Here is a 53,682-nt window from a genome sequence, read left to right as displayed (position 1 = left end):
GCCGTTGGCGGCAACCGCCTCACCGAGCCAGATCGTCGAATAGCCGTTGGAGGTCCCGAGCTCAAGCACCGACCGGACCCCGTAGGTCCGCAGCAGCAGGTTCAGCAGCGCGCCCGTCTCGGGCTCCAGATTGCGCAGCCGCTGCAGACGATCCTCGTGCTCGGCATCGTGTGCGCGACCTTCGCGATGGAGGTCGCCGAGCAGCGTGAGGAGACTGGCGTCCATCGAAAATGGCGGGAGAAGGATTCGAACCTTCGAAGGCGTAGCCACCTGATTTACAGTCAGGCCCCTTTGACCGCTCGGGTATCCCGCCAAGCGGCGCCGAAGTTTAGCGACCTGCGCCGCAACCTTTCACCCTGAGGTGCGGTCTATGGGGCGATGGCCGCCATTGATGCCTCTCCGCCCGCCCTCGCACCGAGCACGCTGGCCGCGATGACCGACGAGACGCTGGTCGGTCTCATCGCCGCCGGCAGCGACGATGCCTTCGCCGCGCTGGACGCGCGGTACCGGCGGCGGCTGGTGCGCTTCGCGCACGGCTTCGTCCCTGGTGGGACGGCCGATGCCGAGGATGTCGTGCAGGACGCAATGGTCCGTGCCGTGCGCGCGTTGCGCAACGGCAGCCGGCCCGACGCGGTCGGCGGGTGGCTGCACCGCATCACGCGCAACTGCGCGCTGGACCTCACGGCATCACGGCGCCGGCACCCGGTCATCGAGCTCGTCGACTACGTCCATCCGCCGGCCGAAGACGCCCAGGCAGCGGTCGAGCGGTCGCTCGGGGTCCGCGGCCTGGTCTCCGACGTCTCCCAGTTGCCGCCCACGCAGCGCTCGGCGCTGGTCCTCCGCGAGCTCGAGGGCCGCAGCTACGCCGACATCGCCGATGAGCTGGACACCACCGTGCCCGCCGTCAAGTCGCTGCTCGTGCGCGCCCGCCAGGGGCTCAAGCGGGCCCGCGACGGCCGGCGCGTCGCCGCCTGGCTGCCACTGCCGCTGCTCGGTCGGATCGTCGAGCGCGCCTCCTCGGCCTGGGAGCCGCTGGCCGCCGGCGCTACGCCGAAGGTCGCCTGCGCGGCGGTCGTCGTCGCCGGCTCGCTGCCGATGATGTCGGGCCCACCCACCCCGGCGCAGGTCGATCAGCCGCATCCTCAGCACCACGGCCCGGCGGTCACCGCGACCGCGCCGCCGCCCAAGGCCAAGGCGACCGGCGCGCCGATCGCCGACCCCACATCGGCCACGGGCGCTCACGCTCGCGGCGGCACCGCCCACGCGCCCGCAGACCACGGCTCGACCACCGCCATCGCCACCGAGCTGAAGGCCGACTGCGCCGACGGCGCGATCGACGGCAGCTACCCGTCGGCGGCCGTCGTCGGCGCCCTGCGAGCCTCTGACGACGGTCAGGAGTACGGCGGCTGCAAGCAGGCGCTGACCCAGGCCTCGCTGCGGGTGGGCGGGGTGGGCGGGCCTTAAAAAGTGAGAGGCCGCGCTCCCCAGCGCGGCCTCTCGGGAAAGTGAGGGGTGCGCTCCCCAGCGCACCCCTCTGACCCCTCTCCTCCTCCGGGAAATTCTCTCCCGGACTACGAGGCGTCCCTGAGGCGCTGGGCCTCGGGGAGCGACTCGAGCTTTTTCAAGGTGTGGTTCTCGATCTGACGGATCCGCTCCCGCGTGACGTTGAACGCGCGACCGACCTCCTCAAGGGTACGCGGTCGGCCACCGGTCAGGCCGAAGCGCATCTCGATCACCTCGCGCTCGCGCTGCGGCAGGGCCGCCAGGGCGCGATGCACGTTCTCCTTGCGCAGGTTCTCGGCGGCCAGCTCAAACGGCGACTCGGCCGTCTGATCCTCGACGAAGTCGCCCAGCTCGGACTCCTCCTCGTCGCCGATCGGCTTCTCCAGCGAGATCGGCTGCTGGCTCATCCGCAGGATGTCGCGCACCTCGCGCGGCGTGCAGTCGAGCTCTGAGGCGATCTCCTCCGGCGAGGGCTCACGGCCGAGCGCCTGGACGAGCTGGCGCTCGACGTGCACGACCTTGTTGAGCTTCTCGACCATGTGGACCGGGATCCGGATCGTGCGGCCCTTGTCGGCGATCGCACGCGTCACGGCCTGGCGGATCCACCACGTGGCGTACGTGGAGAACTTGTAGCCGCGGCGGTAGTCGAACTTCTCGACGGCGCGGATGAGGCCCAGCGAACCCTCCTGGATCAGGTCCAGGAACGTCAGGCCACGGCCGAGGTAGCCCTTGGCGATGGAGACGACGAGGCGCAAGTTGGCCTCGACCATCGCCTGCTTGGCGGCCATGTCGCCGCGTTCGATGCGCTTGGCCAGCGACACCTCCTGCTCGGCCGTCAGCAGCGCGACGCGGCCGATCGACCGCAGGTAGAGGCGCAGCGAATCGAGGCTCGGCTCGACCGTGAGGTCGATCTCGGGCTTCTTGCGCGTCTCGGCCGGCGTCGGCGATTGCCGCTCGGCAGCGGCCGCTTCGGCGCGCCCGCTCTCCGAGGTGACCGGCTTGCCTTCTGCCGTGACGATGGCGATCCCTTGCTCATCGAGATGCGCATGGAGCTCAGACAGCTGCTCCTTGGTGATCTCGACCTCTTCGAGCGTTGTGGTGATCTGCTCGATGGTGAGAAACCCGCGCTCTTGCCCTTCGTGGATGAGCGTCTGGAGCCCGTCGAGCTCCGTGATGGGTGCCTCGTCAGCGAGTAGAACGTCGGTCTTGGTGCTCAACCCGATCCTTGTGGACGTCGTTCCCGGGCCAGGCATCCCAGTGCCAGACCCCTCTCTCTTCCCTTTGCTGCTCTTGGAACGCACCCCGAGGTGCAAGTGCGACGTGACCGCCGCAAGAGGCTGAGCCGTATTCCTCTCGTGCTGTGACGGAGGGACTCGTAGCCGACGTCGGGATTGTTAGCACACGTTAGGACGAGCAGGGAATCCCAAAAAGTGGGGTCGATAGGCTAGTTCGGGTCATGGAGCCGACATCGACCCTCGTGAACTCCCCGGACGTCCAGGCCCAGAAGCCGACCGTCCACCTCTCCCTCTCGCGCGTCGGGGTGACCAACGTCGAGAAGGTGATCCGCATTTCGCGCGACGGTCGCGAGGAGCTCTACTGGGCCAACCTGGAGTGCTTCGTCGACCTCGGTCCGGCACAGAAGGGCGCGCACATGTCGCGCTTCGAGGAGACCGTCAACGAGGTCATCGGCGAAGTCATCCTTGGATCTTCTGCTTTCCGGGCTGAAGAGCTCGCGCAGCGCATCGCCGAGCTCGTGCGCGAGCGTCAGGACGCACGGCGAGCCGAGGTGACGATCGCCGCGCGCTACCCCGAGCACAAGCCGGCGCCGGTCTCGGGCATCCAGACCCAGGAGCTCTACACCCTGTTCGGAACGGCGGTCGCGACCGCCTCGGGAACGCGCCGGCTGATCGGCGTCGCTGCCCAGGGCATGACCGCATGTCCGTGTGCACAGGAACTTGTTGCCGGAGCGGCAAGGTCGCGTCTGACGGCAGACGGCTTCGACGACGACCAGATCGAGCGCATCTTCGACCACGTCCCGGTGGCCACCCACAACCAGCGCGGCCTCGGCACGCTGCACATCGGCTGCCCCGAGGACTGCGACACCGACATCGACGCCGCGACGCTGCTGCGGATCGTCGAGGACGCGATGTCCTCGGAGATCTACGAGATGATGAAGCGCTCCGACGAGGGCGCCGTCGTCGAGAAGGCCCACCGCCGCCCCCGCTTCGTCGAGGATTGTGTTCGCGAGATGGTCAAGGGCGTCGTCGAGCGGCTGCCCAACCTCGCGCCCGGCGCGTTCGTCTCCGCCCGTCAGGAGAACCTGGAGACGATCCACCAGCACAACGTCGTCGCCGAGCGCTTCGGCCTGCTCTCCGAGCTGCAGCACGAGTTGGGCGCCGGCAGCTACTCCGAGCGCCACATGTCGATGCGCGAATGGTTGGACGCCGCCGGCGAACAGCTCGCCTAGTGGCTCGTTCGCGCGGCCTCGGGGTCCTCAGCGTCTAGGTGATGCTTGGCCGCGCGCCGCTCCTCGGCCTCGCGGAGCATCCGGCGCAGGCCGAAGAAGTAGTCGATGCCGGAGACGACCGTGACGGCAACCGCGGCGTAGACGAGCAGATCGACCCACAGCGGCGTGGGGTCGAAGGCGATCAGGAAGAAGATCGCGGCGACCTGCACCATCGTCTTGAGCTTGCCCAGGCCGGCCGCCGGGATGATCACGCCCTGGGCGGTCGCGGCCATGCGCGTCACGGTCACGGCCAGCTCACGCGTGACGATCACCATGGCGATCCAGGCCTGCAGCCGGTCTAGCGACACGAGCGCGAAGAGCGCCGCGATCACCAGCAGCTTGTCGGCGATCGGGTCCATCAGCTTGCCAAACGAGGTGATGGAGTTGCGCGAGCGGGCCAGGTAGCCGTCCAGCGCGTCGGTCGCCGACGCCGCGGCGAAGACGATCGCCGCGAGCAGGTCGTTGCCCGTCTCCCCGAGCAGCGCGACGACCAGCACCGGGACCAAGAGGATCCGGACGACCGTCAACACGTTGGGCAGATTCAGCGGGAGCACGGCGTGCGGGGCAGTATCCCCTACTCCTAGGCCTCCGCCGACGGCGGGACCGCGCGCGAGACGCCGATGCTGGCGCAGACGACGAGCGCGATCGCGACGAGGTCACGCGCGCCGAGCGCCTGGCTGAGCACGAGGAAGCCGGCGAGCGCCGCCAGCGCCGGCTCAAGGCTCATCAGCACGCCGAAGACGTTGGCGGGCATGCGCCGCAGCGCCTCGGTCTCCAGGCTGTAGGGGATCACGCTGGAGGCCAGCGCGACGAGCGCGCCCAGCGCCAGCCACTGCGGTTCCAGCAGCGTCGTGCCCGCCTGCGCGATGCCCGGCACCAGCGGCACGAGCGCCGCGACGACCATCGCGATCGCCAGGCCCTGGTTGCCGTCGTAGGCCCGCGTCGCGCGCTGGGCGATCAAGATGTAGGCCGCCCAGCACGCCGCCGCGCCGAGGACCAGCACCAGCCCGACGCCGTCGATCCCGGCACCGAACGGATTGGCCAGCAGCACGATGCCCAGCGCGGCGATGGCGGCCCACACGAGGTCCAGCCGGCGCCGCGACGTGGCGACCGCGACGCCCAGCGGCCCGGCGAACTCGATCGTCACCGCGACGCCGAGCGGGATGCGATCCAGCGCCTCGTAGAAGAGGAGGTTCATGCCACCGAGCGTCAGGCCGAAGAGCGCGACGAGCCGCAGCTCGACGGCCGGCCGCCCGCGGACGTGGGGGCGCGAGAGGACGACGAGGATGACCGCGGCGAACCCGAGTCGCAGCAGCGACACCCCGGCCGCGCCGAGGTCGTCGAACATCGTCGCGGCAAGCGCCGCGCCAAACTGGATCGAGGTGACCCCGCACAGCACGAGGCCGATCGGGGGCGCCCGATCAAGGCCGGGAAGGCCTCGGGCGGTCGCCGTCTCCACACGGGCCACCGTAGCCGCATCGCCCGACCAACGCTCGTCGTCGAGTGGTGCCTGAACTCACCACTCGACGACGACCGCCGGCCAGGCGTTGGGGGCGGGAGGCGGGACGGGATCGTCCTAGCGCGCGACCGCCACGGGAAAGGGGCGAAAGCCCGGATGGCGGCCGGAGTCGACCACCAACATGTCCACGCGGCAGGAGGCCCGCCAGCGCAGCTCACGGGCCAGCGAGCTCCATCCCGCCGGCACCACGATCAGCTCCGCGTCATGCTCGCTGGCGACCGCGCACAGCGCCGCGACCAGCCCGCACCGGCGGACATGGCCGTTGACCGTCAGGCCGGCGGCGCTGAGCGCCCCCTGGACGTCCGCCAAGACGGCGTCCACCTCTGCCCGACGACCCAGCGTCCGTGCCAGCTCCTGTGCGCGTGCGCCCGGCGGCTCCCATGCCGCCACGACATGAACGGTGCCACGACGCGCCTCGGCCACGGCACCGGCGTACCAAGCTGCTGCCTCAGCGGCGGGGGAGCCGTCGGCAGGTACGACGATGTTCGTGGTCATGATGGCGGTCTCCAGCATCAGTCATTGCGCTCCATGCACCACCGTGGCGTTCATCGGGACGGAACGGCGTTCACCCGAGCACCTGAACGACGCACCGCGTTGCGGTGTTAACCGGCCAGCGGTTGTGCCCAGAGTTGTGTCCAGAGCCGCGGTCCAATACGGTCGCGGCCCTCATGGGGATGAGCGAACGGCGGCGGGTGGCGATCCTTGGTGGCGGAGCGGGCAGCCTGGCCGCGGCCTTTGAGCTGACGGCGACACCGGAGCTGCGCGAGCGCTACGACGTCACCGTCTACCAACTGGGCTGGCGGTTGGGTGGCAAGGGCGCGAGCGGGCGGCGGGAAATCGCCGGCGCGCAGCGCATCGAGGAGCACGGCCTCCACGTCTGGTTCGGCTTCTACGAGAACGCGTTTGACGTCATGCGCCGCGTCTACGAGGAGCTGGACCGACCGGCCGACGCCCCGCTGCGCACCTGGCGCGACGCCTTCCACCCGACCGACGAGGTCGTCCTCTGCGACGACACCGAGGACGGCCGCTGGATCCCGCGGCGCTTCCACTTCCCGAGCAACGACGGCGTCCCGGGGATCGCCAGCGAGCCACCCGGCCTGCACCGGCTGATGCGCGACGCGATCCGCATGCTGCGCTTCGTCGAACCGCCTGAGCACGCGTCGCTGCACCTCAAGGCGTTGGACAGCTTCCTCGATGGCTTCCTGCTCGGTCTGGAGAAGCTGCTCGGCGGCGACGACGGCGACTCCGAGCTGGAGGACCTCTTCGAGGCCTTCCTGCGCTTCGCGGGCCCGGTGCTGCATGTCGACGGGGATCCGACCCATCGTGGCGAGCCGCTGATCTGCCGCTTCCTGCGCCTGCTCACCGACGTCGTCTGGAAGATCACCGACGGCGGCCGCTACGCGATGACCTTCGACGTCACCGCGACGGTCTTTCGCGGCATCCTGACCGACGGCCTCGACGACAACGACAAGGGCGGCTTCGCCCAGGTCAACGGCGAGGAGCTCATGGCCTGGATGGCGCGGCACGGCGCTCGCCCCGAGACGCTGGCGGAGTCGCCGATCCTGCGCGCCTTCTACCAGCTCTGCTTCGCCTACCGCGACGGGGACCGCGAGCAGCCGTGCCTGGCCGCGGGCAAGGCGCTGCAGGCGATGCTGCGCATGTGCCTGGGCTACCGCGGCGCGATCATGTGGAAGATGCAGGCGGGGATGGGCGACGCGATCTTCGCGCCGATGTACGAGGCGCTGAAGGCCCGCGGTGTGCGCTTCGAGTTCTTCTGCGAGATCACCGACGTCGGCGTCTCGGCGGACGGTCAGCTCGTCGACAGCATCAGCGTGCGCCGCCAGGCGCAGACGGTCGGCGGTGCTGAGTACCAGCCGCTTGCGCCCGATGCCGGTGGGCTGATGAGCTGGCCGGCAGCGCCCTTCTACGACCAGCTCGCCGGGGGCGCCGCGCTGAGCGACATCGCCTTCGAGGCGGGCCAGAGCGCCCCGGGCGCCACCGAGCACGTGCTGAAGGTCGGCGCGGACTTCGACGACGTGGTGCTCGGCATCTCGATCGGCTCGCTGGCGCCGATCACCCGGAACCTGGCCGCAGCCGACCCGCGCTTTGCCGCGATGCTCGGGCATGCGACGACCGTCGCCACCCAGGCGCTGCAGGTCTGGATGACCACGACGCCGGAGGCGCTCGGACCGGTCAAGGACCCCAACCCGCCCGGCATGGTCTCCGGCGCCTACGTCAAGCCGCTGGACACGCTCTGCGACATGACCCATCTCCTGCCGCGCGAGGGCTGGCCGGCGCGTGACGGCGTGCAGTCGATCGGCTACTTCTGTGGGACGATGGAGGAGCCAGAGCATGACACGCAGGCCGACGCCGACGCGCGGGCCTTCGCCGCCGGCGTCGAGCATCTGCGCGAGAAGGCGCTGGTGCTGTGGCCGGGCGCAGAAAGCGGAGGGCGAGCATCGGCATCCGGCGCCTTCGACTGGGACCTGCTCTTCGATCCGACCGACGCGGCAGGCGAGGATCGCGTCCGGGCCCAGTACTGGCGGGCCAACGTCTTCGGCAGCGAGCGCTACGTGCTCACGCCGCCGGGCTCGATCGAGTTCCGCCTGCGCCCGAGCGAGGCCGTGCCGACCAACCTCGCGCTCGCGGGCGACTGGACGCGCAACGGCATCTGCGGCGGCAGCGTCGAGGCGGCGGTGACCTCAGGCCGACTCGCCGCGCAGCATCTGAGCGGGAGCCCCGCGGTAGTCCCCGGAACCGAAGGCTGGCTGGAGAGCGACTGAATGACCGATCTACCTCCCTACGTCGAGTTCGGCGGCCTGGGCTCTGCGCCCGGCCCGCTGCAGTGCGACGACACCACGTTGTACGTCTTCGGGCTAAAGGCCGACCACGCCAAGCTCGACGCCCTCTGCACGAAGGTGTTCAAGGACCCGACCGGCGGCGCCGTCGACTACCGGCCGCTGGGCGACAACGTCATCGTCACCTTCGGCGTCGTCGGCGCGATCCGCCCCACGCTCGAGCCGTGGCACTCGATGGGCGCGGTCCGCGAGCCCCAGGTCGGCTTCTGGATCCCCGTCGCCCGCGTCAAGGAGAAGGACGACAAGTTGGTCGCCCAGGACTTCGGGATGTTCTGCGCGGCGATGATGTTGGACAACCCGATCTCGCTGCTGTCGGGCCGCGAGGACTACGGCTATCCCAAGACGATGGGCTGGTCGACGCTGCCGACCGATGCGGGGGCGGGCGGGTCGAATTCTCTGACCCTCGATGTCTTCGGCATGAACTTCAACGCCGGGGAGTCGCCGGAGCGCCGCCCGCTGATGGCGCTGACGCCGGTCGGCGACGAGCTCTCAGAGGTCGAGCTGGGGATCGGCGACATCCTGACCGTGAGCCAGCGGTTCAAGGAAGTGCTCTTCGAGCAGCCCCAGGTCGACCTCGGCCTGCACTTCGCCTACGAGTTCGGCAAGGCGCTGCACGAGCACAAGGTCAACCAGGTGTTCTTGAAGCAGATCCGCGCGACGCAGGACGGCCGGCGCGCCGACATCCAGCAGGTCGTCGTCGCGCCCGCGATCACCAAGAACATCAAGGTGACCCAGCTGCGCCACGACTACGACCTGACATTGCACCAGCTCGACAGCCACCCGCTGCACGCCGAGCTCGGGATCGTCCCCGATCAGCGCGTGACGCTCTCGCTGCGCATGCACTTCGACTTCCTCATCGAGGCGGGCGAGGTGCGCTGGAGCGCCGCAGGAACCACAGCCGGCTGAGCGGCGCCGGGAGCTACCGTTCGACGGTGACGTGCCAGGCGTCCGGTCCTCCCGGCCCCGGCTGGTAGGCGCAGAAGACGCCGGTGCGCACCGAGCGCTCGAGGTGATGGCCGAGCCGGCCGTCGTGCTCGGCGATCGCCTTGACGGCGCCGCGGATCGCGCGGGTGACGTTGACGCGGGCGCGCTCGGCGGCGCTGCTCGCTCGGCGGTCGCGGCCACCGAGACCGACGGCACGGGCCAGCTCGGCGCCGATGAAGTCCAGCTCCTCGCGCAGCTGCGACGCACGCTCGACGTCGTGGAAGCGCTCGGCCTCCTCGAGATCCTCACGGAGCTCGGCGACGCGCTCGCGGTAGGCGGCCTTGGCCTCGGGATCCAGCAGCGCGCCCGCGTCACCGCCATCGGAGACGGCGAGCTCGCCGCCGGAAGCGCCGGCGCCGCCATCGCTGCGTCCGCGCGCCGCGGCATCGACCGGGCCGTTGACGAGGTCGATCGCATGGACCTCCACGTCGGGGCGCTCCAGCAGCGTCGCGAGGTACTGCAAGCCCTTGCGATCCTTCAGGCGCACCGTCTCGGCCCCGGTCACCGTCCAGATCTCGCCCTCCAGGCGCAGGGTCGCCGTCGGTCCGCCCGACCCCGACTTCGTCGGCTGCTCCACCGACGACCCGGCACCGTTGCGCGGCGTCCGCGCGGCACGCGCGCTCGGGTTGGGCACCACCGGCATCGGCAGCGCGCTGAGCACCTTCTCGTAGCCGAGCAGGCTGGCAGCGCGACGAGCCAGCGTCGCCGAGCCCAACCGCTGCGCGGCAGCCGCGGCGCGCTCCAGCAGCGCCCGGCCGCGCTCGCGATCCTGCACGCCATCGCGGCTCAGCAGCACGCGGGCCGTCGCCAGCTCGGTCCGCGCGACCCAGATCGGTGCACGCAGCGCAGCGTTGAGGTCGGTGGCCTGGCGCAGATGCTCCTCGGCCTCGGCGTAGCGACCGATGACGCCGGCCACGGCGCCAAGATGGTGGTCGACCGAGCCCCACGCGCTGATGCCGGAGTAGACGACCTGCCCGGCCCATGGCGCGAGCAAGTCATACAACACGGCACCGGCCGCGCCGTCCTGCAGATGCGCGGCGACCTCGGCATAGATCGCCAGGCCCGGCAGCCAGGTGACGTCGGGCGGCAGCTCGGCAAACCCCGTCGAGGTCTCGTGCGCGAGCAGGCGCCGCGCCTCGTCGTCGAGATCGCCCTCGCAGCAGGCGAGCGCCAGCACCGCCCGGAAGGCCGGGATCCCCGGGTTGTCGGCAACGACCTGGGCGATCAACGGCTGCAGCTCGGCGAGGCGGCCCTGCTCGTAGCGGACGTTGGTCAGCTGGCTGGTGAAGAACGAGAGCGCGTCGGGCTGGGCGCTGAGCGTGGCGATCTGCAGCGCCTCGTGGGCGTGCTGCTCGGCCTCGGCAAGACGGCCGGCGATGATCTCGAGGTTGGCGCGGTCATAGGTCGCCAGCCAGCGCATCGTCGGCTGACCGAGGCGCTCGGCCAGCGCGGCCTCGTGCTCGACGTCGCGCTCAGCGTCGTTGAGGCGACCGGCCTCGACCAGCGCGGCCGCGCGCCAGTGCACGGCATGGAACTCGGCGACGGGATCACCGGTCCGGCGCGCCGCGGCGACGTTCTCATCGCTGTTGGCCAGGCGCTCGTCCAGCGTCTCGGGCATCCACAGCGTCACGAACCGCAGGCTCAGGACGCGGCTCAGCGCGGCGGGATCATCGAGGCGGCGAGCCAGAGCCAGTGCCTCGTCGCTGAGCTCGACACGCCGATTGCGATCAGTCGGCGAGAAGGCCAGCTCGGCGGCCAGCGTCGCCAGGAGGACCGCGCGCTCCGGGCTGTCGTCGGGGCCGACGGCGGCCAGGGCGTCCTCCAGCGCGTGCAGGCGCTCGTCGTCGACGACGCCCGAGGCGCTGACGAAGCCGCGGTTGTTGGCCAGCACCGCGCGGACCAGCCGCGGACCGTCCTGCATCCGGCGTGCCAGCGCGGCGGCCTCGAGCAAGGTGGTGCGGAACTCCGGATCGCCCGCCTGGCGCTGCGCGTCGCCGAGACCGACGAGCAGCTCGAAGCGCGTGGCGTCGTCGGCGCCGCCGAGCTGCTCGAAGAGGTCGAGTCCTTGGCGATACCAGCGCACGCCGTCGTCGGGCGCCAGCTGGGCGACCGCATGCTCGCCGGCCAGCTGCGTGTAGCGCAGCGCGCGCTCCAGATCGGCGGGCTCGGCGTTGAGCCAGTGGCGCGCGAGCTCGCTGACCCGCAAGGTCGCCACCGCCCCGGTGCCGTCGCCGCACAGCTCCTCCAGGGCCGTGGCGGCACGCCGGTGCAACCGCCCGCGGCGCGCCGGCCCGAGCGCCTCGTAGAGCGTCGTGACGATCAGCCCGTGGGCGAAGGCGTAGCGGTCGCCCGGATGGCGCGGCGCGACGACCAGCGCGGCGTCGGCCGCCGCGTCGACCGCGGCGACGATGGCGTCGGCGTCGGCCTCGAGCATCCGGCCGACCAACTCAAGGTCGAACTCCTGGCCGATGACCGACGCCGCGGCCAGTGGATCGCGCACGCGGTCGCCGAGCCGCTGCAGCCGGCGCTCTAGGACGTCGCGCACGCTGCCGGGCATCTGCGCGGCGAACAGATCGTCGCCGTGGTGGCGCAGCATCTCGGTGACGAAGAACGCGTTGCCGGAGGTCTGGCGCTGCAAGGTCCGGGCGGCGTCCATCGTCGCGCCGTCGAGCTCCTGGCCGGTCGCACCACGCGCCAGCTCGGCGACCGCCTCGGCCTCCAGCCCGGCGAGGTCGATGCGCGTGACATCGGGCTCGCGGTGCAGGTCGGCCAGCAGCTTGACCAACGGATGTTCATCGTCGAACTCGGTCGTGCGGAACGTCGCGATGACCGTCAGCCGCAACCGCGGATCGGAGGCGACGAGGTGGCGCAGGAGCAGCAGCGTCGGCGTGTCGGCCCACTGGATGTCGTCCAGAAACAGGACCACGGGGCGCTGCGCCTGCTCGGCGTTGAGCAGCCCGACGGCGGCGCTGAAGAGCAGGTAGCGCTCCGTGTCGCCGTCGGTGTGGCCGGGCGCAGGCGCGTCGGGTAGCCGGCGGCCCAGCGCGCCGACCAGGCGCCCGAGCTCGCCACCGTGCTCCTCGACGTGGCGCTCCAGGACCGCGTCGGCAGCGTGCTCGACCAGATGCGAGAGCGCCTCGACGAACGGCTGATAGGGCATCCGCAGGTCTTCATCGCAACGGCCCTGCAGGACGGTGGCGCCGCGCGCGTGCGCGGCAACGGCCAGCTCACGAGCCAGCCGCGACTTGCCGATGCCGGGCTCGCCGCCGAGCAGGATCACCTGCCGGCCGCCGCGGCCGGCGTGCGCCAGCAGCGGCTCCAGGCGCGCGAGCTCCGGCCCGCGGCCGACGAACACCTCAGGGCGCGCGACCTCCAGCCGCGCAGGCAGCGGCACAACCGGCTCGGGGAGCGGCTCCCAGCGGATCTCGGCCGCGGCCTCGGGCCCACCGAGGCGGCGCGGCGCCTCGATCTGCAGCTCCTCGCTGTCGCGCAGCTGCTCCCAGAGCTCCTCGTCGACCAGGATCTGACCGGCGCCGGCCAGCGCGCAGAGGCGGTCGTCGCGGCCCGGCTCGCCCGCGGCGGCGATGCGCAGCACGCCGGGGACCGCGGCGGTGCGGTTGTCGGCCTCGATCCGCTGCTGGAGCTCGACGGCGCAGAGTGCCGCCGCGCGCGCGTCAGTGAAGGTCACGCGCAGCGCGTCGCCGTCCTGGCGGACGTCGGTGGCGGCGTCGACCACCGACACGACGGCCTGCAGCAGCGCCAGCTGGCGCCCGCGCGCCTCCGCGCCGCCCGCGAGGGCGGCGGAGAGCTGGATCGTGGTGTGCTGCGCTTTGCGGTCTGGGTCTCCCATGCCCCCGGCTCCGTGACGGGCCGTCCGACGCCCGCATCATGACGAAGCCGGGGGGCATGGGAGAAATGCGGCGCGGAATGTCCGGAGGAGGCGTCCATCCCGGGTCCGTCCGTGAACCCCTCGCGGCGCGTCATCCCCTTCGCGCTCACGATGCCGCTTCTGTCGTCCTACGACCTCAGGGCGTGACGCACGGCGGAACGGCGTTCACGTGCGGGGAACGGTGCCGTGACGGCGGAATGAACGGGGCGACCGCGAAGCGGTCGACGCGGAATCGAGCGTGGTCGCGGTCGTGCGTCGGGCGGATGCCAGGCGCCGCCCGACCCCGCGGGCGATCCTGGTTGGATCGTCAAGGGGTTGGGCGGTGGATGGCGCCGGCCGGCGTGCGAGCGCGGCCGCGCGAATTCCGCGTCGACCGCTACTGTGCGGGCCATGCCCCTCGTCCCGATGGTGATCGAGCGAACCGCGCGCGGCGAGCGCGAGTACGACATCTACTCGCGCCTGCTCAACGAGCGGATCATCTTCCTCGGCTCGGCCGTCGACGATCAGGTCGCCAACCTGATCGTGGCCCAACTCCTGCACCTGGAGTCCGCCGATCCCGACAAGGACATCTCGATCTACATCAACTCGCCCGGCGGCTCGATCTACGCCGGCCTGGCGATCTACGACACGATGCAGTTCATCAAGCCCGACGTGTCGACGATGTGCGTCGGGATCGCGATGTCGATGGGCTCGCTGCTGTTGATGGGCGGCGCCAAGGGCAAGCGCTACTCGCTGCCGAACTCGCGGATCCTGATCCACCAGCCGTCCAGCGGCTTCGAGGGCCAGTCCTCCGACATCGAGATCCACGCTCGCGAGATCATCAAGACCCGCGCGCGGATCGACGAGATCTACGCCCACCACACGGGCCAGCCGGTCGAGAAGGTCCACACCGACATGGAGCGCGACCGCTTCTTCAAGCCCGATGAGGCCGTCGAGTACGGGCTCATCGACCGCGTGATCCACAAGCACTGACCCGCTAGGCGATGCGGTGCTCGATCGCGCCGAGACCATCGATCTCGATGCGGATCGTGTCGCCGCTGGTGAGGAACTGCGGTGGGGTCTGGCCGGTGCCGACGCCCGATGGGGTGCCGGTGAGGATCAGGTCGCCGGGCTCCAGCGTGATCGTCTCCAACAGGAAGGCGACGATCTCCGGCACGCCGAAGATCAGGTCGGCCGTCGAGGAGTCCTGGCGCAGGTCGCCGTTGACCCAGGTCCGCAGCCGGAGCGCGTGGGGATCGTCGACTTCGTCGGCCGTCGTGATCCACGGGCCGTACGGACAGGAGTTGTCAAAGCCCTTGGCTCGCGTCCACTGCGGCTCGCGCTTCTGCAGGTCGCGCGCGCTGACGTCGTCGGCCACGGCGTAGCCGGCGACCGTGCCGCCCGGGCCCATCACGACCGCCAGCTCGCCCTCGTAGTCCAAGCGTCGGATGACCGCCGGGATCGCGAGGTCGTCGTTGGGCGGCGCGGCGCTGGAGGGCAGCTTCATGAAGATGATCGGCGCCGCGGGCAGTTCCTTGCCGGTCTCCTTCGCATGCGCCGCGTAGTTGAGGCCGACGCCAAAGATCGCGCGCGGCCGCGGAACAGGCGCGAGCAGGCGGACGTCGGCCAGCGAGTACTCGGTGCCGGAGGCGGCTGTGCGATCTCCAGAGGTGAGGCGATCGAGCACGGTGGTCTTGTCGGCGAAAGCCACTACGGCATCGCCGCGAACCTCGCCGGCCTGGGGCGCGTCGGCGCCCGGTGCAAAGAACGTCGCGAGCTTCATGGCGCGGCGGACCCTAGCGCCACGCGAGTGCCCCGGACGTCAGCCCAGCGGGTGGGCTACGGCGTGCGCGCGGCGCGACGCTGGCGGCGGCGCTGGGCCGCGGCGGCACGACGGCGATCGGCTGGGCTGGCCGCCACCTCGGTCTCCTCGCGGTGCTTGGCCCACTTGGCGCGTTCCTCGTCGGACATCTTGCGAACCGTCAGATCACCGGTCGCAACCTGGTCCTTGATGCGCTCGAGCTTCGCCTCGCGCGCTGCCGCATCTCGCTCTCGCTGCGTCTTTGCCATACCTGCATTGTACCCGGCCGCCAAGCGTGCTAGTGCAGGTCACTCCTCAGCTCCATCGGGCCCTCAAGATCGACCGCCGCCCGTCGATGCACGTGGGAAGATGATCGGGTTGCGCAGGGACCAGGACGAGCGCGTCCGCGTGCTCGTTCCGCGGGTCGCCACGCTGGAGGCGACGGTCGTCCGCGCCGTCACCGGCGCCGCCGAGCTGGCGCTCACCGCCACCCCCGACGTCCCGCTGCGCTTCCTGCACCGGCGCAAGGCGACGATCGTCCCGCTGACCGGCGACGACCGCATCGACGGCCGGCTGCTCGCCGTTCCCGGTCCTCACGGCCGCGTCCGCGACGACCTCCTGCACTTCCTGAAGGCCGTGGTCCCGCTGGCGCCGCCGCGCGCGCCGCAGCGCCGTGATGAGGTCCGCATCGACCTCGTGCGCCCCGTCGCCCTCATCCCCGACGGCTTCAAGGTCGGCTGGCTCAACGGCTTCACGCGCAACGTCAGCGCCGGCGGCGTGCTGATCGCCGGCGCCGACGCGTTGGAGGCGGGCGATCGCCTGCGGGTGCGCTTCGAGCTCGACGACGAAGACGACCTGATCGATCTGCTCGCGCGCGTCGTCCGCGCCGACGATGCGTGGGGCCTGCGCGGCCTGCGCCTCGAGCGGCTCACCGATCGCGAGCGCGAGCGGATCGTCAAGTTCGTCTTCGCCCGCCAGCGGCGAGCACTCGCCGAGCTGCGCTCCCGTACGGCCTAGAGCTCGCGGGCGCGCTCGCCGCGGGCCACCTCGTCGCGGTCGGCGACCCCGTCGCCATCGCGGTCGCCGGCAGGCGAGCCGTCACGGTCGCGCACGAAGCGCTGGTGCTCGGTGGCGAGGTCCTCGTCGGCGAGGCCCTCCTCGTGCAGCGCGGCACGCGACTCGTGCAGTTCGGCCTCGGCCCGCTGGGCACGTGCCTCGCGCTCGGCGCGGTCAGCCTCGGCGAGGCGCTCCTGGGCGACTTCGCGATGCGCGCCGGCGACCTCTTGGCGACGATTGACGATCTGACGCTCGCGGCTGCGCGCTCGAGAACGCGGCAGGGCGATGGCAACTAAGGCGATGAGGACGACCGCGATCACGACGATCGCGATGATGGCTCCGGTGCTCATGGTGGGACCTCCGTGGGACGTTGTCACCTCCGGACTACCCGTACCCTGCGAATTCGATGAACGGACTGCTCGGCACCATCCTGGCCGCCGCCGGCGGCGGCAGCAGTGGCTTTGGCGGGGGTGGCGGCGGAGGCGGCGGTGGAGGAGGTTTCGGCGGAGGCGGAGGCGCCGGGACCGCGTCCGGCGGCGCGTCGATCGTCACGATCCTGCTGATCATCGCGGTCGTGGCCGTCGTGCTCGTCACCAGCGCGTGGCAGGCCTACGTCTATCGCCGGCGCCGGGCTGCCCGCGTCCGCGCGACCGAGCTGGCCGCCGCCGAGGCGAGCACCGACGACGCCGACTTCGACCCCGAGACGGTCCGGACCGCGGCCGCCGCGCTGTTCCTCGACATCCAGCGCCACTGGTCGGCCAACGACATCGCAGCGCTGGAGCCCCTCGTCGGCGCCGACCTGATGGTCGAATGGCGCCGGCGGCTGGAGGACTTCCGGCGCAAGGGCTGGCAGAACCGCTGCGAGCCCAAGGCGCAGCCGACCATCGAGTACGTCGGCCTGGTCAACCGCGAGGGCGAGGATGAGGACCGCGTCGTCGTCCGCGTTCACGCGACGCTGGACGACTACGTCGTCGACCAGCACGGCAACACCATCATGAAGGACGGCGCGAGCAGCCCGCAGACCACGCTGACCGAGTGGTGGACGCTGCATCCGCCCGGCGAGCGCTGGCGGCTGCTGTCCGTTGAGGCCGAGACCGAGGGAAGGCACCACCTCGAAGATGAGCTGATCGCCGTGCCGTGGGGCGACGATCGCGTCGCCGATAGCGCGCTCGTCGAGACCGCCGTCGCCGATGCGCTGCCCGCCGGCGTGGCGGTCGCCGAGATCGCGCCGGCCGAGCTCGACCCCGACGCCCGCGCCGCCGCGCTGGACCTCGCGCTGGCCGACGGCCGCTTCGCCCCCGACGTCCTCGAGGTCGCGGCGCGGCGTGCCGTCGAGGCCTGGGTCGAGGCGATCGACGGCGATGACGGCGCGCTGGAGGCGCTGGCCGAGCGCGACGCGATCGACATGCTGCTCTATGGCGGCGACGGCTCGCGCCGCACGCGCGTCGTCGTGCGCGGTGCGCGCGTGGCGGCGCTGACCATCGCCGCGCTGGACCCGCACGCCACACCCGCGACCATGACGGCGGTGATGACGCTCAAGGGCCGCCGCTACGTCGAGGACCGCGACACCGCCGCGGTGCTGGGCGGCAGCAAGGGCGCCGACAGCGAGACCGTGCAGCGCTGGACCTTCGCGCTGGCCGACGCCGGCAGCGAACTGCCGTGGCGCCTGGCGGCCGTCGCTTAGCCTGGCGCCGTGCGCTCCCCCCGCCACATCCTCATCGCCGTCGCCGCCGGCCTCGCGCTCGCCGACGCGTCCATCGTCACGCTCGCGCTGCCGCAGCTGCTGCAGGAGCTCAACACGACGGTCGAGGGCGTCGCCGCGATCCTCGGCGTCTACACCGTCGTCTTGGCTGCGGCGCTGCTGCCGGTCGAGCGGCTGCAACGCGTCTACGGCGCACCGCGCACGGGTGCGGCGGGTATGGCGCTCTTCGCGGCCGCCTCGGTCGTTGCGGGCACCAGCAACTCGCTCGGGATGCTGCTCGCCGCCCGCGGCGTGCAGGCGATCGGCGGCGCCGCGGCGCTGGTCGCGGGCTTCGCGCTGCTGGAGCCCGGTGGCGCGGCGGGCGCCCGCGGGCGCCGGCTGTGGCTCGGCGCGGCGGTGCTGGCGGCCGCGGTCGGGCCGGCACTCGGCGGCGCCCTGACCGAGGCGCTCTCCTGGCGCTGGATCTTCTTCGCCCAGGCGCCGGTGGCGGCGCTCGCCGCGGTGGTTGCGCTACGCGAGCCGACGCGCGACACGCGGCCGGTGGCCGATGACGGCACGGGGCCGCGCCTGACCCCCGGCCCGGCCATCGCCCTCGCGCTCGTCTCCGCCGCGCTCACCGCCGTCCTCTTCCTGCTCGTGCTGCTGCTGGTCGCCGGCTGGGACGTCTCCCCGCTGCACGCCGCGTTCACCGTGACGGTCATCCCGGCAGGTGCGCTGATCGGCTCGCGCATCACCGGCGATGCCCGCGCGCGGGCGGCCGCCGGGTGCGCGCTCGTCGGCGCGGGCGTGCTCGCGCTTGCGTTCCTGCCCGACGCGCACCTGCTGTGGACCGTCGTGCCGCAGGCCGCGGCCGGCCTCGGAATGGGTCTCGCGCTGCCCGCCCTTGGCGGCGACCTGCTGCCCGAGCGCGACCCGCAGGACGCCGCCCGGCTGCTGGTCCTCCGCCATGTCGGGATCGCGCTGGCGCTGGTGGTCCTGGCGCCGATCGTCAGCCACAACCTGGCCAGCGCGACCGAGCGTGCCAAGGAGCGCGGGGTGGCCGTCGTCCTCGACGCGCGGCTGGCGCCGACCGAGAAGCTGCGCCTCGCGCCCGTCCTGTTGGCTGGCGTCGACGACGAGCAGCCGCGCCACGGGCTGCGTGCCGCGTTGGACACGGGCCGTCAGACGATCGCCAGCGACGAGCACGCCGCCTACGACGAGGTCGCGCGCCGCACCGACGAGACGCTCGTGCTCGCAGTCGGCGAGGCGTTCCGCACGGCGTTCCTGGTGACCGGGGCCCTGGCGCTCCTGGCCGCCGTGGCCGTGCTGCCGCGCCGCTGGACGCCCGCGCTCATGGCCGTTGGAGTGACCGCGGTGGCCCTGCCGCTGGCCTTCGTCGGCCTGCACGCCTCCGCGGCGCCGGAGCCCGTGAAGCTGCAGGACCCGTGCAAGCCGCGGGCGCTGCCGCAGACCGGCGGCATCGAGGGCTTCCTGCAGGACCGGGCGCTGGAGGTGCTGGACACGACGGCGTGCAAGGCCGGCGCGACGCGCGAGGAGCTGGTCCTCGCGCTCACCGACGAGCAGGAGCGCCAGCGCTTCGAGCGCCGCCACGGGGTCGACCCGCGCAGCCTCTCCACGCTCTTGGCGGGCCTGCTCGGCGGCTAAGCGCTACAACAACTCTGGCAGTGCATCCTGCGGGTCCCCGTGCAACAGCCAACCCGTGTCGGTCCGCTCCACCAGCCCGCGGCGTGAGAGCACGCCGAGCGCGGTGGTGACCGACGGGCGGCGGGCGCCGACGAGCTTGCCGATCGTCTCGTGCGTCAGCGACAGCGGGACACGCACGCCTTGCGGCGAGACGCGGCCCCAGCGATCGGCTAACAGCCACAGCAGCACGAGCACGCGAGCATCGACGCGCGGCACTTGGGCGATCGCCCGTTGCACTGAGAGGGAGCGCGCGCGGCGCCCCGTGCGACCGATGAGCGTGTCGAGCATCGTCGGCCAGCGGCCGGCAACAGCAGCGAAGCGACGATCGAGCACCGCGACGCGCGCCGGCTCGAGCACCGACCAGGTGACGCTGCCGGGCAGCGGCTCCAGGGACGCTTCGTCGTCCCATGGCCGGATGATGTCGCCCTGGCCGAGCAGCTCGGTCGTCGAGCGCTTGGCGAGCTCGACGTCGCGGGTGATGAGGCCATCAAGGACGAGCAAGCCGACGGCCGGAGCCGCGCTCTCGCCGTTGGGCGACGGGAAGTCGAAGGGCCCTGTCGGAAGGGCGTACACCGGCGCCACAGCGTGGCGCCGGGCGAGATCGCGTGCGTCCCCGCTCAGCCCGGCCCCCAACTCCGGGTCTGCATCGAGGATCGAGATCAGTGGACGAGAGGTCATTGTCTGACTGGACACCAGGCTTCCGGTCTTCCCCGTCTGACTCAGGACAAACACGTTGGGACGAAACGTCTGTGCCAGGCGGGCTCCGAATCAACCGGAAACTCGTCTGCTGCCAGCCGATTTCAAGCCCTCATTATGTTGTGTCCGTTTGCAGACATCATCAACAACGCTGCCCTGGCACCATGCACAGACCGATGGACTTCCTGGACGGACAGCTGCTCGTGGCCTCCCCGGCGATGGCCGACCCGAACTTCGCGCGCACGGTCGTCGCGATTGCCAACCACGATGAGGAGGGCGCGTTGGGGATCGTGCTCAACCGCCCGAGCGAGACCGAGGTCGTCGAGGCCGTGCCTGAGCTCGAGGGCGTCGTGGACGATGACGAGGTCGTCTTCGTCGGCGGGCCCGTCCAGCCCGCCTCGATCGTCGTGCTCGCCGAGTTCGAGGATCCCGCCGAGGCCGCGTTCCTGGTCGTCGCGGGCATCGGCCTGGTCTCTGACCGCACCGGCCTGGACCAGCTCGGCGCCGCCACCGCCCGCCGGCGGGTCTACGCCGGCTACACCGGCTGGGGCCCGGGGCAACTCGAAGCCGAGCTGGAGCGCGAGGACTGGATCGTCGAGCCCGCCCAACCCCAGGACGTCTTCGACGACGAGCCCGGTGAGCTCTGGGGCCGCATCCTCGCGCGCAAGGGCGGCCAGTTCCGGCTGCTGGCGCGGATGCCCGTCGACCCGACGGTCAACTGACGCTCAGCTGGCGACCAGCGCAAGCACCACGACGACAACGATCCCGACGCCGATCAAGGCGTACACGATCGTCTGCGCCGGCCAGTTGCGGGCCCAGTGCGACGCGTCGGCGCGATCACGTGTGACGTGCCCCTCCGGCGGCGTCCCGGTCCAGTCGTCATCGTCGTCGTAGGGCGGAACCATGGTGCAGTTGTACCCAGTAGCTTGCGGCGCGTGGCGAAGAAGAAGCCCGCACGCCCGGCGCGCCCCGCCAAGAGCGCCGAGCCGACGACCGCGCAGTTGCGCAAGGAGTACTACGCGCGCCGCGCCGCCGAGCAGGCCCTTGAAGAGCTCGGTCTGCGCCTCGAGGAGCGAGAACCGCCCAAGGGCGACGCGCAGTGGTGGGCCTCGGCGCGCGATGCGCTGGATCGGCTGGAGATCCTGCACGCCGTCTGGCGCTTCACCGGCCTGGCCGGCTTCTCACCCGAGCCCGAGGACTTCGACCCCGACCGGGGCTGGCCGACGGCCGAGGAGGTCGAGGCCGTCTTCGGGTCCTGGGACAAGATGCTCGACGAGTCGGGCATCGACGACGCGATCTTCGGCGTGGTCGTCGAGAAGGCGCTGAGCGCCCACGAGAAGCTGGCGGCGCGCGAGAAGGAGCTCGAGCTGCGCGCGGGCAAGCTCGAGGACGAGGGCAAGAAGATCCCGGAGCTCAAGCGCCGCGAGGAGGTCGCGCGGGCCAAGCGCGACGAGGCCGACGGGGCGCGGGCGACGGCCGAGGCGGAGCGGGATGCGGTCGGCCGTGAGCGCGACGCGGCGGCGGCGCGGGTCGCGGAGCTGGAGGCCGAGGTGGCGACGCTGCGCGCCGCGGCAGCCGCGATCGCCGACGCGCCGCCCGCCGAAAACGAGTTGTTGGAGGAGATGGAGCGCACGCTCGCCGACGCCGCCGCGACCCAACAGGCGCGTGACGAGCTCCACGACCGCATGGAGCGGCTGCGTGCCGAGCGCGAGCAGGACCGCCGCACGATCGCCGAGCTGACGCAGCTGCTGGCGCGCGTCGACACCGGCGCCGAGGACGCAGGCGCCGCGGAGTCCGCCGAGCCCGAGGCGCCGCCGGCCACCGTGCTGGAGGCCGTCGAGCGCGCCGCCGCGCAGTCTGAGCACCTACGCTTCGCGCCCAAGGCGTTCGAGACCGCGGCCGAGTCGCCGTTTCGCCGCCCCGGCCTCGTGCTGCGCACGCTGCGCGGGCTCGACGCCCTGGCCGCGCGCTACGAGGCCGGCGACATGGGCAAGTCGCTGAGTCAGCTCGCCGCCGAGCACGGCATCACGCAGTGGAAGGGCGACATCGCCGAAACCACGCGCAAGCGCTACGAGGACGACTACTCCTTCTACCTCGACGGGCCCGGCAGTCCGAAGCTCTGGGTCGGCCCGCACATCGGGCTGGGGTCGGGCTCCGGCGCGCAGTTCATCGCCCGCATCTACCTGCACGTCTCTGACGGCAGCGACCCGGACGTGCCGCGCGGCATCGTCGTCGCCGTCGTTGGACGCCATCTGCCCGACACGACGACCTAGCCGGGGGCTAGCCCCCGGATCTGCGCTGGACGGGCGGCGGCGCGAGTACCGTGCGCGCTCGACGTCCATGAGCCGGCCCGCGATCATCGAGGACGAACTGCGCCCGCTGCTGCGGGGGCTGTCTCACGCCTACGCGTTCTGGGTGGCCTTGATTGCCGCGATCGCCCTGGCGATCCTCGTGCCGGCCGGCACGCCGAAGGTCGCCTCCATCGTCTACGGCATCGGGCTCTGCGGCCTCTTCGCCGCGTCGGGGACCTACCACCGCTGGCGCTGGAACCCGCGCTGGCGGCCGCTGCTGCGGCGCATCGACCACTCCACGATCTTCGTCTTCATCGCGGCGTCCTACACGCCGGTCGCGCTGCTGGTCATGCACGGAACGCTGCGCTGGGTGATCCTGGCCGCGGTCTGGACCGGCGCACTCGGCGGCGTCGTGCTGAGCGTCGCCTGGATCACCGCGCCGCGCGTGCTGAGCGCGGCCTGTTACCTGGCACTGGGCTGGACGGCCGTCTTCGCGATGCCGCAGATGCTCGACGCGCTCGACCTCGCGCCCCTGGTCCTGCTGGCGATCGGCGGCTTGCTCTACACCGTCGGCGCCATCGTCTACGCGACCAAGCGCCCGAACCCGTGGCCGAGCACCTTCGGCTTCCACGAGATCTTTCACGCGCTGGTGATCGCCGCGGCGGCGGTCCAGTTCATCGCGCTGGCGGGCTGGGTCTTCCCGGCCGACTGACGGCCATTCGGCCAACTGAACGCCAACGTTCCTACTTCGTGGTAGCTTTGTCGCATGGCCAGCACCGCTGAGACGCCCCAAGACACCGAAATCGCCGCCGAGCCGACGTTCTCGCTCGCCCTCACCCAAGAGCAGAAGGACCTGCGCGACTGGGTCCACGGCTTCGCCGAGGGCGTCGTCCGCCCCGCCGCTCATGAGTGGGACGAGCGCGAAGAGACCCCGTGGCCGATCATCGAGGAGGCCGCGAAGATCGGCCTCTACGGCTTCGAGTCGCTGCAGCAGTTCGCCGCCGACCCGTCGGGGCTGACGATGCCGCTCGTCCAGGAGGAGCTCTTCTGGGGCGACGCCGGCATCGGCATGGCGATCATGGGCACCGGCCTGGCCGCCGCCGCGATCGCCGGCCAGGGCACGTGGGAGCAGGTCATGGAGTGGATCCCGCGCTGCTACGGCACCGCCGAGGACATCAAGGTCGCCGCCTTCTGCGCCTCGGAGCCCAACGCCGGCTCCGACGTCTCCAACATCCGCACGACCGCCAAGTACGACGCGGCTTCGGACACCTGGACGCTCAACGGCCAGAAGGCCTGGGCGACCAACGGCGGCATCGCTGACGTCCACGTGATCATCGCCCAGACCGACCGCGAGCTGGGTTCGCGCGGCCACGCCGCGTTCATCGTGCCGATCGCGACCGAGGGCATCGAGCAGGGCGCCAAGGTCAAGAAGCACGGCCTGCGCGCCTCGCACACCGCCGACGTCCACCTCGACGACTGCAAGATCCCCGGCGCCTACCTGCTCGGCGGCAAGGAGAAGCTCGACGAGCGCCTCGCCCGCGTGCGCGAGGGCAAGAAGGGCAAGACGCAGGCCGCGATGCAGACCTTCGAGGCCACGCGCCCGATCGTCGGCTCCCAGGCGCTGGGCATCGCCCGCGCCGCCTACGAGTACGCCTTGAACTACGCCAAGGAGCGCGAGCAGTTCGGCAAGAAGATCATCGAGAACCAGTCGATCGGCTTCGCCCTGGCCAACATGAAGATGGAGCTCGACGCCGCGCGCCTGCTGGTCTGGCGCGCCTCGTGGATGGCCCGCAACGGCATCCCGTTCCAGAACGCCGAGGGCTCGATGAGCAAGCTGAAGGCCGGTGAGGTCGCCGTCTGGGCGACCGAGCGCGCCATCCAGATCATGGGCGGCAACGGCTACACCCGGGAGTTCCCGGTCGAGCGCTGGCATCGCGACTCGAAGATCTACACGATCTTCGAGGGCACGAGCGAGATGCAGCAGTTGGTCATCGCGCGTGCGATCTCCGGCATGCGGATCTCCTAGCGACTACGAGCATGGGACGCGCACGGGCGGCGCATCTGGGACCGGAGCTGCGCAGGCCGCTCGTCCTGGACGCCGCCCTGCCGCTCTTTGCCCGAGACGGCTTCGAGGCCGTCTCGATGCAGGCGATCGCCGATGCGGCGGCCGTCTCGAAACCGGTGCTGTACTCCTGCTATGACTCCAAGGAGGAGTTGTTCGAGGAGTTGCTGCGCCGTGAGGAGCGCAAGTTCTGGCACATGGTCGAGGAGTCGGTCCCGGCCCTCGGCGCGCTGGGCAGCAAGGAAGATCTGCTGCGCTACGGCATGGCGGCCCTCCTGCGGGCAGTGGTCGAGGCGCCGGACGCGTTTCGCGTCATCTATCTGCAGCGCAACGGCGAGAACCGCGTCGAGCGCGGCCGCGAGCACTGGGAGCAGCGCCTGAGCGAGGTCCTGGCTGCCTGGACGCAGCTGCCCGAGCGCGAGACCGAGCTGCTAGGCCGCATGTTGGTGGCCTTGGCCGAGCTCGCCTTCCGCGTGCAGCTCGAGGAGCCGGGCACGTGGCAGCCGGACGCGCTGGCGGCGTATCTGGCGGGCGTCGTGATCCGCGGGATCCCGGCGAGCGACTAGAGCGCCGCGGCAATTTTGGCGGCGACCGCGTCGCGCGCGGCGTCGTCGTCGTATTTGGTGCGGGGCCAGAAGAAGCCGCGCAGGCCGTCCTTGAAGTTGCGCGGGACGATGTGGCAGTGCAGGTGGGGCACCGACTGGCTGACGGTGTTGTTCATCGCCACGAACGTGCCGGCGGCGTCCATCGCCTGCGGAATCGCGACGCTGAGGCGCTGGGTCAGCGTGAAGAACGGGGCGATCGCGTCGGGGGCGAGGTCGGCGAGCGTCTCGACGTGCGTGCGCGGCACCAGCAGCGTGTGCCCATCGAACAGCGGGCGCGCATCGAGGAACGCGACGTGGTCGGCGTCCTCGTAGACGATCGACGCCGCCAGGTCGCCGGCGATGATCTTGCAGAAGACGCAGTCATCGCCGGCCATGCGGCCGGAGCTTACGCGCGGAGCGGACGCGTGGCGGCCGTAGCATTCGGCGTGTGTCCGGTCTGCCGTCGCTCGCGCGTCTGAAGGGAGTGAGATGACGTTTGACGCGATCCTCAGCGAGCAGAGCGGGCCGTTGACGCGGCGGTTGCTGCGCATGGTCGGCGATCGGGAGACCGCCGAGGATCTGCGGCAGGAGACCTTCGCTCGGGCGTGGCGCAGTGCGCCGCGCGGTGCGCAGACGCCGGTCGTCCGTGCGTGGCTGCATCGCACCGCGACCAACCTCGCGCTCGACGAGCTGCGGCGGCGCAAGCGCCGTGACCACGTCCCGCTGCACGGCGCGCTGGCGGACCCGAAGGCCAGCGATGCCCATCGGGACCCGCTGCTGCGCGACGCGCTGGCGACCCTCACGGCCCACCAGCGGTTGGTGCTGTTGCTGCGCTTCGAAGCGGGGTTGTCGCTGCGCGAGCTCGGTGAACTGCTCGATCTCTCCGAGGACGCCGCGCGCAAGCGGGTCGCTCGGGCACGTGCCGCGTTTCTCGAGGCCTACACCAGCGCCAATGCCGACGACGAGCGGCCGACCGTGCTCCTGCTCCTTGGCCGCGAGGATCCGGGACCCTACGAGCGCTGGCTGAGCGCCCCCGGCGCCCGCGTGCGGACCCTCACCGGTATGCAGGCCGGACTCGACCTCGCCGGCGCCGATGCGCTCGTGCTCGGCGGCAGCGAGACCGATATCCACCCCGGCCTCTACGGCGAGACCCAGGGCCCGCACGTCCGCCACACCGATCTCACCCGCCACCTCCGCGACCTCGCCGCCCTGCGCCACGCGCTGGCCACCGACCTCCCCGTCATCGGTGTCTGCAGCGGCACGCAGCTGCTGAACATCGTCCACGGCGGCACGCTGCACCAGGACCTCCCCTCCTCCGGCTACGACGCGCTGGACCACCGCGACGCCCACGACGTCACCACCGCCGGCGGCACGCTCGCACGCCGCCTGCTCGGCGATGCGCCCGGCGTCATCTCCGAGCATCACCAGGCGGTCAAGACATTGGGGCGCGGTTTGCGCGTCACCTCCAAGGCCCGCGACGGCCTGGTGGAGGCGCTGGAGGTCCCCGGCCATCGCTTCGCGCTCGGCGTGCAGTGGCACCCGGAGCGCTGCGTCAACGGCCCGGACGGCAGCGGCCATCGGATGGCCGAAGCGCTCGTGGAAGCAGCGACCGCCGCGTAAGGCCGTCGAGGGACGACTGGACCACGCCCTCGGGGGTTGCGTCGTCCCTCGACGCTCCTCAGTCCGGGGTGACCCAGTGCCCGGCGCGTTCCAGCGCTCGTTGCCAATCGGCCAGCAGCGACTGGCGCTGGTCGTCGCTCATCTGCGGCTCGTAGCGGACCGACTCGGTCCAGAGGGACTTGACGTCCTCCTCGGTCCACGTGCCGGTCGCGACACCGGCCAGGTAGGCCGCGCCGAGCACGGTCGTGTCGGCGATCTCAGGGACGACGACCGGCACGCCGAGCATGTCGGCTTGGAACTGCATCAGCCAGCCGTTGGCCGTCGCGCCGCCATCGGCGCGCAGCTCCGTCAACCGTCCTCCGAGCGCCGCGTTCTGCGCGCGCACCGCATCAACCGATTGATAGGCGATCGCCTCCAGCGCAGCACGCGCGATGTGCTCGCGCGACGAGCCGCGCGTCAACCCGACGATCGTCCCGCGGGCGTACGGATCCCAGTGCGGCGAGCCGAGACCCGTGAGCGCCGGCACGAAGTACACGCCCTCGTTGGACTCCAACGAGGCCGCCATCGCCTCGGTGTCAGCCGCGTTGTCGATGATCTTGAGCCCGTCGCGCAGCCATTGGATCCCCGCACCGGTGACGAACATCGAGGATTCCAGCGCGTAGTCGACGCGGTCGCCGATCCCCCACGCGATCGTCGTGATCAACCCGTCCTCCAAGACGGGCGTGCCACCCCCCGCGTTCTGCAATAAGAAGTTGCCGGTTCCGTAGGTGTTCTTGCCGAGGCCCGTGTCGATGCACGCCTGGCCGTACAGCGCGCCCTGCTGGTCGCCGACCATCGCGGCGACGGGCACCGAGCCGCCGAATTCCGTCGTCTCGCCGAGGACCTCGGCGTTGCGCACCGGCTCGGGCAGCGCCTCGATCGGGATGCCGAGCGTGTCGCACAGCTCCGGGTCCCACCGCAGCTCGCGGATGTTGAACAACAACGTGCGAGACGCGTTGGAGTAGTCGGTCGCGTGGCGGCCGGTGAGCTTGAACAGCAGCCAGGCGTCGATCGTTCCGAGGGCCGCATCGTGCGGGACGCCGCCCTCCTGCAGCATCCACGCGTACTTGGTAGCGCTGAAGTACGCGTCGAGCACGAGGCCCGTGCGCTCGCGGAACATCGCCTCGAGGCCCTCGGCCTTCAAGCGGTCACAACGGCCCGCCGTGCGGCGGTCCTGCCAGACGATCGCGCGGTGCAGCGGCTCACCGGTGTTGCGATCCCACGCAACCGCGGTCTCGCGCTGGTTGGTGATGCCGATCGCGGTGAGCTGCGACCCGTCGAGCCCCGCGTCGTCGAGCGCCGCGTGGCAGACCTTCTTCACGGTCTCCCAGATCTCGGCCGCGTCGTGCTCGACCCACCCCGGCCGCGGGAAGAACTGCTCGAACTCGGAGTACGCGCTCGTGACGACCTTGCCCTGCTCGTCGAAGAGGAAGGCGCGCGAGCCGGTGGTTCCCTGATCGATCCCCAGGATCATGGGGACGAGTCTTCCACGGTCCGCTCAGGCGGCGTCAGCAAGCGGCGGCGCGGCGGCCACGGCCGGCACGACGCCGGTGATCGCGCGCAGCGCCGCGACACAGCGCGCGTCGAACTCGGCGTCGACCGCCAGCAGCGCCATCGCGCGCTCCGGCGTCCACGCACCGCGGTAGACCCGCGGCGAGACGAGCGCGTCCCACACGTCGGCGACGGCGAGGATGCGCGTCTCGAGATCGAGCTCGTCGCCCCGCAGGCCATCGGGGTAGCCGCTGCCATCCAGGCGCTCATGATGGCCGCGCACGCCGCGCCGGATCTGCTCGGGGTACCCCAGCTCGCGCAGCAGATCGTCGCCCATCACCGGGTGGCGGCGGATGACGTCCATCTCGGCGTCGGTCAGCTTCCCGGGCTTGCCGAGGATCGCGTCGGGGATCGAGAGCTTGCCGATGTCGTGCAGCAGGCCGGCAAGCGCGAGGTCGCGCAGGCGACCGGCCGAGAGGTCGAGCTGCTCGCCGATCGCCACGGCCCACTCGGCCACGCGGCGGGTGTGCTCCTCGGTCGAGCGGTCCTTGGCCTCCAGGCGCGCCATCAGCACGCGCACCCGGGCGCCGAGGAACGCCTCCTCCTCGGCGACAAGCGCGGCCGCGGGGAGGTCGCCGACCAGCGGATGCGACGGGCGGCCGCGGTGGACATCCATCGCCACCGGGACCCCGACCAGCGTGACGCCGAGCAGCTCCAGCGCGTGGCCCGTCCACCAGACCCAGGTGTAGGGGTCGAGGACGAGCACGGGGATCAGCGCCATGCCGAGCCAGACGATCCCGATGACCACGAGCAGGTCGCTGCTGCGCCGGGTCAGCGTGAAGGTGCGCACGGCGCGCGAGGCGACGATGCCGAAGAAGAGCGTGCCGATCGCCAGCAGGGCGATCGCCTCGGGGGAGTTGTAGCCCGGGACCGACGGGACGTCCTGCGGGACGGCGAAGCCGACGGCGCCGAGCGCGGCGATGACGACCAGCAGCGCGGTCAGGGTGACCGCGACCGTGCGCAGGTGGCGCGGGCCGCGCAGGGCGGGCAGCGCGGCGACCGTCAGGATCGCGCCGCCGACCGGCAGCGCGAGGCCGCCCGCCACGGCGACGACGCCGTTGGGCCCGATGAGCACGCCCGGCGTCGCCAGGCCATGGATCAGCAGGATGAGCGTCATGGCGGCAAACGCGCCGCCGGCGACGACCGCACGCGTCTCGCGGCGCTTGAAGCCGGCGAGCATCAGCGCGACGCTGGCCGCGGCGGCGATCGTCGAGCCGATGGCCATGATGAAGAGGTGCTGGACGGCGGTGACCGGCGCCTTGTCCTCGCTGACGAGGAAGTGCATCACGGCAGCCGGGACCGCGGCGCTCGCGGCGATGAGCGTCAGGTTGGAGCCAAAGCGGCTGCGGAGCAGGCCGTCCACCCCCGGGTGCTTCGACCGCGATCAGGGCAGCTTGAGCGGTCGCGTCAGCGTTCCGTCACGAACCGCAGCGTGCCGGAAGCGCAGCGTTGCCCGGTCGCGATCGTGCCGCGCACGCGGACGGTGCCGGTGAGGCGATGGGCGCGCCGGCGCAGGACGCCGGCGATCGTGATGCGTTGTGCCGGCTCACCGGCGACGAAACGGAAGCGACCGTCGCGGCCGATCGCGGCGCGGCCGGCTTCACGAATGACCAGCGGCCCGACGTCGCCAAAGTCCGCGCACGGGTAGCGGGTGATGCCCACGCGCACGCCAACGACCGCCCGCCCGCGCACCTCGACGACGATGCGCCGGTGTTCGGTGGTGTGGCCCGTGTAGGGCACGACATCGGCAAGCACGCACCGCAGGGTAGACCGGCGGCCTGGACCAGCGGTCGGAATGCCCTCGACAGCAGGAGGAAATCCCGTGACGCCAAGGCCTCCGGCATCTACCGTCGTCGTGACATGGACCGTGACGAGCCCAACGTGCTGCGGATTATCGACGGCGACGAGCGCTCGCTTGCCCGCCGTGTCGATCTGGCGCTGTCGGGCCTGCCGGATGGCTCGCGCGTCGACCACTTCACCTACTGGTACACCGGCAGACCGCCACTGCACGAGGCGACCGTGTCGCCGCCCATGGACGGTGGCGCGCAGCAGTAGCGCGCCAGGATGGGCGGGGTCCGATGAGTGGTGGACGGCGGCCTCAGCCGGCCCGCCGCCCACCGGGACCCTTCAACGCAGGTCCGCGTCAGAACATGCGGCGAACGCCGGCCGGTGGATCAGCGCTCGAGGACGTACTGCTCGACGATGCGCCGCTGTACGTCGTTGAGCGCCGGCGTCTCGCCGCGTTCCAGCGCCGCGGCCGCCTGGGCGACCGTCAGCCCCGTGCCGGTGAGCACGGAGCCGATCAGCGGCGGGACGTCCGCTCCGCAGACGCCCGAGACACAGCCGGCGTCGTGGACGTGCTCAGCCTTCGACGGGCTGCCCATTGGCGGTCAGCGTCACGGGGATGTTCCCGCGCGTCGCGTTGGAGTACGGGCAGACCTGATGGGCGGCCTTCACGAGCTCGACCGCCTGCTCGGCGTCGACCGACGGAAGCGTCACGTCGAGCTGCACCGAGAGGTCGAAGCCCTTGGCCTCGTTGGGATGCAGCGAGACCTTGGAGTCGATGACCGCATCGCCGGTCTCGAGCTTGGCACGCCGTGCGACCGCGCCGATCGCGCCTTCGAAGCAGGCCGCGTAGCCGACCGCGAAGAGCTGCTCGGGGTTGGTGCCACCGCCCTGGCCGCCCATCTCGGTCGGCAGCCGGAGGTCGACCTCCAACACCCCGTCGCTGGTCTTGCCGTGCCCCTTGTCGCGCCCACCGGTGACGTGGGCTTCTGCCGTGTACAGCGTCTTGGCCATGTCTTCGACCATAGCGGCGTCGGGTCGCGCCGCCACGCTCATGCAGGCGCGGGCTCGGCGCTACCGATGACGTCACGCTCGGCGTCAAAGCGCAGCAGCGCCGGGAAGGCGAGCATGACCAGCCCGACGCCCGCAACGCAGGCCAGGCCGCCGGAGATGACCGAGGTGCGCACGCTGGTCAACGCCGCGACCGAGCCGGACTCGACATCGCCCAGCCGCGGCCCGCTGGTGACCACGAGCGTGAAGACCGAGGACATCCGCCCGCGCAGATGGTCCGGCGTCACCGACTGGTTGATCGACGAGCGGCAGACCGCGCTGATGCTGTCGGCCGCCCCCGCGAGCGCGAGCAATGCCGCGGCGATCCACAACGAGCCGGCCATGCCGGCCAGCGCGATCGCCAGGCCCCAGGCGACGACCGCCCAGATGACGATCCGGCCCAGACGGCGCGCGTGGGCCAGCCAGCCCGTCGTCAGCGCGGCCACCGTCGCACCGGCCGCAACCGAGGCGTACAACAAGCCCGTGCCGCCGGCTCCGGTGTGGTAGACGCTGACCGACAACACGGCAAACAGCGCGCGCGGCATCCCGAAGGTCATCGCCAGCAGGTCGATCGCAAACGAGCCCAGCAGCGCCTGGTTGCCGCGCACGAACCGCAGGCCGTCGACGATCGAGCGCAGCACGCGCGCGGGCTCGGCCAACGCGCCACGCGGTGGCTGGGGCGACATCGCCCAGACGGCGGCGAAGATCGCCAGGCAGCTCGCAGCATCGATCGTGTAGGCGGCGCCCAGCCCGAGCACACCGATCAGCACGCCGCCGATGGCCGGGCCGACCACCTGGGTCAGGGTGTTCATCCCGTAGTTGAGTGCCAACGCCGAGCGCAACTGCTCGAGCGGCACGAGGTTGGGCACGATCGACGAGGCCGTCACGTTCTGCACCGCGCCGAAGCCGGCCATCGCCCCGCCGAGCACGTAGAGCGCGACGAGCGGCGGCGAGCCGGCGTAGGCGAGCGCGGCGAGGGCGCTCGCGCCGAGCACGAGCGCGGCCTGGATCATCAACAGCAGCCGCCGACGGTCGCGGCGGTCGGCCAGCGCGCCGCCGAGCAGCGCCATCGACATCAGCGGGATGAGCTCGACGGCGCCGAGCAGGCCGGTCAGAAAGGCCGATCCCGTCTCGACGTAGAGCTGGTAGGGCAGCGCGACCAGCGCGGCCTGCGTGCCGAGCCCGGTGATCAGCTCGCCGCCGAGCAGCAGCCGCAGATCACGCGACTCGCGCAGCGGCGAGACATCGACGGCGACGCGGGAGAGGAGGCGGACCGGCACGGCGGCTCGCCACGATACGACGCTGCGTAGTCTGCAGGCGGTGAAGCCCGAGATCCACGTCCTCGGCCTGTCGATCAAGACATTCGGCCTCTTCTTCGCTCTGAACTTCGCGGCCTGGGGACTGGTGGCGGCGCGCCGGCTCAAGGAGCTGGGCCGGCCCGTCGACTGGGCCTACGAGATCGTCACAGTCGCCCTCGTCGGCGGACTGGTGGGCGCGCGTGGCTACTACCTGCTGCAAAACCACGACAGCCTCAGCGCCAGCGACATCTTCGGCGGCTCCGGGCTGATCTGGTACGGCGGCCTGCTGGGCGGCGCGATCGCCGTCCTCTACTGGGCCCACCGCCGCGGCTTCCTCTCGCTGGACCTCCTCGACATCGCCGGTCCGGGCCTGGCGCTCGGCTACGCGATCGGCCGGATCGGCTGCCAGGTCTCAGGAGACGGCGACTACGGCAAGGCCTGGAACGGACCGTGGGCGATGGGCTACCCGCACGGCACGGTGCCGACGGCGCCGGGCGAGACGGTCCATCCCACACCGATCTACGAGACGCTCACGATGGGGCTGCTTGCCTTCGTGCTGTGGCAATTGCGCGACAAGGTGCGGCCGGGGATGCTCTTCGCGCTCTACCTCGTCGGCGCCGGGTTGGAGCGCTTCCTGGTCGAGTTCCTGCGCCGCAACTCGGATGTCGCGCTTGGGCTCACGGCCGCGCAGCTGGAGAGCCTGACGCTCTTGCTCGCCGGCGCGATCTGGATCGCGATCGTGGTGCGCCGCCACGGCTCGATCCTGCTGCCCGAAGGCGAGCGGCGCCGCCCCGCTGAGGTTGACGCAACGGTCGGCGCGACGCCGGTCAACCAGACCTAGCGCCGTGGGCGCCGACGACGAGATTCTCGACGTCTTCGACGAGCACGGCCGGCAGGTCGGGACCAAGCGCCGCGGCGATGTGCACCGTGACGGAGACTGGCATCTGGCGTTCCACCTGTGGGTCGTGGCGCCCGCTGGCGTGCTCTTGCAGCGCCGCGCACGCGATAAGGCGTCGTGGCCGGGATTCCTCGACGCCTCGGCGGCCGGGCATCTGCTCGCGGGCGAGTCGATTCGCGACGGCCTGCGGGAGGTCGACGAAGAGCTCGGTGCGGCCTACGTGTTCGACGATCTGGCGCACTTAGGGGTACATCGTGTGGCCGATACGGAGCGCTCCGGGACCGTCAACCGTGAGCTGCAGCATGTCTTCGCGGTGCGCGACGACCGGCCGCTGGCGGCGTGGCGGGACTTCGACCGCGTCGAGCTCGATGGGCTGGTGCTCATCGGCCACGACGCCTTTGCGACGCTGGTCACAGCGTTTGACGGTGGGCGCACCGGTGCGATCGCGGTACGTGCGCGGTCGTGGGATGGATCACGGGAGGACGACATCGAGGTGACGGCCGACGAGGTCGTTCCGGCGCCATATCTGGGCAGCATCGCGCCGAAGTTGCGGCGCGTCGGCGGCGTGTAGCTCCAACCGCCACGCCTGAGCAATCGCTCATCACGCCTCGAACGGCAGACTTAGCACTGAGTCTGCGTTATCGTTCCGTGAGACCGTGCAGATCCCCCGGTCGGAGGATTGACGACGGTTGAGCGTCTTCGCACAATTGGATGAGGCGAACCTGTACAAGATCTGCCGGTACCCGACGGGGCGGCAGGCTAAGGTTCGCCTCTACCGCCAATTACCTGAACGATTTGGACGGAACGTGAAGCCCATCACCGCAATTGACGACCCTCGCTACGTGAAGGCCATGAGCCATCCGGTGCGGGTCCGCATCATGGCCATGTTGCAAGAGCGCAAGGCCAGCCCGAACGAGCTCTCCCAGTGGCTCGGCACCACCCTGGGAGCGACTGCCTACCACGTCCGCACGCTCCACAAGCTCGGTCTGATCGAGCTTGTTGATGAGACGCGCGTACGTGGAGCCGTGGAGCATCACTACAAGGCCAAGGCGCGCCCGAAGGTGACGCAGGAGAACTGGTCTAAGGCTTCGCCCGTCGCCAAGCAGGCCGCCGTGGGCTCCCAGCTGAAGATGCTGGAGGACTACACCAACGCCTCCGCCGCATCCGGCGGCTTCGACCGGCCGGACGCCGTCATCGAGCGCAAGACCGCGCGCGTTGACGCCAAGGGCTGGACGGCGCTCACCGCCGAGGCGGCGAAGTTCCTGGAGCGCGTCGACAAGATCGAGGGCGAGGCCGCCAAGCGCATCGCCAAGGCGGGCGACGAGGGCGCGATCGACGCCGGCGTGGTCGTCCTGGGCTTCGAGTCGGTGCCGCTCAGCAACCAGATCCCCGAGTCGAAGAAGAAGCGTACGCCGATGAAGCGCACGCGGCGCGCCTCCGCCTAGAGCGGCAACGCGCCACAATTAGAAAGTTCTTCACAACGCCTCCGGCGGCGCGCTCGGCTCACGGAGCCGGCGTCACCGGGGGCGTTGCTGCATCGGTCTAGGTTGCTCACCGACTTCTTCTGAAACAACGGTCGAACTAATCGAGCCCCGGCGCCAGGAGGCGCGGACTGAGCGCCTCAAGGGATCTCCGGAGGCCTTAGCCGCGGCCGCGGCGGCGTGCCACGTCGGCGAAATCCGCGACGCTCCTCAGCCGCGTGGGACGAGGCGCACCTTGGGGGGCATCTCGAACGGCTTGGGCGGCGGGGCGTCAGACGGGCGCAACCGCGTCCGGCCACCCTTGCGCACCAGCGGCCACCCGGCGAGCTCGACCTCGTAGAGCGCCTGGGCGGGCATCTGCAGTCCCTCGGCACGCATTTCGGCGACGCTGAGCCCCTTCTCTCCCGCCTCCTCCAGCAGGCGCAGCGCGAGGCGGCCGTCAGGGGTGGTCAAGGGGCGGGCGGCTGACATTCGTGCAGGCAGGCTAACGGCCGACGCGGCGCGCCGCGCTTCGACGAGCCGAAAAGGCTGCGCGAGCTCTCACCTCCCCTTGAGGTGGCGCTCAGGTTGGCGCGGTGAACTTCCGTCATGCCCTCCGTGACCTCCCTCCCCGAGACCTTCGACGGCACCCGCACCGACGTCCTGGACGCCCTCCCCCGTGTCAGCTTCCGCGAGCGCCGGCACGCGGTTTCTACGGAGCGCCCCGCACCTGGCCGCTACCTCGAGCTCGACGACGGCGACGAGCGTGTCCTGCTGCCATTGGCCCCCGGCACGACCCACGTCGGACGCGGCTTCGCCGTCGACGTGCGGCTCGAGGACCAGAGCGTCTCGCGCCGGCATGCGATCGTGCATCAGCGGCCGACGGGCTCGCGGATTCTTGATGACCGCAGCGCGAATGGGACGTTCGTCAATGGGCGGCGGGTTACTGAGGCTGAGTTGCGCGATGGCGATGTCGTGGTCCTGGGGCGTGTGGTGCTGACGTACCGGGATGTGGTGGCGCCTTAGGCGCGACGCGCGCGCCGTTGTCTTCTGTCGTCTGCGGTGGTGGTTTGCGTGGCGCACCGGTGGCGTTCCGCGCGCGTTGTGGTCGGGGTGCGTTGCGGGGTTCGGTGGCACCGAGGGGAGTGAGCAGTGACCGGGGCCTCGGGGCGCGGGCTTGTCGTCCGTCGGCGTCGGGGCCCGGGTGGTTCGCCGCGTTGGTGGGGTCCGGGTCGGTTCGGACCCCACATAGGGATCCCAGGCGACTCGGACCGACGCTCGGTCCCGAACCGAGGGTTCGGGTCGAGTTGACGTGTGCTGTGCCGGTCAACTCGACCGGGGCCGATCGTCGGGCCTCAGATCATGCCCGGCGGGCACGTTGACCGGGAATAGCCACGTCAACGTACCCAGGGTGTGACTTCGGCCCCGAACGACGCCGGCCGTCCCGCGAACCCTCGCGCGGAAGGCCGATGGCGCCACGAGCCCCGACGACTCCTCACCCCTTCGCCGCCCTCAGACCACGCCGCGAACCAGAACGACGCCCGCGCTGAGCGCCACGGGTGCGCCACGCAAGCCCCTACCGCGGACGACAGACGACAACGAATGCCCTTGACAAACGAACACTCCCGATATATCGTGATGTTCGTTCGATAGATCAACCGAAGGGAGCACCGAATGACTGGTGCCACGTATGCAGCGCCACACGGGCGCTGCCATCACAAGCAGCATCGCGGCGAAGGCCGCGCGTTCTTCCCCGAGTTCCTCGCCATGATGGGCGGAGGCCGTGGGCCGGGCGGCGGACCCGGGTTCGGCTTTGGCCGGGGCCCCGGATTTGGCGGCCCGGGTGGCGGGCCGGGGGGCCCCCATCATCGCGGCGGCCGTGGCGGCCGGCGTGCGCGGCGCGGTGACATCCGCTCCGCGATCCTCCTGCTGCTCGCCGAGGAGCCTCGCAACGGCTACGGCCTGATGCAGGAGCTCGAGGAGCGCAGTGGCGGCGTCTGGCGTCCGAGCCCCGGCTCGGTCTACCCCGCGCTGTCGCAGCTGGAGGACGAGGGTCTCGTCCGTGCCACCGAGCACGACGGGCGCAAGTCGTTCACGTTGACCGACGAGGGCACCGCCCACGTCGAGGCCAACCGTGAGCGGATGGGCACGCCGTGGGAGACCGTCGGCGAGGGCGCCTCAGGTGAGCTCCATGAGCTCCGCCATTCCGCCCAGGCGCTGGCGATCGCCGCCATGCAGGTCGCCCAGACGGGCACGAAGGACCAGCTCGGGGAGGCCAAGGCCATCCTCGAGGACGCCCGTCGCGGCCTCTACCGCCTGCTGGCCGGCGACCCGCCGGCCGACGGCGACGAGCAGTAACGCAGGGAACGCAGACCCCCTCTCCCCTCCGAAGCGCCCGCTGCCCGTCGACTCAGTCGGCGGGCAGCAGCTTTCCGGGGTTCAGCACGCCGGCCGGATCGAGGCGAGCCTTCACGGCGCGGAGCACATCGACGCCGAGCTCACCGATCTCGGCGGCCAGCCACGGCGCGTGGTCGGCGCCGATGGCGTGGTGGTGGGTGAGCGTCGCGCCGGCGCCGGTCAGCGTCTCCATGACCGCGGTCTTCGCGGCCGACCACTGGGCAACTGGATCGTCGCCATCGCGGCGCGCGAGCACGGTGAAGTACAGCGAGGCGCCCGCGGCGTAGAGGTGCGAGACGTGGCAGGCGACGATCGGGCTCGCGCCGTCCAGCGCCGTCCGCAGCGTCTCGCCCACCCGCGCGTGCAGCGCTTCCAGATCACGCCACGTCGTCGCGGTCTCCAGCGTCTCGATCAGCATGCCGGCGCCGAGCAGCTCGTCGCGCAGGCGCGGGGCGCGGAAGCGCCCGTGGCGCCAGGACTCCGCGGCCTCCTCACCGAGCGGTGTGGCACCGGCGGCGCGCAGGATCGCGGTCGCGGCCTCGGCGCGGTAGGCCACATCGGCCGCCGCGCCCTCCCAGCCGACAAGCAGCAGGCAACCGCCGGCCTCGTCTGTCCCGCCGCCGGGTGGGTGGGCCGAATACACGCCCATCGCCGTCTCAACCTCATCCGACAGCCGCGCAAGATCGGGCTTCGGGCCGCGCTGCGCAAGCGTGCGCAGAATCCCGACGCCGGTCGCCAAGTCCGCGACCCGCCAGCCTTCGTGGCGGCGCACCTCCGGAAGCGGCCGCACGCGCACGGTCACCGACGTGATGACGCCAAACGCGCCCTCGGAGCCCAAGACGAGCTGGCGCAGATCCGGGCCTGCCGCGGTGCCGGGTGCACGGCCGAGGTCGAGGTCGCCGGCCGGCGTCGCGACGCGCACGCGCTCGACGAGCGCGTCGAAGCGCCCCCAGCCGGTCGACAGCTGCCCGGACGAGCGCGTCGCCGCATAGCCACCGATCGTCGCGCGCTCGAAGCTCTGCGGGACGTGGCCGAGCGTGAAGCCGTGCTCGGCGAGCAACTCCTCGGCGCGCGGCCCGGTCACGCCCGCCTGCAGCGTCGCGGTCCAGGAGACGTCGTCGACCTCGAGCAGCGCGTCGAGGCGCTGCAGATCGAGGGCGACCACCGCGTCGAAGCTGCCACGCGTCGGGGCCACGCCGCCCACAACGCTCGTCCCGCCCCCGAACGGCACGACCGCGACGCCATGCTCCGAGCACGCGCGCAGGATCGCCCCGACCTCCTCGTGGGCAGCGGGCAACACGATCGCGTCCGGCACCGTCGGCGGCGCGGCGCTGCGGCGGACGAGGTCGAGGTAGGACATCCCGTTGGCATGCGCGGCGCGCGCCGCGTCCTCGACGACGACGTGCTCCGGGCCTACCACGGCGCCAAGCGCCTGCAGGGCGACCAGCGAGAGCCGCGACGGCGCGACCTCCAGCACAACAGCCGCCGGCGAGGCGCCAGCGCCGTCCTCCTCGATCGCGAATGCCTGGCGCAACAGCACGCGCAGGTCGTCGCCGACGATCGGCTCGGGGTCGGGCGCGGCCCAGCGGGCGGCGGGGTCAAAGAGTTCGGTCGGCTGGCTCATCGCGGGAGACGATGTTACATTGTCTGCCCAGATGTCACAGAGCTTCCTCAACGCCGAGCGCCGGACCTCCGACCTCGACGCCCTGCGCGACGGCGCACCGCTCGACCTCCTGGTCATCGGTGGCGGCGTCACCGGCACCGGCGTCGCGCTGGACGCCGCCTCGCGTGGGCTGCGCGTCGCGCTCGTCGAGCGCCGCGACCTCGCCTGGGGCACCAGCCGCTGGAGCTCCAAGCTCATCCACGGCGGGCTGCGCTACCTCGCCCAGGGCGCCGTCGGCATCGCGATGGAGAGCGCCCGCGAGCGCCATGTCCTCCTCACCCGCACCGCGCCGCACCTCGTGCGCCCGATCGTGCAGACCCTGCCGCTGACGCCCGCGATCACGGCCAAGGCCGAGCGCCAGACCCGCATCGGCTTCGCGCTCGGTGACGGCCTGCGCCGCGTCGCTGGCACCTCGGCCCGTGAGCTCCCCCGCGCGCGGCGCGCGGACGTCGATGAGCTCCTGCGCCTCGCTCCTGGCGTGGCTCGCGACGGCCTGCGCGGCGGTCTCGTCGGCTGGGACGCACAGCTCGAGGACGACGCGCGCCTGGTGGTCGGCCTCGCCCGGACCGCCGCGCTGCACGGCGCGCGGATCATTACGCGCTGCGGCGCGGTCGAGCTCGCGGGCGATGGCGCGCGGCTGCGCGACGAGCTGACCGGCGAATCCTTCGACATCCGCTCCCGGGCGGTGGTCAACGCCACCGGCGTCTGGGCCGGCGAGCTCGTCGACGGCCTGCGCCTGCGTCCCAGTCTGGGCACACACCTCGTGGTCGGGCTCGATCGCCTCGGCGGACTGGCTGGAACGCTCAACGTCCCGGTGCCCGGTGAGCGTAACCGCTGGGTCTTCGCGATCGCTCAGCGCAACGGTCTGGCTTACGTCGGCATCACCGACGAGCCCGCGCCGGGCCCGATCCCCGACGTCCCGCAAGCGCCACAGGCCGACATCGACTTCCTGCTGGCGACGCTCTCGAGCGCGCTCGCGGTCCCGCTCACGCAGGACGACGTCCTCGGCACCTACGCCGGGCTGCGGCCGCTCGTCGATCGCGAGGACGGCGGCAAGACCGCCGACCTCTCTCGCCACCACGCGGTCATCCGCGGCGACGGCGGGCTGGTGAGCATCGTCGGCGGCAAGCTGACGACCTACCGCCGGATGGCGCAGGACGCCGTCGACGCCGCGGTCCAAGCCGGTGGACTGGCCGACACCGCCGGCCCGTGCCGCACGCGCGACCTCCCATTGGTGGGCGCCGCCCCGCGTGACGCGCTGGCCGCGATCGCGGCGCCGGCCCGCCTCGTGGACCGCCACGGCAGCGAGGCGCCGGCCGTCGTCGCGCTCGCCGGCGGGGATCCGCGGCTCCTGGAGCCCGTCGCGCCCGGCCTCGACATCCTCGGCGTCGAGATCCTCCACGCCGTCCGCGCCGAGGGCGCGCTGGACGCCGACGACGTCCTCGACCGTCGCACCCGCATCGGTCTGGTCGCCGACCATCGCGCGCAGGCCCGTCCGGTTGTCCAGGCGCTCGTCGCCGAAGCTCGTCAAGCTTCGGTGGTGTGAGCGACGCCACCACCGAGGCCATCCTTGACGCAACCCGCGCCTCCGTCCTGGACTTCGGGATCCGGCGCACCACGCTGACCGACGTCGCCCGGCGCGCGGGCGTGAGCCGCATGACGGTCTACCGCCGCTACCCGGACGTCGACGCGGTCCTGCGCGAGTTGATGACGCGCGAGTTCGGCGCGGCGATGGCCGAGGTCGCGGCCGACGTCAGCGGCGGCGACGGCCGCGCCCGCCTGCGCGACCATGTGCTCAAATCGGTCGACGCCGTCCGGTCCAACGCGTTGATGAACAAGATCATCGAGGCCGAGCCCGAGCTGCTGCTGCCCTACGTCCTCGGCCGCATGGGTGAGACCCAGCGCGCGGCGATCGGGCTGGTCATGCGGGATCTCGCCCTCGGCCAGGCCGACGGCTCGATCCGCCAAGGCGACCCGCGCACCATCGCCCAGGCGCTGCTGCTCGTCGCACAGTCCTTCACCCTCTCCGGCGCGATCGCCGAAGACGTCGCCGAGGCCGACCTGCGCATCGAGCTGGTCCGGATCATCGACGCGCTGCTCGACGCATAGGAGCGCCGCTGATCGCCGGTCACCTCCGTCCGACCATTGCCGTGACTAGTCCGGACGACCCGGCGTGATCACCAAGTCAACGTCGTCGAAGATCGCGTGGATCTCCAGCCGGCCGCCAAGACCTTCGACGTAGCGCGCGAGCGTTCCGAGCTGCACGTTGTCCTCGCGCTCGATGCGCGAGACGTTGGCCTGGGTCATGCCCAGCACCTCCGCAAGGTCGCCCTGGAGCGAGCCACGAGCATTGCGAAGCCCGTGAAGGCCGTGGACAAACGCACGCCGGCGCCGTTCGGCGGCGACGCCGTCTTCGAAGTGCGGATCCTCACGCGCTGCCTGGGCGCGAACGTCCTTCCAACTCTTTCGCCCGGCCATCAGATCAACCCTTCCCGCTCGATCTCGACCAGGTACGCGTCATACAGATCGTCGGCAAACGGGACGTTGCGCTCGTACCAGCCGGTCCAGTCGCCGGCCTTGTCACCACCGAGCAGCACGATCGCCGTCCGGCGCGGGTCGAATGCGAACAGCGCGCGCAGATGGCCGCCGACCGACCGCAACTCCTTCATGTTGCGATGACGCGAGCCCTTGACGCTGTCGACGATGGGACGCCCCAGCGATGGACCCCGACCACCAGAGCATCAACGGCCTCGGCGACGCGCCGCCGGTCGCGTTGGTCAAGGCCCAGGAACCACGCCTCTGCCTGCTCGGTCATCTCCACCTCCCACGCCATCGCGAGATCGTACAATGCATACATTGAACAATACACGCAGTGTGCGCGACGATCCAGTCGCGGCTTTGCGTCGACTTCCCAGTACGGTGCCCGGCGTGGGACCGCTCCTGCCGGACACCGGACCTCGTGGTCCCCGCTACGCGCGCCGTGCGCGCGGCATCGCGATCGAGACGACGGCCTTCGTCGTCGTGACGCTCACGCTGCCGCTGCTGCTCGCGGCGGCCGTCGCCGTCGACCTCGTGCTATGGGTGGTGAAGCGCAAGCCGTGGATCGGCGTGCGCCTGGTGGCGATGTTGTGGTGGTTCCTGTTCGGCGAGCTGCGCGGCATCGCCGGGTTGACGCTCATCGGCCTGGCCTCGCTGGGACGCGACACGCGCACGCGCCGCTTCCGCGTCTACCGCCTGCGTCAGCTCTGGTCGGTCGGCCACCTCGGCGGCGTGCAGCGGCTCTTCAACCTGACCTTCGACGTCCGCGGGCTGGACGATGTCGCCCCCGGACCGGTGCTGATCTTCATGCGCCACGCGAGCATCATCGACAACACGATGCCCGACACGGTCGTCGGCCGCGCCCATGGTCTCGGCCTGCGCTTCGTGCTCAAGCGCGAGCTGGAGATGATCCCGACGATCGACATCGGCGGGCGCTGGGTGCCGACCAACTTCGTGCGCCGCGGCTCGGGCGACACGGTGCGCGAGCTCGAGGATCTCGCCAAGCTGGGGATCGACCTCGACCCGCACGAGGGGATCCTCATCTACCCCGAGGGGACCCGCTCGACGCCGCCCAAGCTGGCCGCCGCGAAGGCGAAGATCGCCGAGCGCCAGCCGGAGATCGCACCGCTGGCGAGCAAGTTGCAGCACCTGCTCCCGCCGCGCCTCGGCGGGCCGCTCGCGCTACTGGAGAGCACGCGCGGAACCGACGTCGTCTTCTGCGGCCACGTCGGCCTCGACGGCTTCGAGCGGATCTCCGACATCTGGCGCGGCGGCCTGGTCGGCGGGACGGTGAGCGTGCAGTTCTGGCGCTACCCGGCCGCCGAGGTGCCGACCGACCGCGACGCGCAGATCGCGTGGCTGTACGAGCGCTGGCAGGTGGTCGACGACTGGGTCGGCGAACACCTCGCAGCGTTGTCCTAGTGGTTGAGGAGGGCGCGCGCGCCGCGGGCGGTGGCGTCGGCCAGCGCGCGGCAGAGGAAGATCGCGACCGGGATCAGGACCAGGCCGGCGACGACGCGGACGGCCGCTGGGCCGGCGGCGTGGCTGTTGAGGTAGTTCAGCGTCGCGTTGTCGGGGTTGTCGTTGTCGGGCAGGGCCCAGTACCAGAGCGGTGAGGTCAGCAGGCCGAGCGCGGTGCTCCAGACCGTGACGGCGACCGTGAAGCCGAAGATGCCCAGCGGCATCAGGATCAGCCCCCAGACCATGTCGCGCCAAGCGCCGACATCGGTGAACGCGGCCTTCGTGCGCGCCCAGATCCCGCCGCGCCAGGGGCGCGCGGTGCGCGTGACCGGCGCGTCGAGGACCCACCCCGCGCGCCGGCGCTCGACGTCGCCCATGAGCCGTGCGGCGCAGAGCGTGGCGAGCATCACGGGGACGCCGACGAGCGTGATCGCCAGGCCGGCGGCCAGCGAGAGACCCGTGACGAGCACGGAGAACGTGACGATGCCGGCGGGGAGCCCGGCACAGAGGTAGAGCGCATCGCGGGCGACGGTCGCCGGACGCGGGATCCGGACGGGCTTAGCGGCGGAGGAGGAGAGGGCGGGGAGCGGGGAGGTGGCCATGGCCATCATGTTCGTCGCCCGGCCCGGCACCCGCCAGGCGGCGGCCCCGTCAGCGCGCCCTGCGGAAAACCCGAGGGCGACCTAGCGTCCGACGGCCGAGCCGGCGCCGCCGAAGCGCTCGCGCAGCTCGCGCTTGAGCAGCTTGCCGGACGGGTTCTTGGGCAACTCGTCGACGAAGTGCACCGACTTGGGGAGCTTGAAGGGCGCGAGGTGCTCGCGGGCGTGGGCGAGAATCGCCTTCTCGGTGGCGGGCTCGCGCGTGACGACGACGGCCGCGATCGCTTCGATCCAGCGCGGATGCGGCAGGCCGATCACCGCGACCTCGGCGACCGCCGGGTGCGTGTAGAGCGCCTCTTCGACCTCGCGGCTGGCGACCAGCACGCCGCCGGTGTTGATGACGTCCTTGACGCGGTCGATGACGAAGATGAAGCCCTCTTCATCAACACGGACAAGATCGCCGGAGTGAAACCAGCCGCCCGCGAACGCCTCGGCGGTCTCCTCGGGCTTGTCCCAGTAGCCGGTGCAGAGTTGCGGCGAGCGGTAGAGGACCTCGCCCTGGCCGGCGCCGACGATCTCGTTGCCCGCCTCGTCAATCACCTTGATCTCGACGAACAGCACCGGACGCCCCGCCGAGTCAGGACGCGCGTCGTGCTCCTCGGGACGCAGGACGGTCGCCAGCGGGGCGATCTCCGACTGGCCGAAGGCGTTGTAGAAGCCGACGCCGTCCAGCGCCGCGCGCAGGCGCTGGAGCACCGGCACGGGCATGATCGACGCGCCGTAGTAGGCCTTGCGCAACGACCGCAGGTCGCGCGTGGCGAAGTCCGGATGCTCGGAGATCGCGATCCAGACCGTCGGCGGCGCGAAGAGGCTGGTGATCGCGTCGCGCTCGACGCGCATCAGGATGTCTGACGGGTCGGGCTTCTCAACCACGTGGTTGGTCGCGCCGAGCATCAGGTAGGGCATTAAGAACGCGTGCATCTGTGCCGAGTGGTAGAGCGGCAACGGGTGCAGCGGGACGTCGGCGGCATCCATGTCGAGCGCGACGACGCAGGAGACGTACTCGTGCACGAGCGCGCGGTGGGTCATCATCGCGCCCTTCGGCGCAGCCGTCGTTCCCGAGGTGTACAACAACTGCGCGAGGTCGTCGTCGGCGACCTCCACCTCGCCGCTGACGTCGGGAACCTCGCCGGTGAGCGCCCAGTCCAGGACGTCGATCAGCGGATCGACGCCATCGCGCAGCGTGCCGATGCGACGGACGTCGCCGAGGTCGCCGGCGATCGCCCCGACGGCCGGCTGCAGCGCCGGGTCGGCAAAGAGCGCGGTCGACCCCGACTGCGTGATGATGTAGGCCAACTCGCCCCCGACCAAGTTGTAGTTGACCGGAACGTGGACCAGGCCCGCCCGCGCACAACCGAGGTAGAGCAAGAGGTAGGCGTCGGAGTTCGTGCCGAGCGCGGCTACCCGCTCGCCCTTGGTCAGGCCTAGCTCCAGCAGCCGGCCGGCGACGCGGCTGACACCGTCGTCGAGCTCCTCATAGCTCCAACGGCGCTCACCGAAGTGCAGCGCGATCCGCGTGGGCCAGCGCCGCGCGCTGCGGCGGATCACCTCGGCGACGGTGCTGGTCATCTCCATGCGTTGAACCTACCCCCAGCGGGTCAGCCCGCCGTGGAGGCGCGGACGACCAGCTCGGACGGCAACACCCGGTTCTTCGGGCGACGCCCTTGCAGACGGGCGTGCAGCAACTCGAACGCGGCGGCGCCCAGCGCTTCGGGATCGAAGCGCACGGTCGTCAGCGGCGGGTTGGTCAGGCGCGCGAGATCGAGATCGTCGAAGCCGACGACGGCGACCTCGCCCGGCACGTCGATGCCCAGCTCGTTGGCCGCGGCGATCATCCCGGCGGCCAGGAGGTCGTCGTCGCAGAGGAAGGCGCTCGGGCGGTCGGGACGGCCGAGCAGCTCCTTGGCGACCGCGATCGAACTGGTCGCGTCGAAGGCCGCGAAGCCGGTGACCTGCGCCTCGGGATCCTGACCGTGCGCGCGCAGGTGCGCGGCCCAGCCGTCGTGGCGACGATCGAAGGTCTGCCCACCCGCTGCAGACCGGAAGTGACCGATCCGCCGATGGCCGAGCGCGTGCAGGTGGGCCATCGCCGCAGCGGTCCCGCCCTCGGAGTCCAGCCGGACGAACGGCATCCGCGACTGCTCGTACTCGACGATGACGATCGGCCGCCCGCCGGGCTCGCGCAGCGACCGCGGCACCTTGGCCGCAAAGAAGAGAAAGCCGTCGATGCTGCCCTCGGCCAAGCCCTGCACCGCGCTGTCGCCACCGCCGCCGCCGTAGTCGTCCTGGATCAGCACGACGACGTGGCCCGCCTCGCGCGCGGCCTGCTGCGCGCCGCGCAGCGTGCGGCCGAAGAACGGGTGCGTGACGTCGCGCACGACGAGGCCCACCGCCGACGCCGTCCCCGACCGCAGCGCCCGCGCCGCGGCATTCGGCCGATAGCCGAGCTCCCGCGCCGCGCTGCGCACGGCCTCGGCCGTGGACACCGAGACGCGCCCTGGCGCCTTGCCGGAGAGCACGAGCGAGACCGTGCTCTGCGACACGCCGGCACGCCTGGCGACGTCCACGCTCGTGACCTTGCGTGACCGCGCCGATGGCGCGTCCGTGACGGGGCGGGGGCTGCGAGAGCTCGAGGCGATGGACGGATCTCACCACGCGGCGCTGTCGGGTGCGGCGATGGCGGGGCGAGCACGCAATTGGCGTACCGAGGTCATACGTAGTACGCTGGTACGTATGACCCCTCCCCACCTCCACCGTTCATCGAGCATGCTGGCGCGCAGCGCGCTGGTAGCCCTGGTCCTGACCGGCTGCGCCGGAGCCGCCGCGTCCCAGCAGCACGTCGACGTTTCGGGGCCCCAGCGCACGGCCGTCCTGGCCGGCGCCGACGCCCCGTCCCCGGCCGTGACCGCCGCGGCGCAGCGCGCCGAGGGCACGGTCATCGTCCGCCGCGCCGACGGCACGTTCGACGCCCAAGCGGAGGCCACCCGCCTCGCCGCCGAGGGCTACGACACCGTCGTCGGCGTCGGCGCCCAAGCCCGCGCGGCCGTCACGCAGGCCGCCGCGGGCGAGGTCGGCGATGGCACGAGCTGGCAGACCGCATCGCGCTGAGGGCGCCATCGCGGGGAGGCGCCACAACCGCCTGCAAACGGGCCTCCTCGGGCGTGATCTTCACGCGTCCCGCGTGTCCATGTCCAGGAATCGGTCCTCTGTGATCGAGCAATGCCTGGGCCGTGCCGCCGAACCTCAGCCCTTGGGTGGCACGGCCAGGCGTTGAAGTGCGCCAACTGAATTTATTTTCAGCGTAGCTGTTGCACACAGCAGTGAGTACAGCTACAGTGCCGCGCCACTCCTGACGTCTGCCAGTCTGCGGCCGGTTGCCTCCCGGCCGTTGCACAGGGATGCCTATTACCCATGCCGCTGCCACCCTCTGACGCCGCCTCCACCGAGTCGCGGCTGTCACCCAGAATCCTCCCCAACGCCACGGAGAGCGCCGACGCACGCGATGACACCGAGCTCGTGGAGGATGCGGTTATCGCGGCACGCGACGCCGCCCTCACCGCGCTGCGGCAAACGCTCAACGCCAAGCCCGGCCTAGCGCCGGAGGTCCGGGTGATGATCACGGCGACGCTGGGCAACCCTTCCACCGAGTACTCCCAGAGCGAGGTGCGCTTCGCTGCGCCTGACGGCGTCGCGATCAGCCATCACGACAAGGTCGCGATGGCGCTAGCGAGCATGAAGGCCGTCTCACCCGAGCTCTACGGCACGATGGTCGCCGGCATCGAACGTGGGCGACGCTTCTCCTTCGGGACGCTCCGAGCGTGCTTCAGAGCCGTCGCGCGCTAGCCCGGGCCAGCGCCAGTGGCGACGATCGCCTCGAGCGCCGCGACCAGCGCAGGCCAGCCGCGATAGCGCGTTCCGTACACCCGGCGCAGCAGGTTCGGCGTCGACCCCGCGCGCTCCTGGCGCACCGGCTCGATCAAGCCGGCGGCAGCGAGGGCACGCATCGCGTGGTTGACGCGGTCGAAGGGCTCGCCAAGGTCATCGGCCATCTCCGACGGGCTGCGCGGGCGCTCCTCCAACGCGAGCAGGATCGGCAGCCGCACTGGGTGGCGCAGCTCCGCAAGGATGTGCACAGCCTGATCGGAGATGCCACTCACGCGTTCGCTCAGCATTTCCCGAAAACAGGAGCCTGAACCCCATGGCCATCTCCAAACGTCAGCAACAGCAACGCCGCAAGACCCTGCGTCCGCATCCGGCGCGCGATCAGATCGTGGATGTGATGCGCAGCTACGGACAGCCGATCAGCCCAACGCGTCTTGCCGAGGTGACTGGCAACACGTTGGGGTCGGTCGCCTACCACGTGCGAACCCTGCTCGGGGCCGGGGTCGTCACCCTTGCCGAGGAAGGCCGGGTGCGCGGTGCGGTCGAGCACTTCTACGCGCTCGTGCCCGACAACGAGGCCGACCTGAACGACCCCGTCATCGGGCTGCAGAAGCTGTGTGGCGCGCTGACGCTTCCGGTGTCCAACGGTGGTTACCCCCAGCCGATCGCCCTCGACGCGCAGGCGCGCGGCGAGTTGGAGAAGCTGCTCAACGGGCTGCGCCCGAAGGTGCAGCGCATCGTGCGCGAGACGGCCAAGCGCACGGCAGCGGCCTAGGGCGATTGCCCTCACCCCGTTGCCGGGTCCTCGGGCTTGGTGAGCGGGAAGTCGCTCGGCCTCAACGCATAGGACTTGGTCGAGCCATCGGCGAGGGCCGCCTCCAGCGAGCTGCCCAACAGCGCGTCCTCGCGGGTGACGACGACGAACGCGTCGCCCGTGACCGCGACAGCCCGCGAGCCGGTGGCGCTGATGAGCGTGAGACCGGTGACCTTCGGGGTGATCACGCCGAAGATCACCGCCCGCGCCGGCAGCTTGCCACTGGGGGGATAGTGGTTGACCGCGAGCGACATCGGGGCCTTGGCGAGGTCGGCGCACGATCCGGCCGCCTCGATGTCAAGCGGGTGGAAGTCGCCGTCGTCATACACCTGTCCGAAGTTCCCATCCTTGGTTCGTCCGGCCTCAGGACAGGTCAGGCCGGTTTGCGAGCGATAGACGCGGACGGCCCACGCGACGCCGCCGTCCGGATCGGCGACGGTCACCGGCACGCTTGCGCCGCGACCGTCGGGCTGGACCGCTTCGGGCCCATTGAGCGTGTCGTTCCCACTGCCGCCGGTCAGCGCCGATGCGCTGGCGACGCCCGCCCCGATGGCGAGCACGGCGGCGAGGCCGAGACCCAGGCGACGCATCAGATACACCAGTTGGGGGCGTTGTGGGTGTGTTCGGAGAAGACGCCGGCGTCATAGACCCGCGCCGAGGACGCGCACTCCGTGTAACTGCCGAAGTCCAAAGACCAGGAGTTGCAGGTGCCTGAGTCATAGGCCGTCGACGAGCCGCGGAACGTGTTGTAGCTGTAGATCGCGCAGGTCCGATACGTGGAACTGCATCCGGCCTCGACCCGCGAGAAGAAGCTGCCGTCGGTCTGACTCCCACCCTCGACAAAGCCGTGGCCAACGCAGGTCGTGTGGTAGCTGTCGGCCAGCGCCACCTTCACGATTGCCCCAAAAGAGAAGGCGCACAGCAGTGCCAGCAGTACGATCCCGCGAGAGAGTCCATCGCTCTTCGTCGTCATCCAAAGCTCCGTTTCGTCCAGCGTTCGGAGGACTAGGGCGACGAGCGGCGCGGCTGTGACGAACGAACTCGGATGTTGTGACACCGACCGTCAGACCGGTTGCGCCATATTCAGGTCTGTGACGGTTTCTAAAGCTCTGAGCAGTGTGCGAGGATGCGGCGCGCATGGGTCGTCGGCTGTTGAGATTCGGGAGTGGACGTGCTGCACCCGGCTTTGTCGGCGCCCGCGAGGATCCGTCGACGTTCGCCGACGTCTACGTCGAGTACCACGAGCAGGTGCTGCGCTTCTTCGCCCGCCGCACGTTCGATCCCGAGACGGCCTTCGATCTCATGGCCGAGACGTTCGCCGAGCTCTTCGCCCACATCGACGGCTTCCGCGGCGAGACTGAGGAGCAAGGGCGCGCCTGGATGTGGACGGTCGCGCGCCATCAGCTCTACCGCTGGCGGGAGCGCGGAATCGTCGAGCGCCGCAGCATCGAGCGCCTTGGAGTGCCGATCGCGACGTTGGGCCAGGTCGAGTACGAGCGCATCGAGGATCTCGCCGACCTGCAGCGCGTGCGCCCGCAGTTAGAGCAGGCGCTCGATCAATTGGCCAGCGAGCAGCGCGAAGCGCTGCGGATGCGTGTGCTCGAACATCGCGAATACGACGACATCGCGCAACAATGCGGGGCGAGCCCGCAAGTGATTCGCGCCCGTGTGTCGCGTGGCCTGCGCCAGCTCGCAAAGTCGCTCGCCGAAGCCGAGCCGGCCGAGCCAGAGGAGCTGCTGACATGACCAAGATCCCTCCGGAGTTCCCCGCGGCCCGCGCGCTGGAGGAGTCGTTCCGCGCACTCGGCGAGGAGCGTGCGCAGGAACAGCAGCAGGCGCGACGCGCCCGACGCCGCATGCCGCGACGCGCCTCGCGCGTCGTGATCATCGCGCTCACGGCGCTCCTCCTCGTCGCCGTGGTGGCCACCGGAACCAAGGTCTTCCTCGGCGACGGCGGGACCGTGAGCCCCGATCCGAAGGGACTCACGGGCCACCTCAGTCCCGCCCCGGCCTACCGCCAGCTAGCCCTGGCGACCGCGCCCGATCCCGTCCAACGCCAGCCGTGGGGGCTGCGGCTCTTCAAAAGCGCCAACGGCGACACCTGCCTCGCGCTCGGACGCGTCGTCAGCGGCCGGCTCGGCATCGTGCGCGATGGCCGGTTCCAAGAGCTGCCGGCCCGGACCTCCGGTATGTGCTCGCCGCTCGAGGACCGCCATATCGTGATGGCCAGCCGCATCTTCTCGGACTCCGCCGTCGCGGGGGGCCGGGGGGTGCTCTTCGGGATCGTGGATCGCACGGTCACGCGCCTGAGGCTGCGCTCGGCGGGAGGAACGTGGTCGCCGCTCTCGGTCAAGGCGGATGGCACCTTCCTCGTCGTGCGCAAGGGCCGGCGCCCGTTCCGGCAGACGCAGCTCGTCGTCGATGGCTCGACGGGCCACCGAGCCATCGTCCTCGACCGCTAGCCACCGCAAACTCCGGGCACGACGCCCGGACCCGACCTCGCCCCCTTCTACGATCGACGCATGTCCGTCGATGCCCACGACCGCGCCTTGGAGGAGTGGGTGCTCGCCAAGGTCGCGGGGCTCGATGTCGAGGGACTCAAGCTCGGGCTTGGTGTGCGGGAGCTGCCGCTGCCGGGCGTGGCCGAGGCGGCCGAGCTCGACGAGCGCGTCGTCGGCGTCGTGGTCGACCGGCTGCATCAGCGCGGGCTGGTCCGGGCGATCGACGCCGATCCCGCACGCGTGCTGATCACCCCCGCCGGACGGCGCACCGCGGGCGCCGCGACGCTCCCCCCCAAGCCGCCAACGCCGGACGCCGGACGCTTCGTCTTCCTGCGCCCGGCGGCGCCCGTGGGAATCGGTCCGGCCGGGCCGCGCAGCACCGACGACGAGGAGCTCTGCGACTTCCATCCTCAGCGGCGGCGCAAGGGCACGATGGATCCGGGCGAGTACTGCGATGGGTCGGGCTGGGTCGTCGACGGCGGGCGGGGAGGGGGACGGGTTTCCCGCGCGTGCCGTTGCCGCCCGCTGCGCATCCAGCGCAACCGCGACCGCCGCCTCGGCGGCCGCGTGACGACCGAGACGCTGAACTTCGGCCTCGCCTCGTCGCTGCACCCCGAGCTGCATCCGGCGCTGACGCCGGTCGTCGCGGGCTGGACGCGCGACATCGACGGCCATCTGCGCGACGGGCGTGGACTGTGGATGACGGTCGGGCCGTGGGATCGCCAGGAGCGCGGCGGATCGGGTGCCGCGCTCGACGGTGCCGACCGGCCGCCGCAGACCCAGGAGGAGTTCGCGCAGGCCACGGCGCGCGCGGGCCGGCTCCTGGACGCTGACGCGATCGTCAGCGCTGCGCGGACCGAGCGCGGCTCGCGCGCCGGCGGCGAGCTGAGCCTGATGGAGGTCCAGAAGGTCGCGCAGACCGCGGCGGGCTCCTCGGCCGCGGCGATCGCTCGCGCCGCCTACAACGCCGGCTATGGGGTCGCGCTGTACTCCCTCTCCTCGCTCTACCGATCGTTGGTGTACCTGTCGAAGTACGGCGGCTACCGCGCGCGACTGCAAGCGCTGGCCGAATGCGACCTGCTCGTGCTCGTCGGCCTCGACCAGCAGGTGCTCGCGCGCGCCGCGCCGTGGCAGCGCGAGTGGCTGTCAGAGCAGCTGGAGCTGATCGCCTACGGGCGCTACGAGCACTGCCGCGCCACCGTGCTGGTCAGCACGGGCTGGCCGCTGGAGGCGCTGGAGCAGGCGCTGTCGTCCGAGACGCTGCACCGCCTAACCTGCGCGGCCGGTGAGCCGCTGCTGGCCAGCCGCATTCCCGAGAAGAAGATCGCCCACCATGCTTGAACCCGACTTCGAGTGCCCCCACGGCTGCGACGCCAACGGCTTCCTCTTCGACGAGGAGCGCCGCCAGGCCTACCCGTGCAGCTGCCGCGAGGAGCGGCTGCGGCGGCGCCTGCACGGCGACATGGAAGCGAGCGTCGGCCGCTACGCGCCGCCGCGCTTCCAGGGTCTGGACTGGAACGCGCTGCCGCTGTCGGGCATCGCCGAGCAGCACGGCGCGGCGGCGACCGTCGTGCGGCGGTACGCCGGGGCGATCGAGCAGAACGTCCGATCGGGCCGTGGATTGTGGCTGTTGGGCAACAAGGGCACGGGCAAGACGACGCTCGGCTACTACGTCGCCCAGCAGGCCCGCGCCACCGGCATGTCGGTGCTGACGCGCAACACCACCGACCTGCTCAACGAGCTGCGCGACAGCTACAAGCCCGACGCCCAGCCGACGACGCGTCAGATCATCGACGCGATCACCCAGGTCGAGCTGCTGCACCTCGAGGACGTCGCCGTCCCCCGCCCCAACGACTGGGTGCTCGAGCAGCTCTACACGATCGTCAACCGGCGCTATGAGCACAACAAGGCCATCGTCTTCACCAGCGACACGCCCTACGGCGCGCCGCTGGATCCGGGCGGGTTGGCCGACCACATCGGCGAGCGCACCTACTCGCGGCTGATGCAGATGGTGGGCGACCCGATCTTGATGACGGGGGCCGACTACCGGCTGACCGTGGGCGCCTAGCGGCGCGCGACGGCGAGGATCACCTCGGCCAGCCGCGGGCCGGCGTCCTCCTGGGAGAAGTGGGCGACGCCTTCCAGCGTGATGTGCGGCTGACCGGCTGCGCCGGGGATCAGCTCCTGGAGCACCGTGTCCGCGCCGCGCGTCACCGGATCGCTGTCACCGAAGGCGCAGACGAACGGCTTCTCCCAGCGCTTGAGGACCTCCCACGCCGCCAGGTTGGCCGGCACCGCCGGGTCGTCCGGGCCGTCGGGCACGAGCATCGGGAACTGGCGCGCGCCCGCCTTGTGGGCGTCGTCGGGGAACGGGGCGTCGTAGGCGGCGATCTCGGCGGCGTCGAGGTCGCGCGCCGTGCCACCGTCGACGATCCTCCCCACCTGGAAGTCCGGCGTCTGCTGCGAGTAGGTTCGCCACGCCTCGAAGCCGGCGCCCAGCGGCCGGTCGCCGGTCGGCAGGAACGTGTTGGAGGCGACGATCGCGCTGAAGCGCGCCTCTTGCTCGGCGGCGAGGCGCAGGCCGAGCAAGCCGCCCCAGTCCTGGCCGAAGAGGAGCGCGTCGGTCAGGTCGAGCTGGCCGACCACGAGGTCGGTCAGCCAGCCCATGTGGCGCGCGTAGGTGTAGTCCTCGCGCGCGCTGGGCTTGTCGGAGCGGCCGAAGCCGATGAGGTCGGGCGCGATGACGCGTAGGCCGGCGGCGACCAGCGGACCGATCATCGACCGGTACAAGTAGGACCAGGAAGGCTCACCGTGCAACAGCAGGACGGGCCGGGCCGAGCGCGGCCCCTCGTCGACGTAGGCCATCCGGGCCGTCTGAGCTTCGGCCGTGACGTCGGCGTAGTGCGGGTCATAGCTCCAGCCCGGAAGGTCGGCGAAGCGCTCGTCGGGGGTG

59 protein-coding genes and 1 tRNA gene (1 of these 60 only partly in view) are annotated in these 53,682 nt (G+C 71.3%); 30 read left to right on the top strand and 30 right to left on the bottom strand.

Annotated elements, in window-relative coordinates; translation table 11 throughout:
* Together VGO10_RS10680 and VGO10_RS10675 are read right to left on the bottom strand one after the other, a co-directional pair.
* A protein-coding gene (locus VGO10_RS10680) for an O-methyltransferase (protein ID WP_327468040.1) crosses the window boundary here: on the bottom strand, positions 1-225 show its 5' end (the start). Its footprint begins 369 nt before the window's first position; only the first 225 of its 594 coding nucleotides appear in the window; it begins with the start codon at positions 223-225; its stop codon lies off the left edge, out of view.
* 6 nt (positions 226-231) lie between these two features.
* A tRNA-Tyr gene (locus VGO10_RS10675) sits at positions 232-313 on the bottom strand.
* Between the two features lie 65 nt (positions 314-378).
* Between VGO10_RS10675 and VGO10_RS10670 the strand changes: the two genes are divergently transcribed.
* Positions 379-1,464: a sigma-70 family RNA polymerase sigma factor gene (locus tag VGO10_RS10670; protein WP_327468038.1), complete on the top strand. Its 1,086-nt coding sequence runs from the start codon at positions 379-381 to the stop codon at positions 1,462-1,464.
* Between the two features lie 107 nt (positions 1,465-1,571).
* Here the strand turns inward: VGO10_RS10670 and VGO10_RS10665 are convergent, their stop codons facing one another.
* Entirely contained in the window at positions 1,572-2,720 is a 1,149-nt protein-coding gene (locus tag VGO10_RS10665; protein WP_327468036.1) for a sigma-70 family RNA polymerase sigma factor, read from the bottom strand.
* A 239-nt stretch (positions 2,721-2,959) separates the two neighbouring features.
* Between VGO10_RS10665 and mptA the strand changes: the two genes are divergently transcribed.
* Complete coding sequence (mptA, locus tag VGO10_RS10660; protein WP_327468034.1) at positions 2,960-3,970, top strand: GTP cyclohydrolase MptA; 1,011 nt, start codon at positions 2,960-2,962, stop codon at positions 3,968-3,970.
* Here mptA and pgsA read toward each other — a convergent pair.
* The 3 genes from pgsA to VGO10_RS10645 form a co-directional block, all read right to left on the bottom strand.
* On the bottom strand, positions 3,967-4,563 hold the full coding sequence (pgsA, locus tag VGO10_RS10655) for a CDP-diacylglycerol--glycerol-3-phosphate 3-phosphatidyltransferase (protein WP_327468032.1): 597 nt from the start codon (positions 4,561-4,563) through the stop codon (positions 3,967-3,969). The two genes, mptA and pgsA, sit on opposite strands and share 4 nt — an antisense overlap.
* Before the next feature lie 26 nt (positions 4,564-4,589).
* Positions 4,590-5,468 carry an EamA family transporter gene (locus VGO10_RS10650; protein WP_327468030.1) on the bottom strand — a complete coding sequence of 293 codons (879 nt, stop codon included), beginning with the start codon at positions 5,466-5,468 and terminating at the stop codon, positions 4,590-4,592.
* Between the two features lie 117 nt (positions 5,469-5,585).
* Positions 5,586-6,023 (bottom strand): universal stress protein, encoded by a 438-nt coding sequence (locus VGO10_RS10645; protein ID WP_327468028.1) that lies wholly within the window; start codon positions 6,021-6,023, stop codon positions 5,586-5,588.
* 173 nt (positions 6,024-6,196) lie between these two features.
* Here VGO10_RS10645 and VGO10_RS10640 point away from each other — a divergent pair, with 173 nt between their 5' ends.
* Complete coding sequence (locus VGO10_RS10640; RefSeq protein WP_327468026.1) at positions 6,197-8,311, top strand: NAD(P)-binding protein; 2,115 nt, start codon at positions 6,197-6,199, stop codon at positions 8,309-8,311.
* The gene (locus tag VGO10_RS10635) at positions 8,312-9,292 is read left to right on the top strand and encodes a hypothetical protein (protein WP_327468024.1); all 981 of its coding nucleotides are present in this window, start codon (positions 8,312-8,314) and stop codon (positions 9,290-9,292) included.
* 13 nt (positions 9,293-9,305) lie between these two features.
* On the opposite strand, the gene VGO10_RS10630 is transcribed toward VGO10_RS10635, so the two are convergent.
* Entirely contained in the window at positions 9,306-13,220 is a 3,915-nt protein-coding gene (locus tag VGO10_RS10630; RefSeq protein WP_327468022.1) for an ATP-binding protein, read from the bottom strand.
* 429 nt (positions 13,221-13,649) lie between these two features.
* Between VGO10_RS10630 and clpP the strand changes: the two genes are divergently transcribed.
* Positions 13,650-14,231 carry an ATP-dependent Clp endopeptidase proteolytic subunit ClpP gene (gene clpP / locus VGO10_RS10625; RefSeq protein ID WP_327468020.1) on the top strand — a complete coding sequence of 194 codons (582 nt, stop codon included), beginning with the start codon at positions 13,650-13,652 and terminating at the stop codon, positions 14,229-14,231.
* Between the two features lie 4 nt (positions 14,232-14,235).
* Here clpP and VGO10_RS10620 read toward each other — a convergent pair whose 3' ends face one another.
* Entirely contained in the window at positions 14,236-15,021 is a 786-nt protein-coding gene (locus VGO10_RS10620) for a fumarylacetoacetate hydrolase family protein (RefSeq protein ID WP_327468018.1), read from the bottom strand.
* 56 nt (positions 15,022-15,077) lie between these two features.
* Positions 15,078-15,308, bottom strand: coding sequence for a hypothetical protein (locus VGO10_RS10615; protein ID WP_327468016.1), 231 nt, complete (start codon positions 15,306-15,308; stop codon positions 15,078-15,080).
* A gap of 100 nt (positions 15,309-15,408) precedes the next feature.
* On the opposite strand from VGO10_RS10615, the gene VGO10_RS10610 reads away from it, so the two are divergent.
* Complete coding sequence (locus tag VGO10_RS10610; RefSeq protein WP_327468013.1) at positions 15,409-16,056, top strand: PilZ domain-containing protein; 648 nt, start codon at positions 15,409-15,411, stop codon at positions 16,054-16,056.
* On the opposite strand, the gene VGO10_RS10605 is transcribed toward VGO10_RS10610, so the two are convergent.
* A complete protein-coding gene (locus VGO10_RS10605; RefSeq protein WP_327468011.1) occupies positions 16,053-16,445 on the bottom strand; it encodes a hypothetical protein in 393 nt (130 codons plus the stop codon). The two genes, VGO10_RS10610 and VGO10_RS10605, sit on opposite strands and share 4 nt — an antisense overlap.
* A 56-nt stretch (positions 16,446-16,501) precedes the next feature.
* Here VGO10_RS10605 and VGO10_RS10600 point away from each other — a divergent pair, with 56 nt between their 5' ends.
* Positions 16,502-17,779, top strand: coding sequence for a TIM44-like domain-containing protein (locus VGO10_RS10600; protein WP_327468009.1), 1,278 nt, complete (start codon positions 16,502-16,504; stop codon positions 17,777-17,779).
* Between the two features lie 9 nt (positions 17,780-17,788).
* A complete protein-coding gene (locus tag VGO10_RS10595) occupies positions 17,789-19,441 on the top strand; it encodes an MFS transporter (RefSeq protein WP_327468007.1) in 1,653 nt (550 codons plus the stop codon).
* A gap of 3 nt (positions 19,442-19,444) precedes the next feature.
* Here the strand turns inward: VGO10_RS10595 and VGO10_RS10590 are convergent, their stop codons facing one another.
* The gene (locus tag VGO10_RS10590; protein WP_327468005.1) at positions 19,445-20,158 is read right to left on the bottom strand and encodes a Crp/Fnr family transcriptional regulator; all 714 of its coding nucleotides are present in this window, start codon (positions 20,156-20,158) and stop codon (positions 19,445-19,447) included.
* Between the two features lie 182 nt (positions 20,159-20,340).
* Here VGO10_RS10590 and VGO10_RS10585 point away from each other — a divergent pair, with 182 nt between their 5' ends.
* Complete coding sequence (locus VGO10_RS10585; protein ID WP_327468003.1) at positions 20,341-20,898, top strand: YqgE/AlgH family protein; 558 nt, start codon at positions 20,341-20,343, stop codon at positions 20,896-20,898.
* Between the two features lie 3 nt (positions 20,899-20,901).
* Here VGO10_RS10585 and VGO10_RS10580 read toward each other — a convergent pair whose 3' ends face one another.
* A complete protein-coding gene (locus VGO10_RS10580) occupies positions 20,902-21,081 on the bottom strand; it encodes a hypothetical protein (protein ID WP_327468001.1) in 180 nt (59 codons plus the stop codon).
* A 30-nt stretch (positions 21,082-21,111) separates the two neighbouring features.
* Between VGO10_RS10580 and VGO10_RS10575 the strand changes: the two genes are divergently transcribed.
* The 4 genes from VGO10_RS10575 to VGO10_RS10560 all read left to right on the top strand — a co-directional run bounded on the left by VGO10_RS10575 (position 21,112) and on the right by VGO10_RS10560 (position 25,095).
* Positions 21,112-22,449, top strand: a complete 1,338-nt coding sequence (locus VGO10_RS10575; RefSeq protein ID WP_327467999.1) for a hypothetical protein — start codon at positions 21,112-21,114, stop codon at positions 22,447-22,449.
* Positions 22,450-22,516: 67 nt separating this feature from the next.
* Positions 22,517-23,179, top strand: a complete 663-nt coding sequence (gene trhA / locus VGO10_RS10570; protein ID WP_327467997.1) for a PAQR family membrane homeostasis protein TrhA — start codon at positions 22,517-22,519, stop codon at positions 23,177-23,179.
* Positions 23,180-23,233: 54 nt separating this feature from the next.
* On the top strand, positions 23,234-24,493 hold the full coding sequence (locus VGO10_RS10565; RefSeq protein ID WP_327467995.1) for an acyl-CoA dehydrogenase family protein: 1,260 nt from the start codon (positions 23,234-23,236) through the stop codon (positions 24,491-24,493).
* A gap of 11 nt (positions 24,494-24,504) precedes the next feature.
* Positions 24,505-25,095, top strand: a complete 591-nt coding sequence (locus VGO10_RS10560; RefSeq protein ID WP_327467993.1) for a helix-turn-helix domain-containing protein — start codon at positions 24,505-24,507, stop codon at positions 25,093-25,095.
* Here VGO10_RS10560 and VGO10_RS10555 read toward each other — a convergent pair.
* A complete protein-coding gene (locus tag VGO10_RS10555) occupies positions 25,092-25,508 on the bottom strand; it encodes an HIT family protein (protein WP_327467991.1) in 417 nt (138 codons plus the stop codon). The genes VGO10_RS10560 and VGO10_RS10555 overlap by 4 nt on opposite strands.
* A 94-nt stretch (positions 25,509-25,602) precedes the next feature.
* Here VGO10_RS10555 and VGO10_RS10550 point away from each other — a divergent pair, with 94 nt between their 5' ends.
* Entirely contained in the window at positions 25,603-26,733 is a 1,131-nt protein-coding gene (locus VGO10_RS10550) for a sigma-70 family RNA polymerase sigma factor (protein WP_327467989.1), read from the top strand.
* 58 nt (positions 26,734-26,791) lie between these two features.
* Here VGO10_RS10550 and glpK read toward each other — a convergent pair whose 3' ends face one another.
* The 3 genes from glpK to VGO10_RS10535 are packed head-to-tail and all read right to left on the bottom strand — an operon-like array spanning position 26,792 to position 30,078.
* Positions 26,792-28,246: a glycerol kinase GlpK gene (gene glpK, locus VGO10_RS10545; RefSeq protein WP_327467987.1), complete on the bottom strand. Its 1,455-nt coding sequence runs from the start codon at positions 28,244-28,246 to the stop codon at positions 26,792-26,794.
* 24 nt (positions 28,247-28,270) lie between these two features.
* Positions 28,271-29,686 carry an HD-GYP domain-containing protein gene (locus tag VGO10_RS10540; RefSeq protein WP_327467985.1) on the bottom strand — a complete coding sequence of 472 codons (1,416 nt, stop codon included), beginning with the start codon at positions 29,684-29,686 and terminating at the stop codon, positions 28,271-28,273.
* A gap of 44 nt (positions 29,687-29,730) precedes the next feature.
* Positions 29,731-30,078, bottom strand: a complete 348-nt coding sequence (locus VGO10_RS10535; protein WP_327467983.1) for a hypothetical protein — start codon at positions 30,076-30,078, stop codon at positions 29,731-29,733.
* A gap of 105 nt (positions 30,079-30,183) precedes the next feature.
* On the opposite strand from VGO10_RS10535, the gene VGO10_RS10530 reads away from it, so the two are divergent.
* Positions 30,184-30,378 carry a hypothetical protein gene (locus VGO10_RS10530; protein ID WP_327467981.1) on the top strand — a complete coding sequence of 65 codons (195 nt, stop codon included), beginning with the start codon at positions 30,184-30,186 and terminating at the stop codon, positions 30,376-30,378.
* 119 nt (positions 30,379-30,497) lie between these two features.
* Here the strand turns inward: VGO10_RS10530 and VGO10_RS10525 are convergent, their stop codons facing one another.
* The 3 genes from VGO10_RS10525 to VGO10_RS10515 are packed head-to-tail and all read right to left on the bottom strand — an operon-like array spanning position 30,498 to position 32,438.
* Positions 30,498-30,707, bottom strand: coding sequence for a hypothetical protein (locus tag VGO10_RS10525; protein ID WP_327467979.1), 210 nt, complete (start codon positions 30,705-30,707; stop codon positions 30,498-30,500).
* Positions 30,685-31,122, bottom strand: a complete 438-nt coding sequence (locus VGO10_RS10520; RefSeq protein ID WP_327467977.1) for an organic hydroperoxide resistance protein — start codon at positions 31,120-31,122, stop codon at positions 30,685-30,687. The genes VGO10_RS10525 and VGO10_RS10520 overlap by 23 nt, the downstream gene beginning before the upstream one ends.
* Before the next feature lie 38 nt (positions 31,123-31,160).
* On the bottom strand, positions 31,161-32,438 hold the full coding sequence (locus tag VGO10_RS10515; RefSeq protein ID WP_327467975.1) for an MFS transporter: 1,278 nt from the start codon (positions 32,436-32,438) through the stop codon (positions 31,161-31,163).
* 40 nt (positions 32,439-32,478) lie between these two features.
* On the opposite strand from VGO10_RS10515, the gene VGO10_RS10510 reads away from it, so the two are divergent.
* The 3 genes from VGO10_RS10510 (at position 32,479) to VGO10_RS10500 (ending at position 34,799) form a co-directional block, all read left to right on the top strand.
* Entirely contained in the window at positions 32,479-33,297 is an 819-nt protein-coding gene (locus VGO10_RS10510; protein WP_327467972.1) for a prolipoprotein diacylglyceryl transferase, read from the top strand.
* A 4-nt stretch (positions 33,298-33,301) separates the two neighbouring features.
* Positions 33,302-33,925 (top strand): NUDIX hydrolase, encoded by a 624-nt coding sequence (locus VGO10_RS10505; RefSeq protein ID WP_327467970.1) that lies wholly within the window; start codon positions 33,302-33,304, stop codon positions 33,923-33,925.
* A 280-nt stretch (positions 33,926-34,205) separates the two neighbouring features.
* Positions 34,206-34,799, top strand: a complete 594-nt coding sequence (locus VGO10_RS10500) for a winged helix-turn-helix domain-containing protein (protein ID WP_327467968.1) — start codon at positions 34,206-34,208, stop codon at positions 34,797-34,799.
* A gap of 246 nt (positions 34,800-35,045) precedes the next feature.
* Here the strand turns inward: VGO10_RS10500 and VGO10_RS10495 are convergent, their stop codons facing one another.
* A complete protein-coding gene (locus VGO10_RS10495; RefSeq protein ID WP_327467966.1) occupies positions 35,046-35,306 on the bottom strand; it encodes a hypothetical protein in 261 nt (86 codons plus the stop codon).
* Between the two features lie 126 nt (positions 35,307-35,432).
* Here VGO10_RS10495 and VGO10_RS10490 point away from each other — a divergent pair, with 126 nt between their 5' ends.
* Complete coding sequence (locus VGO10_RS10490; protein ID WP_327467964.1) at positions 35,433-35,840, top strand: FHA domain-containing protein; 408 nt, start codon at positions 35,433-35,435, stop codon at positions 35,838-35,840.
* A gap of 648 nt (positions 35,841-36,488) precedes the next feature.
* Positions 36,489-37,172 (top strand): PadR family transcriptional regulator, encoded by a 684-nt coding sequence (locus tag VGO10_RS10485; protein ID WP_327467961.1) that lies wholly within the window; start codon positions 36,489-36,491, stop codon positions 37,170-37,172.
* A gap of 52 nt (positions 37,173-37,224) precedes the next feature.
* Here VGO10_RS10485 and VGO10_RS10480 read toward each other — a convergent pair whose 3' ends face one another.
* Positions 37,225-38,835 carry an FAD-binding oxidoreductase gene (locus VGO10_RS10480; RefSeq protein WP_327467959.1) on the bottom strand — a complete coding sequence of 537 codons (1,611 nt, stop codon included), beginning with the start codon at positions 38,833-38,835 and terminating at the stop codon, positions 37,225-37,227.
* A gap of 31 nt (positions 38,836-38,866) precedes the next feature.
* On the opposite strand from VGO10_RS10480, the gene VGO10_RS10475 reads away from it, so the two are divergent.
* Positions 38,867-40,420, top strand: coding sequence for a glycerol-3-phosphate dehydrogenase/oxidase (locus VGO10_RS10475; protein ID WP_327467957.1), 1,554 nt, complete (start codon positions 38,867-38,869; stop codon positions 40,418-40,420).
* Positions 40,417-40,983 carry a TetR/AcrR family transcriptional regulator gene (locus tag VGO10_RS10470; RefSeq protein ID WP_327467954.1) on the top strand — a complete coding sequence of 189 codons (567 nt, stop codon included), beginning with the start codon at positions 40,417-40,419 and terminating at the stop codon, positions 40,981-40,983. Before VGO10_RS10475 ends, VGO10_RS10470 begins: the two co-directional genes overlap by 4 nt.
* A 45-nt stretch (positions 40,984-41,028) precedes the next feature.
* Here the strand turns inward: VGO10_RS10470 and VGO10_RS10465 are convergent, their stop codons facing one another.
* Positions 41,029-41,352 (bottom strand): helix-turn-helix domain-containing protein, encoded by a 324-nt coding sequence (locus VGO10_RS10465; RefSeq protein ID WP_327467952.1) that lies wholly within the window; start codon positions 41,350-41,352, stop codon positions 41,029-41,031.
* Positions 41,352-41,543, bottom strand: coding sequence for a type II toxin-antitoxin system RelE/ParE family toxin (locus tag VGO10_RS10460; RefSeq protein ID WP_349258936.1), 192 nt, complete (start codon positions 41,541-41,543; stop codon positions 41,352-41,354). Before VGO10_RS10460 ends, VGO10_RS10465 begins: the two co-directional genes overlap by 1 nt.
* 259 nt (positions 41,544-41,802) lie before the next feature.
* On the opposite strand from VGO10_RS10460, the gene VGO10_RS10455 reads away from it, so the two are divergent.
* Entirely contained in the window at positions 41,803-42,834 is a 1,032-nt protein-coding gene (locus VGO10_RS10455; protein ID WP_327467951.1) for a 1-acyl-sn-glycerol-3-phosphate acyltransferase, read from the top strand.
* Here the strand turns inward: VGO10_RS10455 and VGO10_RS10450 are convergent.
* The 3 genes from VGO10_RS10450 to VGO10_RS10440 all read right to left on the bottom strand — a co-directional run bounded on the left by VGO10_RS10450 (position 42,831) and on the right by VGO10_RS10440 (position 46,099).
* Positions 42,831-43,475 (bottom strand): sensor domain-containing protein, encoded by a 645-nt coding sequence (locus VGO10_RS10450; RefSeq protein ID WP_327467950.1) that lies wholly within the window; start codon positions 43,473-43,475, stop codon positions 42,831-42,833. The genes VGO10_RS10455 and VGO10_RS10450 overlap by 4 nt on opposite strands.
* An 81-nt stretch (positions 43,476-43,556) precedes the next feature.
* A complete protein-coding gene (locus VGO10_RS10445) occupies positions 43,557-45,107 on the bottom strand; it encodes an acyl-CoA synthetase (RefSeq protein ID WP_327467948.1) in 1,551 nt (516 codons plus the stop codon).
* Positions 45,108-45,130: 23 nt separating this feature from the next.
* The gene (locus tag VGO10_RS10440; protein WP_327467946.1) at positions 45,131-46,099 is read right to left on the bottom strand and encodes a LacI family DNA-binding transcriptional regulator; all 969 of its coding nucleotides are present in this window, start codon (positions 46,097-46,099) and stop codon (positions 45,131-45,133) included.
* Positions 46,100-46,265: 166 nt separating this feature from the next.
* On the opposite strand from VGO10_RS10440, the gene VGO10_RS10435 reads away from it, so the two are divergent.
* Together VGO10_RS10435 and VGO10_RS10430 are read left to right on the top strand one after the other, a co-directional pair.
* Positions 46,266-46,640, top strand: coding sequence for a hypothetical protein (locus VGO10_RS10435; RefSeq protein WP_327467944.1), 375 nt, complete (start codon positions 46,266-46,268; stop codon positions 46,638-46,640).
* Between the two features lie 303 nt (positions 46,641-46,943).
* Complete coding sequence (locus VGO10_RS10430; RefSeq protein ID WP_327467942.1) at positions 46,944-47,375, top strand: hypothetical protein; 432 nt, start codon at positions 46,944-46,946, stop codon at positions 47,373-47,375.
* Here VGO10_RS10430 and VGO10_RS10425 read toward each other — a convergent pair.
* The gene (locus VGO10_RS10425; protein ID WP_327467940.1) at positions 47,372-47,689 is read right to left on the bottom strand and encodes a winged helix-turn-helix domain-containing protein; all 318 of its coding nucleotides are present in this window, start codon (positions 47,687-47,689) and stop codon (positions 47,372-47,374) included. The two genes, VGO10_RS10430 and VGO10_RS10425, sit on opposite strands and share 4 nt — an antisense overlap.
* 41 nt (positions 47,690-47,730) lie before the next feature.
* Between VGO10_RS10425 and VGO10_RS10420 the strand changes: the two genes are divergently transcribed.
* On the top strand, positions 47,731-48,189 hold the full coding sequence (locus VGO10_RS10420) for a hypothetical protein (protein ID WP_327467938.1): 459 nt from the start codon (positions 47,731-47,733) through the stop codon (positions 48,187-48,189).
* A gap of 11 nt (positions 48,190-48,200) precedes the next feature.
* Here VGO10_RS10420 and VGO10_RS10415 read toward each other — a convergent pair whose 3' ends face one another.
* On the bottom strand, positions 48,201-48,818 hold the full coding sequence (locus tag VGO10_RS10415; protein WP_327467936.1) for a hypothetical protein: 618 nt from the start codon (positions 48,816-48,818) through the stop codon (positions 48,201-48,203).
* Positions 48,818-49,123, bottom strand: coding sequence for a hypothetical protein (locus VGO10_RS10410; protein ID WP_327467934.1), 306 nt, complete (start codon positions 49,121-49,123; stop codon positions 48,818-48,820). The genes VGO10_RS10415 and VGO10_RS10410 overlap by 1 nt, the downstream gene beginning before the upstream one ends.
* Before the next feature lie 242 nt (positions 49,124-49,365).
* On the opposite strand from VGO10_RS10410, the gene VGO10_RS10405 reads away from it, so the two are divergent.
* From VGO10_RS10405 to VGO10_RS10390, 4 genes are read left to right on the top strand one after another with little or no spacing between them, the layout of a single operon-like run.
* Positions 49,366-49,974 (top strand): sigma-70 family RNA polymerase sigma factor, encoded by a 609-nt coding sequence (locus VGO10_RS10405; protein WP_327467932.1) that lies wholly within the window; start codon positions 49,366-49,368, stop codon positions 49,972-49,974.
* Positions 49,971-50,690 carry a hypothetical protein gene (locus tag VGO10_RS10400; RefSeq protein WP_327467930.1) on the top strand — a complete coding sequence of 240 codons (720 nt, stop codon included), beginning with the start codon at positions 49,971-49,973 and terminating at the stop codon, positions 50,688-50,690. The genes VGO10_RS10405 and VGO10_RS10400 overlap by 4 nt, the downstream gene beginning before the upstream one ends.
* Before the next feature lie 60 nt (positions 50,691-50,750).
* Positions 50,751-52,070, top strand: a complete 1,320-nt coding sequence (locus tag VGO10_RS10395) for a hypothetical protein (protein ID WP_327467928.1) — start codon at positions 50,751-50,753, stop codon at positions 52,068-52,070.
* The gene (locus VGO10_RS10390) at positions 52,063-52,797 is read left to right on the top strand and encodes an ATP-binding protein (protein WP_327467926.1); all 735 of its coding nucleotides are present in this window, start codon (positions 52,063-52,065) and stop codon (positions 52,795-52,797) included. Before VGO10_RS10395 ends, VGO10_RS10390 begins: the two co-directional genes overlap by 8 nt.
* On the opposite strand, the gene VGO10_RS10385 is transcribed toward VGO10_RS10390, so the two are convergent.
* On the bottom strand, positions 52,794-53,682 hold an 889-nt coding region (locus VGO10_RS10385; protein ID WP_327467924.1), incomplete at its 5' end, for a haloalkane dehalogenase. The two genes, VGO10_RS10390 and VGO10_RS10385, sit on opposite strands and share 4 nt — an antisense overlap.

It is taken from the genome of Baekduia sp. (genome assembly GCF_035996765.1).
Taxonomy (GTDB): domain Bacteria; phylum Actinomycetota; class Thermoleophilia; order Solirubrobacterales; family Solirubrobacteraceae; genus Baekduia.
The sequence above is the reverse complement of the archived record's forward strand: the minus strand, read 5'-3'. Positions and strand labels throughout refer to the sequence as shown.

Bases quoted from the DNA above. Each gene is read 5' to 3' on its own strand.
- clpP (WP_327468020.1), top strand. From the start codon at position 13,650: ATGCCCCTCGTCCCGATGGTGATCGAGCGAACCGCGCGCGGCGAGCGC.
- VGO10_RS10485 (WP_327467961.1), top strand. From the start codon at position 36,489: ATGACTGGTGCCACGTATGCAGCGCCACACGGGCGCTGCCATCACAAG.
- glpK (WP_327467987.1), bottom strand. From the start codon at position 28,246: ATGATCCTGGGGATCGATCAGGGAACCACCGGCTCGCGCGCCTTCCTC.
- VGO10_RS10500 (WP_327467968.1), top strand. From the start codon at position 34,206: ATGAGCCATCCGGTGCGGGTCCGCATCATGGCCATGTTGCAAGAGCGC.
- VGO10_RS10560 (WP_327467993.1), top strand. From the start codon at position 24,505: ATGGGACGCGCACGGGCGGCGCATCTGGGACCGGAGCTGCGCAGGCCG.
- VGO10_RS10615 (WP_327468016.1), bottom strand. From the start codon at position 15,308: ATGGCAAAGACGCAGCGAGAGCGAGATGCGGCAGCGCGCGAGGCGAAG.
- VGO10_RS10530 (WP_327467981.1), top strand. From the start codon at position 30,184: ATGGACCGTGACGAGCCCAACGTGCTGCGGATTATCGACGGCGACGAG.
- VGO10_RS10420 (WP_327467938.1), top strand. From the start codon at position 47,731: ATGGCCATCTCCAAACGTCAGCAACAGCAACGCCGCAAGACCCTGCGT.
- VGO10_RS10610 (WP_327468013.1), top strand. From the start codon at position 15,409: ATGATCGGGTTGCGCAGGGACCAGGACGAGCGCGTCCGCGTGCTCGTT.
- VGO10_RS10415 (WP_327467936.1), bottom strand. From the start codon at position 48,818: ATGCGTCGCCTGGGTCTCGGCCTCGCCGCCGTGCTCGCCATCGGGGCG.
- VGO10_RS10580 (WP_327468001.1), bottom strand. From the start codon at position 21,081: ATGGTTCCGCCCTACGACGACGATGACGACTGGACCGGGACGCCGCCG.
- VGO10_RS10600 (WP_327468009.1), top strand. From the start codon at position 16,502: ATGAACGGACTGCTCGGCACCATCCTGGCCGCCGCCGGCGGCGGCAGC.
- VGO10_RS10435 (WP_327467944.1), top strand. From the start codon at position 46,266: ATGACCCCTCCCCACCTCCACCGTTCATCGAGCATGCTGGCGCGCAGC.
- VGO10_RS10550 (WP_327467989.1), top strand. From the start codon at position 25,603: ATGACGTTTGACGCGATCCTCAGCGAGCAGAGCGGGCCGTTGACGCGG.
- VGO10_RS10395 (WP_327467928.1), top strand. From the start codon at position 50,751: ATGTCCGTCGATGCCCACGACCGCGCCTTGGAGGAGTGGGTGCTCGCC.
- VGO10_RS10460 (WP_349258936.1), bottom strand. From the start codon at position 41,543: ATGAAGGAGTTGCGGTCGGTCGGCGGCCATCTGCGCGCGCTGTTCGCA.
- VGO10_RS10495 (WP_327467966.1), bottom strand. From the start codon at position 35,306: ATGTCAGCCGCCCGCCCCTTGACCACCCCTGACGGCCGCCTCGCGCTG.
- VGO10_RS10480 (WP_327467959.1), bottom strand. From the start codon at position 38,835: ATGAGCCAGCCGACCGAACTCTTTGACCCCGCCGCCCGCTGGGCCGCG.
- VGO10_RS10670 (WP_327468038.1), top strand. From the start codon at position 379: ATGGCCGCCATTGATGCCTCTCCGCCCGCCCTCGCACCGAGCACGCTG.
- VGO10_RS10405 (WP_327467932.1), top strand. From the start codon at position 49,366: ATGGGTCGTCGGCTGTTGAGATTCGGGAGTGGACGTGCTGCACCCGGC.
- mptA (WP_327468034.1), top strand. From the start codon at position 2,960: ATGGAGCCGACATCGACCCTCGTGAACTCCCCGGACGTCCAGGCCCAG.
- VGO10_RS10590 (WP_327468005.1), bottom strand. From the start codon at position 20,158: ATGACCTCTCGTCCACTGATCTCGATCCTCGATGCAGACCCGGAGTTG.
- VGO10_RS10645 (WP_327468028.1), bottom strand. From the start codon at position 6,023: ATGACCACGAACATCGTCGTACCTGCCGACGGCTCCCCCGCCGCTGAG.
- VGO10_RS10585 (WP_327468003.1), top strand. From the start codon at position 20,341: ATGCACAGACCGATGGACTTCCTGGACGGACAGCTGCTCGTGGCCTCC.
- VGO10_RS10630 (WP_327468022.1), bottom strand. From the start codon at position 13,220: ATGGGAGACCCAGACCGCAAAGCGCAGCACACCACGATCCAGCTCTCC.
- VGO10_RS10640 (WP_327468026.1), top strand. From the start codon at position 6,197: ATGGGGATGAGCGAACGGCGGCGGGTGGCGATCCTTGGTGGCGGAGCG.
- VGO10_RS10620 (WP_327468018.1), bottom strand. From the start codon at position 15,021: ATGAAGCTCGCGACGTTCTTTGCACCGGGCGCCGACGCGCCCCAGGCC.
- trhA (WP_327467997.1), top strand. From the start codon at position 22,517: ATGAGCCGGCCCGCGATCATCGAGGACGAACTGCGCCCGCTGCTGCGG.
- VGO10_RS10525 (WP_327467979.1), bottom strand. From the start codon at position 30,707: ATGGGCAGCCCGTCGAAGGCTGAGCACGTCCACGACGCCGGCTGTGTC.
- VGO10_RS10475 (WP_327467957.1), top strand. From the start codon at position 38,867: ATGTCACAGAGCTTCCTCAACGCCGAGCGCCGGACCTCCGACCTCGAC.
- VGO10_RS10565 (WP_327467995.1), top strand. From the start codon at position 23,234: ATGGCCAGCACCGCTGAGACGCCCCAAGACACCGAAATCGCCGCCGAG.
- VGO10_RS10605 (WP_327468011.1), bottom strand. From the start codon at position 16,445: ATGAGCACCGGAGCCATCATCGCGATCGTCGTGATCGCGGTCGTCCTC.
- VGO10_RS10430 (WP_327467942.1), top strand. From the start codon at position 46,944: ATGCCGCTGCCACCCTCTGACGCCGCCTCCACCGAGTCGCGGCTGTCA.
- VGO10_RS10445 (WP_327467948.1), bottom strand. From the start codon at position 45,107: ATGGAGATGACCAGCACCGTCGCCGAGGTGATCCGCCGCAGCGCGCGG.
- VGO10_RS10635 (WP_327468024.1), top strand. From the start codon at position 8,312: ATGACCGATCTACCTCCCTACGTCGAGTTCGGCGGCCTGGGCTCTGCG.
- VGO10_RS10400 (WP_327467930.1), top strand. From the start codon at position 49,971: ATGACCAAGATCCCTCCGGAGTTCCCCGCGGCCCGCGCGCTGGAGGAG.
- VGO10_RS10450 (WP_327467950.1), bottom strand. From the start codon at position 43,475: ATGGCCACCTCCCCGCTCCCCGCCCTCTCCTCCTCCGCCGCTAAGCCC.
- VGO10_RS10555 (WP_327467991.1), bottom strand. From the start codon at position 25,508: ATGGCCGGCGATGACTGCGTCTTCTGCAAGATCATCGCCGGCGACCTG.
- VGO10_RS10520 (WP_327467977.1), bottom strand. From the start codon at position 31,122: ATGGCCAAGACGCTGTACACGGCAGAAGCCCACGTCACCGGTGGGCGC.
- VGO10_RS10390 (WP_327467926.1), top strand. From the start codon at position 52,063: ATGCTTGAACCCGACTTCGAGTGCCCCCACGGCTGCGACGCCAACGGC.
- VGO10_RS10465 (WP_327467952.1), bottom strand. From the start codon at position 41,352: ATGGCCGGGCGAAAGAGTTGGAAGGACGTTCGCGCCCAGGCAGCGCGT.